The organism is Bacteroides sp. L10-4 (genome assembly GCF_013373675.1).
Classification (GTDB): Bacteria; Bacteroidota; Bacteroidia; order Bacteroidales; family Bacteroidaceae; genus Bacteroides; species Bacteroides muris.
In genome coordinates this window covers 1-57,671 of the sequence record NZ_JABXJH010000003.1, presented here as the reverse complement: position 1 = coordinate 57,671, position 57,671 = coordinate 1, and the positions used below count along the sequence as shown (strand labels likewise).

Sequence of the window (57,671 nt, the reverse complement as noted above, 5' to 3'; positions counted from 1 at the left end):
ATTCGAACCGTCCCATCAGCTCCTTGCGTGAGGATGCTGTGTGTGTGAGCGATGTGTTCTGCAATGCCGGATACGACTGCGCCTACTTTGGCAAGCTGCATGCCGATTTCCCTACCCCCAACGACCCCGAACACCCCGGACAGTATGTGGAAGAGCGCGTGCCTGCATGGGATGCCTATACGCCGAAAGAACGTCGTCACGGGTTCAATTACTGGTATTCTTACGGTACCTTCGACGAACACAAGAATCCGCATTACTGGGATACGGAAGGCCGTCGCCACGATCCACGTGAGTGGTCACCGTTACACGAAGCGGACAAGGTGGTGTCTTATCTGAAGAACGAGGGAAATGTACGCGACCCGAAGAAACCTTTCTTCATCATGGTAGGCATGAATCCTCCCCATAGTCCGTACCGTTCTTTGGACGACTGTATGGAGCAGGACTTCAATCTTTATAAGGACCAGCCTCTGGACAGTCTGCTCGTCCGTCCGAATGCCAATCCCAAGATGCCCAAGGCGAAGAGTGCACGCTACTACTTTGCTTCTGTGACGGGTGTTGACCGCGCTTTCGGTCAGATACTTGATGCTCTGAAGGAACTCGGAATGGACAAGAATACCATTGTCGTGTTTGCCTCCGACCATGGAGAGACCATGTGCAGCCAGCATACGGAAGACCCGAAGAATTCCCCATACTCCGAGTCCATGAACGTTCCTTTCCTGGTTCGTTTCCCCGATAAGATTACCCCCCGCGTGGACGACCTGATGCTTTCCTCGCCGGACATCATGCCTACCTTGTTGGGCCTTGCCGGTCTTGCCGACTCCATTCCGGCCGAGGTGCAGGGACGCAATTATGCACCGCTTTTCTTCGATGAAAAGGCAGATATTGTACGTCCTACCGGTGCTCTCTATATTCAGAACTTGGATGGTGAGAAGGATGCGGAAGGTATGGTCTGTTCCTATTTCCCTTCATCGCGCGGCTTTAAATCGGCGCGCTATACGCTAGCGCTCTACATTGACCGCGAAAATCATAAACTGGTCAAAAGTTTGTTGTTTGACGATGAAAAGGACCCGTATCAGATGACTAACCTTGCTTTGGAAGAAAACCAAGAAGTCGTAAAAGACCTTTGCGCAGAGATGGGCAAAGTATTGAAAGAGATTGATGACCCTTGGTATAAGGAAGGTGTCTTGAAGGATATGATACCTTATTGATCGGATACAGGTTATAGATAATTCTCCATGAATTGCTTGAACATTTTTCTGCGACCCGCTTCGACTGATAATGAACTATTTGTCGGAGCGGGTTGTTGGATTCAGAATGGAATAAATTTGCCAATACGTATTTAAGTAAAGGATGGAGATGAAGTACAGACTATGGGCTTGTATTTGTTTTTGCCAATCTAACGAGCATATATCAAAATATGCAATCACTGCAGAATCACCAGATTCTATTGTTCAGACAAAAAAATAGAAGAACAAAAGTGAGAAAAATATGTTCTTTTGTTCTTCTGTCTAAAACTTACCTCAATCTGTATAAATCTGTGGTGAGTTGTGATACATTTGTTATTTATTCAGCTTCCATTCGCTTCCGTCCTTACCGTCCTTAATCTCGAAACCGAGTGCGGTGAGTTCATTACGGATTTTATCGGATGTAGCCCAATCTTTGTTGGCTTTTGCTTTTGAACGCTCTTCCAATAGCATGTCCACTACTTTGCCGAAGGCGGCTTCACGCTCCTCGTTGGAGGCGTTGCCTTCTTGTAATCCTAAGATGTCGAAGCAGAAAAGATAGAAGGTTTCCTTCAATTCTTTCAGGTCTTCGGTTGTGATGGAATCGTTTCCTGCCAGGATATTGTTTACCATCTTGGCGCCGTCGAAGAGGTGGGCGATGACAATCGGTGAGTTCAAGTCATCATTCATGGCTTCGTAACACTTGGCACGCAGAGATTTCACGTCTATGGTAGAGATTGAAGCAGGGGTAATCTTGTCCAGTCCATGTACGGCATCCATCAGTCTTGCCAGCCCTTTTTCAGCGGCTTGTAGAGCTTCATTGCTGAAGTCTACCGTACTGCGGTAGTGGGCTTGCAGGGTGAAGAAGCGAATGGTCATTGGGCTGTAGGCTTGCTCCAGCATGGGGTGTGTGCCTTTGAAGAGCTCTTCCAATGTGATAAAGTTACCATAAGACTTACCCATTTTCTGTCCGTTCACGGTCAGCATATTATTGTGCATCCAATAATGTACCATATCTTCTCCCTGGGAAGCTACGGATTGTGCAATCTCGCATTCGTGATGCGGGAAGATAAGGTCCATACCGCCGCCATGAATGTCGAAGTGCTCGCCCAAGTATTTTTTCCCCATGGCTGTACATTCGGCGTGCCAGCCGGGGAAGCCGTCGCTCCACGGGCTGGGCCAGCGCATGATGTGTTCCGGTTGCGCACATTTCCAGAGGGCAAAGTCTGCGGGGTTGTGTTTCTCGCTCTGTCCGTCCAGTTCGCGGGTGGTGTTGAGAACATCATCCAGGTTGCGTCCGGAGAGCTTGCCGTAGTGATGGTCTTTATTGTATTTTTCTACATCGAAATAAACGGAGCCTTCACTTTCGTAGGCATATCCGTTCTTCAATATCTCCTTTACAAGTTCTATCTGTTCGATGATGTGGCCGCTGGCATGCGGTTCAATGCTGGGCGACAGTACATTCAATGCATCCATTGCCTTGTGGTAGCGGTTGATGTAGTATTGCGCCACTTCCATTGGCTCCAGTTGCTCCAGACGTGCTTTCTTGGCAATCTTGTCCTCTCCTTCGTCGGCATCGTGCTCCAGATGGCCCACGTCGGTAATGTTGCGGACATAGCGCACCTTGTAGCCGATGTGCGTCAGGTAGCGGAACAGCAGGTCGAAAGTGATGGCAGGGCGTGCATGTCCCAAATGCGGGTCACCGTACACGGTCGGTCCGCAGACATACATGCCTACATGCGGTGCATGCAGCGGTACAAACAGCTCTTTTTTTCTATTTAAAGTGTTGTAAATGGTCAGTTGATGTTCCATAACAGTTGATTATTAGTTCTTTTAGGAGTACAAAGGTATAATAAATCTATGAAAATCTATAATGATATTCTGTTTTATAAGAGTAAATGCAGCGGATTTCACCTTCGTTTATTACTTTTGTATCCATGAAGTCAGATAAACGTGTATTGCTTGGCATGAGCGGCGGTACGGATAGTTCCGTGGCCGCCATGAGGTTGCAGGAAGCCGGTTATGAGGTGACTGGCGTGACTTTCCGTTTCTATGAGGCAGGGGATGAAATCGGGTATCTGGAAGATGCACGGGCTCTGGCCCTGAAGCTGGGGATGAAACACATCGCCTATGATGCACGCGAGCTTTTCCGTTCGCGTATTATCCGCTATTTTGTGGAAGAGTATCTGAGAGGGCGTACTCCCGTTCCTTGCACAGTATGCAATAATGAGCTGAAGTGGGCACTGTTGGCTAAAATAGCCGATGAAAAGGGGATTTATTGGATTTCTACCGGACATTATGTGCGTAAAGTCTTGTCCGGAGAAAAGTATTATATAGCTCCTGCTGCAGATAAGGACAAAGACCAGACCTTCTTCCTGTGGGGGTTGAAGCAGGATATTCTGCGGCGTATGTTGCTTCCGATGGGAGATATTACAAAAAATGCGGCGCGCTCGTATGCAGCGGAGCGTGGTTTCGGGCGGGTGGCTGCGAAGAAAGACAGTATAGGTGTGTGCTTTTGCCCTTTGGATTACCGTTCCTTTTTGAAGCGTGAGGTTCCTGAGACACTATTACCCGGTAAAGGTAGATTCGTCGATGAAAAGGGAGATTTCTTGGGATGGCATGAGGGGTATCCGTTTTATACCGTAGGGCAACGTAGGGGCCTGGGCATCCATTTGAACAAAGCTGTTTTTGTGAAAGAGACAAAAGTGGAGACCAATGAAGTCGTTCTAGCCCCGCTTTCTTCTCTCTACAAGCAGGAGATGTGGCTGGGAGAGTGGAACCTGGTGGATAACAGTCGCGTGCTGGGTGCAGACGAGGTTATTGTGAAGATACGCTATCGTAAGCAGGCAAACCACTGTAAGGTAAGTCTCACAGTGGAGGGATTGCTGCATGTCCGCCTGTTAGAGCCGCTGGAATCTATTGCACCGGGGCAGGCAGCGGCTTTCTATGATGAAAGTGGGCTGCTGCTGGGCGGTGGAATTATTTTGTGATAAAATCTGCCTTCATATTTTGTTATTCGTTCAGCTTCAGCATCTCCTCTATATACTCCCTTGTATTGCTGAGCCGGGGTACTTTATGCTGTCCGCCGAGTTTTCCCTTGCTGTCCAGCCAATCGTGGAAAAGGTTGGGACGGGCAATGATGACTTCCAGTGGTTGCAGCGCCAAGTTATTCTGCCTTTTAGCTTCATAGTCGGAGTTCACCTCTTTCAGGGTGTCGTCCAATACTTTGGCGAACTTCTCCAGGCTGTCCGGCATTTGTGCAAACTCTATCAGCCACTGGTGGCGGCATTTGGCATGCTTGTCCATAAACACGGGAGCAGCAGAGTAATCCACTACCTGTGCACCGGTCTCGGCACATGCCCTGGCAAGTCCTCTTTCCGCATTATCCACAATCAGCTCCTCGCCGAACGCGTTGATAAAGTGCTTGGTACGTCCGGTGATGACGAACTTATAGGGATGTTTCGACGTGAACTTCACCGTATCCCCAATCATATATCGCCACAAACCGGCAGAAGTGGAGATTACCATGGCGTAGTTCTTGTTCAGTTCCACCTCTTCGAGGCAGAAAGTGTTCGGATTCTCCTTGCCTACATCTTCCAAGGGAATGAATTCGTAGAAGATTCCGTAGTCGATCATCAACAGCATAGAAGGGTCTGCAGGGTCGTTCTGCGTGCCGAAGTAACCTTCGGATGCGTTGTAAGTCTCTACATAATGCATCTTGCTGCTGCGGATGACATCTTTGTATTGCTCGCGGTAGGGAGTGAAGGCAACGCCGCCGTGGAAGAATACCTCCAAGTTGGGCCATATTTCCTCGAGGCTCTGTTTTCCCGTCTTTTCCAGTATATGCTTGATGAGTACAAGCATCCAGGACGGTACTCCGGAAAGGTTGCTGACATTTGCATGGATGGTTTCGCGGGCTATAGCCTCCATTTTGGGCTCGAAGTGCTCCATCAAGGCCGTTTGTTTGCGGGGTACGCGGACAAAGTTTACCAGCGGGTTGATATTTTCTATGAGGATGGCGGAGAGGTCGCCTACAAGACTGTGGTTGGTGTTCAGGTTGGGAGCGTGGCTGCCTCCAAGGATAAGCCCTTTACCGGAAAAGAAACGACTTTCAGGATTCTGTCCCAGATAGATGGCAACGGCATCCCGGCCTCCCTTGTAATGCGTATCGTGCAAGGACTCCCGGCTGACGGGCAGGAACTTACTCTTGTCGTTGGTGGTACCCGATGATTTGGCAAACCAACGTATTTCCGAAGGCCAAAGCAGATTCTGCTCACCGGCACGCAGGCGGGTTACATAAGGTTTTACTTCTTCGTAAGTTTGTATGGGAAGGCGCTTCTTGAAATCTTCATAAGTACGGATAGAGGCATAGTCGTGCTTCTTTCCCCACTCCGTGTTTGCCGCTGTTCGGACGAGACGTTGCAGTACAAGTTGTTGCAATTCACCTGCATGGCTGGTGTATTGTTCGATTTCTTTCAGACGGGGAGCAAAATATACCTTATTCAGAAACTTTGTAATATTCATCGTTCTTTGTGAAATCTTATTTTAAACCGCAAAAATAATCTTATTTATCGGCATCTCTATCTTTTTTCTCTTTTTTTTCTATCTTTACGGACCTATAGAACAATAATTCAAACAAAAATATCATGAGAATAGGTATTTTGACTTCAGGAGGCGACTGTCCCGGCATCAACGCTACCATTCGCGGTGTATGTAAAACAGCTATCAACCATTATGGAATGGAAGTAATTGGCATTCACAGCGGTTTTCAGGGGCTGCTGACCAAGGATGTGGAGTCGTTTACCGAAAAATCCTTATCCGGTTTGCTGAACTTGGGAGGGACGATGCTCGGTACTTCGCGTGAGAAGCCCTTTAAGAAGAACGGCGTGATGTCCGGCGTGGACAAACCGGCACTGATAGTGCGGAACATCAAAGAGATGGAACTTGATTGTGTAGTTTGCATCGGTGGGAACGGTACGCAGAAGACAGCCGCCAAACTTTCTGCTATGGGGCTGAACATTGTGTCTGTACCTAAAACCATAGACAACGATATCTGGGGAACCGATTTCTCCTTTGGATTTGATTCTGCCGTCAGTATTGCTACGGATGCCATCGACCGGCTGCACAGTACGGCCAGTTCGCACAAACGGGTGATGGTGATTGAGGTGATGGGGCACAAGGCAGGTTGGATAGCCTTATATTCCGGTATGGCAGGTGGTGGTGACGTGATTCTGATTCCGGAGATTCCCTATAATATTCACCGCATAGGAGAAACGATTCTGAATCGGCTGAAGAAAGGAAAGCCTTACTCCATCGTGGTGGTGGCCGAAGGCATACAGACGGACGGGCGGAAGCGTGCGGCCGAATACATCGCTCAGGAGATAGAGTATGAAACGGGTATTGAGACCCGTGAGACTGTGCTGGGTTATATTCAGCGTGGCGGCTCACCCACACCTTTTGACCGTAACCTTTCCACCCGCATGGGAGGACACGCCACGGAGCTCATTGCCAACGGGCAGTTCGGACGGATGATTACCCTGAAAGGCAATGAAATCTCTTCCGCGCCGTTGGAGGAAATAGCCGGCAAGCTGAAGCTGGTGACAGCAGACAATGACTTGGTGGTGCAAGGACGCAGAATGGGAATCTGCTTTGGATAAAGTATGGCTTCCCTTTATTAAAAGTACGGTCTCCCTTTTATTAAAGAAAGCTTCTTGAAAGATTGTGCCGCTCCTGCTCTATAGGAGTCGGCTTTCTTTTACCTTTATATCATCCGGCTTATGTTTTACCGAATGTATGATGTAGAATACTGTGCTTAAAGCCAAAGCAATGTTGATGGCCACAATGGATATGTTTCTGATAGCAATGTCGGTAATGAGAATACGACATAATATAGAGCATAGGATGGCCGGAAAAAGCCATCCTCCAAGTCTTTTCAAGGTCGGTTTAGCTACGTAAATTCGTTTGGAAACAAACAATCCGATAAGGTTTCCGCTCATCGTGAACATAGTAGCAATAGAACAAGAAAACAGCCAATTATACTCTTGGCACAAAAGGAGTGTAGTGAATCCTGCAATGACCAATAGAAAAGATAGCAGGGGGATGATTAATTTTTTATTCATGGCTCTGTACTATTTGTGGAATCTTCAGAAACAGGAACTGTTTCGTCTGTATCGGGCGTCTCGTCAGGAACAGTGGTAGATGATGTGGCAACATCACATGCCCATGTTTGAAAAACTAACCAACCAATAGCAACAACGACTCCTACTCCCATACTGGCTGTTGATGCGGCGGTTGACCATATTATACCTGATAATCCTAAAGCCAAATTGCATCCCCAGTTTTTCGTTTTTGTATTTATTAGTTCAATGCCTTCATAGATTTCGACAACCTCACAAGTTTCATTGGTGTTGTTGATTATTGCTTTGAAAATGGGAATATTATCCTGATCTTTACATATGAATGATGTTTCATTGGTAGTGCTTACTGTTTGATTATATTCTATAATCAAACAACTTTCAATAGTATCGTTCTTTTTGTAGAATGCCATTATGTTATTGGCATCTGTAACATTACGAACCACTATCATGGTTTCATCAGAATTTGGATTGGGACATACAATTTCTTGAGTTGTAATGTCATAGATGTCCGTTGGCTCAAATGGTGTTGTTGGTGATGAGTTTCTAGTCAGAGTTTTTTGCCCCAAATAATCCAATATTTGTTGCTGTAACGTTGAACTGTTTACTTTTTCATAGGTTTTGTACTCTTGAATCTCGTCATTTATGTTCAGGTTGTTTGAACATGAGAACAGGAAACTGCATAAAATGAACAAAAAGGAGGCTTTACTTTTCATAATGTTTTGTTTTTTAAGTTTATTAATAGAAAAAGAATTGTCAATTAAAAAAGCCTATTTTGAATTTTAATAGAAAATTTCCCGTTGCAGACTTATAATTTTTAAATCAATGAAACTTTCAATTTGATAGTGATAGTTTTTATTCGGATTTAAAGTTAATATTTGATGTCTTAATGATTTGCTTACAATATACGGAGAATACATGTAATATACAAACAATGACGTCTTTTTTAAAAAAAATAACACTATTTAGGCTGATCTGTCTTTTGTTTTCGCAAATCGTTTTTTATTCGTGCGTAGGTAATTCGGAAGTATCTTCTGATTCTGTAGTAGGCGATGTTGTGTTCTCCACCGTATGGTTCCGTTCCTTTGCAGTCAGAATCTCCTCCTTGAAAGCCTCGTCTTCTTTGAGTTTCTTCAATGCTATCTGTGCGGCATTCTGTTGTGACTCTTTTTTGGAATAGCCTGTACCTGTACCTGCCGAGAGCCCTTCGATGCGGACTTCGGTGTGGAACATAGGATTGTGCTCTTCGTCAATAAATTGCTCGATAAGCTCGAATGACACCTCCATTTTGTTTTTCTGGCTCCATTCGATGAGTTTTGACTTGAAGTTGACCTCTTTGCGAGACATCTTGTCGAGGTCGATGTAGTTTTGGAAAATCTTCTTTTCCATAAACTGCTTGCAACGGTCGTAGCCCTGGTCCAGATAAATGGCGCCGATGAAGGCTTCGAATGCATTGCCGTACATGTAACTGTTGTGGGACGAGGAGCGGGTAGAGTATTTCACCAGTTTGTCCAGTCCGATTTCCACGGCCAGTTTGTTGAGTGTTTCGCGCTGTACAATTTTAGAGCGGGTGTTGGTAAGGAAACCCTCGCGGCGTCCTTCAAAGTGGCAGTATACAATGTCTCCTACAATAGCGTCCAGGATGGCATCTCCCAAAAATTCAAGCCGTTCGTTATTAACGGGGCGTCCTTTTTCGGAACGCAGGGAGATGGATTTATGCAGCAAAGCCTGCTGGTAAACCTTGATGTCACGTGGGAAGAAGCCGAGAATTCTGTAGAAACAAAAATAAGACTCTCTATCCTTGCGGAACAAGAGCCTTATTTTGTCTATTTGGTTACGTAACACGACCTTATTATTCTGCGTATTTCTTAAATATGACACACGCATTATGACCACCGAATCCAAAAGTATTGGACAAGGCTACGTTCACTTCGCGTTTTTGTGCTTTGTTGAACGTAAAGTTCAGGTCATAGTCGATGTTTTCGTCATTATCACCCTCTTCGTGGTTGATAGTCGGAGGAACAATGCCATTCTTGATGGCGAGGATGCTTGCAATGGATTCTATTGCGCCGGCAGCGCCCAGCAAGTGACCGGTCATGGATTTTGTCGAACTGATGTTCAACTCATACGCATGTTGTCCGAATACCTCTTTGATTGCTTTTGCTTCCGAAATATCACCTACAGGAGTAGATGTACCATGAACATTGATATAATCTACCTCTTCGGGTTTCATTTCTGCATCTTCCAATGCATTGCGCATCACTAATTTGGCTCCCAAACCTTCGGGATGAGAGGCTGTCAGGTGATGAGCGTCGGCAGACATTCCTACGCCGGCAACTTCCGCATAGATTTTGGCACCGCGTGCCTTGGCGTGTTCCAGTTCCTCGAGAACGAGACAACCACCACCTTCACCCATGATGAATCCGTCGCGACTTGCGCTGAACGGACGGGATGCGGTTTCGGGAGAATCGTTGCGGGTTGACAATGCATGCATGGCGTTGAAACCGCCTACACCGCAAGCAGCGATGGCTGCTTCCGAACCACCGGTGACGATGGCATTGGCCTTACCCAGACGGATGAGGTTGAATGCATCGGCAATGGCATTTGTAGAAGTGGCGCATGCAGAACAAGTCGCGTAGTTGGGACCATGGAAACCGTACATGATGGAAATCTGTCCGGCAGCAATGTCCGAAATCATCTTGGGGATGAAGAACGGATTGAACTTGGGACCCATTTCCTTGCCGTTCAAGGCATAGTTGCCTGCTTCTTCTTCGAATGTACGGATACCACCGATACCGGCGCCGAAGATGACACCGATTCTGTTTAAATCCTCATTTTCGACGTCAAGCCCAGAGTCACCTACCGCTTCTTTGGCTACTGCAATGGCATATTGTGTATACAAGTCCATCTTGCGGGCCTCTTTGCGGTCCATATATTTGGTAGCATCGAAGCCTTTCACCTCGCATGCAAACTGAGTCTTGAAAAGTGATGCATCGAAATGAGTAATAAGTCCTGCTCCACTAACCCCATTCACAAGGTTTTCCCAGAATTCGGGAACGCTGTTGCCAATGGGAGTAATGGCGCCAAGACCTGTTACTACAACTCTTTTTAATTCCATGTTATAAACGAATGGATAAGATTACTTAGCGTGTTCTTCGATATAAGATACAGCATCACCTACAGTACCAATCTTTTCAGCCTGGTCGTCGGGGATAGAGATACCGAATTCTTTTTCGAATTCCATGATAAGTTCTACAGTGTCAAGAGAATCAGCTCCCAGGTCGTTGGTGAAGCTAGCTTCGTTAGTAACTTCTGATTCTTCTACGCCCAATTTATCGACAATAATCGCTTTCACTCTTGATGCAATTTCAGACATAACTTTAAGTTTTTAATTAATAATTAGTTTTATTTCTTTAAATTTGCGGTGCAAAGGAATGAATATTTATCATTCCGCGCAAATATTTGATGAATTAAATACATCTTTTTGCACATTTTTCACGGTTTTGTGCAGCATTTGGAGGGGTTATGAGAAGAAATATCGCGGTTTTAGCGTCGGGAAGTGGTACGAATGCCGAGAATATTATCCGTTATTTCCGGGAAAAAGGTTCGGCACGTGTGGCTCTGGTTCTGACTAACCGGCAGAATGCGTTCGTTTTAGAGCGTGCAAAGCGTTTGGGAGTGCCTTGTGTCTGGTTTGCCAAGAGCGATTGGGAAAGTGGAGAGCTTGTTTTGTCGACGCTTCGCGAGTATGATATTGATTTTGTGGTATTGGCAGGATTCCTGGCACGTGTGCCGGACAATATTCTGCATGCTTATCCCAATAAAATGATAAATATACATCCTTCGCTGTTGCCCAAGTTCGGTGGAAAGGGAATGTACGGCGACCGTGTGCACGAGGCGGTGATTGCTTCCGGCGAAAAGGAAAGCGGTATTACCATCCATTATACGAATGAGCATTATGACGAAGGTGGCATTATCTGCCAGCAGAAGTGTCCCGTCCTGCCGGGCGATACGCCGGAGGAGCTGGCGCAGCGCATCCACCGGCTGGAGTATGAATACTATCCGAAGGTGATAGAGAGGTTGGTGTAAAATCTGTCTACCAGCGCTTTATTCATTAAAGTTGGTGCAAAATCATAGTGCGTGGTACGGTAATGGTAAGAGCGGGTTGCATCTCTAAATGTATGTGCTACCTTGGGATATAAGTGTAAGCATCTTTTTCTCTTCGTAGCGGGTAGTCTCCCCGCAATTTTTCAAATTGTTCGGGATGTGTTTTCAGTGCTTCGCTGTCCCTTCTCGGGTCATACATTTGCAGATATGCTTCTGCCGGGCTGCCGGCGGTAATAATCGGGTTCCGGGGTTGGGGGGGAGCGATGCGGTAGTCGGCTTTGATGTGAAAGAAACGGCAAAGGGCATCCAGGGACATACGGGTGGCATTGGCTTTTCCGTCGGCTGAATAACCGGCTATATGGGGAGTTCCAAGGAACACTCTATTTAATAAGGTAAGATTGATATCAGGCTCATTCTCCCATACATCAATGATGGCATCGGAAATCAGTCCGTCTTCTAAGGCATTCAGGAGCGCATTGGTTTCAATCACCTCTCCACGTGAGGTATTGATAATGACGGGACAGCGTTTTAATGACCGGAAGAAAGTATGGTCTGCCAGATGTAATGTCTTGTATGGCCCTTCCTTATATAAAGGTACGTGGAAGGTGAGGATATCACATTCTGCTGCGAGTGCTTGCAAGGAACTGAAATCGCCCTCTCCTTCCTTGTCTTGCCGGGGCAGGTCATTCTTCAGGACGCGCATGCCCAGTTCTTGCCCTACTTGGGCTATTTTGCTACCCACATTGCCTACGCCGATGATGCCTAATGTCAATTCGGACAGTTGTACTCCTTTGAGCTGTTGCAGTAACAGCAGAGCTGATTGCACGTATTGGGCTACGGATGCAGAATTACATCCGGGGGCGTTGGTCCAAGCGATGCCTGCTTCACGGCAATATTCCGTATCTATATGGTCGAAGCCTATGGTAGCGGTGGCAATGAAGCGGACTTTACTGCCTTCCAGCAATTCCTTGTTGCAGCGGGTGCGGGTACGTATAATCAGTGCATCGGCATCTTTTACCAACTCCGGAGTGAAGTCACTGCCGGAAGTATAAATCACGCTGTCGGCTATTTTTTCGATGGCTTCTTTAATGAAAGGTATTTTGTTGTCAACAATGACTCTCATAATGCTGCTGTTCTTTTCGACGATTTTCCATCGTGCGAAGATACGACTAATCCGTCAAAGTGGCTAAGTAATGCCCGGAAAATAATTTGGCTCTTTCCGTTTTAAGTTTGCATTTCTGCCCTCACCGCTCTCACTCTTTTCTTCAACTTCCCTATTCATCGGCATTGCAGGGGTGGGTGAGAGCAATTGAAAAGGGTGAGGGTAAATTTTGCTCTCACCCGTGTTTTCTTCCGTTCCGCATCCTTCTTTCTTCTGTTGCATCCTTTTCATTCTTTCGTTTTACTTTTGGATTCTTCAGCAGCCCACGTTAGTGAGCCGTGATGTTCACTTGAGTGAACTAAACAGCTCACTAGTGTGGTTGAATTGGTTCATAACAGTGGGCCGATGATGAATAAAGTAGTTTTCGGGAAGGAGATAAGGTGTTTGAAGGATAAAGCAATGGGCCAGTACGGATTGGGCAATGGGGATGTGCCCGACTCCGTACTTGGTTTTTGTAACAGACGGCAAGTGATTCTCATTTCAAGTTTTGTACATTGTTGAATTTGTCAGTTAATAAGATTTTAGTTAACAAGTTTACGAAAGAGGTTACTAATTCCTTGAAGATGGAATTATGTGAATGAATTTTTAGATTATTGAAATTCAGTAATAGTTGTTGATGCATTTTAAAAAAAGTGGATGATACCTTTTGCTTATTCTGTAAAATTGGTTATATTTACAAAATATTATTAATATCTTAAAATTAAATGTTATGAAAAGGAAAGAATTTATTGTGCTTGTAATGCTTCCTCTATGGTTGTTCTCTTGCAATCAAGATAATGACTTGTTAGAAAACAACTTTGCTGAGTTGGCTAATTATGATGTGATTGCTGGAAAAGTAACTTCTGAATCAGATGATTTAGGAGATGAAAATGTTATTGGTGTACTTAAGTTTACTTATAAGGGAGAAACTTATGTTTCTGATTGCGTGTTTGGTGATGGGTTTCAAATAAAGGATGAAAGCATCAGAAGTATTTTTGATAAATTAAATAATATTCCTAATGTAGCTATAGAAATAAAGCCGGACTTTTCTGTTGAATTCTATGACTCTAAAGAAGAATTGGATTATGCCTATGAATTGAGAAGGCAGTATCCTCTTACAAGGGCGGAGTTTGCTCCCGATGGCTCATATATAAGAAATTTTGAATTGCGACTTTGGGAACATGCTAAGGGACGTAAGAAAGGTGGAAAGTATACACATTTTTATTCAAATGGTATACAAGGAAATCAGTCTCCTGCTCCTGCAGGATTTAATGAAGCTTACATGACTAGAATAGGATTTAATAATAATATCTCTTCTTGTCAGATGTGGGGAGAAGTGCATATGACTAATTCTATGGGGTGTCAGTCGGGCCAATATAAGAGCGTAAGAGTTACATTCTATGATGGTGATTTTACCGGAAAAACTTTGACTTTTGATGATGTTACCGTGAAGAAAACATATTCAGAAAGAGATTATTTTAGTAGTTTTGGATTCAATGATTTGACAAGCTCTTTCACAATATCATATTATTAAATACAATTGAATGTATTTTTTCTCTAACCATTCAATTTTGAAAGAATTGAATGGTTAGAGAAAAATAGACTATAATGATTTGCTGCTTCCTCGTGCAACTACGCTACGCAATTGATGGCGAAAAAAACCGAATTGTTCTGTGAATTTGCAACCGTATTCTCTTAAAATATTGGGGACAACGATGTTGTCATTTCCATGATAAGTGCAAATGGCAAACTGTAAATTACAATTTTCGAACAAATTCTTGCTTCCTTGCAGGGCGTACCGTTCAGCTCCTTCAATATCCATTTTAATAAAAAGCTGTTTTTTATCTTTATCTTGAAAAAAAGTATCAAGGGTTATTTCTTGTTCTGAATTATTATTACTTACATATTTGGGTATGATACTTACTTTGTCTTTCCAAGGTTCAAAGGTTGCATTTAATGCTTCTATCCATAATGTATCTTGCTCAAAAAGGTATATATGGGAAGCTTTTTCAATGACTTCGAGTGAAGTAAATCCTTCTGCACTTCCGACATCGACAAATGTTTTCCCTTTTACTTCCTCTATACTGTCAAGGTAGTGGTGTGGAGAACGTAAATCTTGCTCCATGGTCAATACACGATAGCATTTTTCAATCTTTTCCACTGGGATATTCTTTTTGAAGTATAAACGGTGTCCTTGCTTGTTTAGGACGTAATGCATTTTTTTTTCTTTATCTTCTTGTACGGGAAATCTCATTTGTTCATATTCTTCTTTGAATTCAAACAAATGTCGTGCGTAGCCGTTTGACTTTATATATTGGTAGTATTTAAGGTTGGGAGAGTCTGCATGGAAGAGTTTGCAAAAACAATAAGGTATTGTTCCATAAATAAATTTCTTAAAAGTGCTTTTTAATGTATTCATAATGAAGGGATAAATTGGATTATAAGTGGCAAAGTTTGCCTTTTTTCGGGAGATGGGCAAATATTTCCCATCTTATTTATTTATTCCGGAGCAAATTTGTCATTTTAATTAAAAAGAATAGGCTGATAAGTTGCTATATGAGGATTATCTTGTACATTTGCAGCTGAAACTTTTTTAGAGATGAGAATAGGATACGACGGAAAACGGGCTGTGCAGAATTTTACGGGATTAGGCAATTACAGCCGGTATGTGGTGCAGTCATTGTCAGCCTTTGCTCCGGAAAACGAGTATTGGCTGTATGCTCCGGTACACCGTGAAAATCAGCAACTCTCGTCGATGGTGGCCGAAAGCCGGGGAACGGTATCGGTACATTATCCGTCTTATTGGCTCTGGAGAGGAATGACTTCGTTGTGGCGTGTGGGAGGCATACGCAGGACGTTGAAACGGGATAAGATACAACTGTTTCACGGACTGAGCAATGAACTTCCGTTGACCATCCACAAAGTGCAGGAGGTGAAGAGCGTGGTTACCGTCCACGACCTTATTTTCCTGAGACTCTCACACTGCTTTTCGTTGATTGACCGCTTTATTTACAACTATAAATGCCGTTATGCATGCAAGCATGCCGACCACATTATCGCCGTGAGCGAGTGTACCAAGCGTGATATCGTGCATTATTACGGGATTCCGGCTGACCGGATTTCCGTCATCTATCAGGGATGCAACCCGTTGTATGCCTGCCATGCCGATGAAGAGAAACGCAGGGAAGTGAAGCGGAACTACCGGTTGCCCGAACGCTATGTCTTGTCGGTGGGCACCATCGAAGAACGTAAGAATACACTGGCCATTGTGCAAGCCTTGGAATATCTGCCCGATGAACTGCATTTGGTTCTGGTAGGGAGACCCACGGCCTATATCCATCAGCTGAAAGAGTTTATGGCAAAAGCCGGATTGCAGGACCGGGTACATTTCCTGCACGGCATCCCTTCAGACGATTTACCTGCCATTTATCAGTCGGCCGAGACTTTTGTATACCCATCTGTTTACGAAGGCTTCGGCATTCCTATTCTTGAGGCTTTGTATTCCGGCATTCCGGTGGTTGCAGCAACCGGTTCTTGTCTTGAAGAAGCCGGGGGAAAGCATTCATTGTATGTGAGTCCCCATGATGTGGAGGGATTGGCGGCGGCGATTGCCCGTACACAAGAGCCTTCTTTGCGTGCCACCATGATTGAGGAGGGGCTGAAGTGGGCACAGCGTTTCACGCAAGAGCAGATGGCGCGCGAGACGATGGAGTGTTATCGGAAAGTATTAACAAAAGAAACCTAAGATATGAATTATTTGGACCGCAATGAGTTTAACTACGCACCTTCGCAAGAGGTGGTGGAGGCTCTGAAGAATTTTGATATAAACAAACTCTGTTTCTATACCCGTATCTACGACGAAGGCAAGAAGAGCATTCTGTCCGTTTATCTGTCCGAGACTTACGGAATCGATGAGCCGCAGGTGCTGTTGGGTTATGGTGGAGAAGATATATTGAAACAAGCAGTCCACTATTTCCTGACCCAAGAGGATGGGAACAAGACGATGCTCATTCCTAAATTCTCGTGGTGGTACTATAAATCCATTGCTGATGAAGTGGACGGGCATACGTTGCAGTATCCATTGTATGAGGATGGCAATACCTTTAAATATGATTTCGCTGCCATGAAAGAGATGGTACAGCGTGAGAATCCCAAGGTCCTGTTAATCGCTTCGCCCAATAATCCCACCGGTAACGGTCTGACCCCTGCAGAATTGGACGCTTTGTTGGCTGAGTTGCCCGTAACAACCATCGTTTTGGTGGACGAAGCCTATGCCTCTTTCGTATCTACTGATACGGACTATATTAAAATGCTGGTTGATAAATATCCCAACCTGATTATTTCACGCACGCTTTCCAAGTTCTACGGATTGCCCGGATTGCGCATGGGGTTTGGGTTTATGAGTAAGGAGTTGGCCAGCTTTGGCAAATACAGCAACAAATATCTGGGTTATAACCGTATCTCTGAGGATATTGCTATTGCCGCACTGAAATCGGATGCGCATTACCGGAATATAGCACGGCTGATGAATGAGAGTCGTGCCTGCTTTGAAGCGGAGATAGGGACGTTGCCTGGTTTCAAGGTATATGAGTCGGTGGCGAACTTTGTCCTTATAAAATATCCGATTGTCTTGAAAGAACGCTTACAGAAAGCTTTTGCCGACGAGGATTATAAGGTGAAGTTCATGAATGAACCAGACATCAATACCCATTTGCGTATTACATTGGGGCGTCCTGAACAGAACCGTATTGTCATTGACACCATTAAAAAAATTGCATTACAATGAAAGCGGTTATACTGGCTGCAGGGATAGCTTCGCGTTTGCGTCCGCTGACTGATACCACCCCGAAGTGCCTTCTGAAGGTGGGAGAGCGTTGCTTGCTGCAAAGAGCCTTTGATGCCTTGCTGCAGAATGGCTTTCGGGAGTTTGTCATCGTCACCGGATACAGGCAACAGCAGATTGTGGATTTCCTCGAATCCCACTATCCGGCATTGAAGGTTACCTTTATCTATAATGAAGCCTATGCTTCTACCAACAATATCTACTCCTTATGGCTCACACGGCCCTATGCGGATAAAGAAGAAGTCCTGCTGCTGGACAGCGATATACTCTTTGATCCACAGCTCGTTGCCAAGCTGCTTGGATATGCCCAAGCGGATGCGCTGGCTCTGAACCGTCATGCGCTGGGAGAGGAAGAAATCAAGGTGATAGCGGATACCGAGGACAAAGTGCTGGAAATCAGCAAGACTTGCTCCATATCCCAAGCCATCGGAGAGTCCATCGGCATCGAGAAGATGTCTGCCGCCTATACGGAGGCGCTTTTCCGGGAACTGGAGGTAATGATTACAAAGGAAGGTTTGGATAACATCTTCTATGAGCGTGCTTTTGAGCGTCTCATACCGCAAGGACACTCTTTCTATGCACTCGATACTACCGAATATTTTTCAGTGGAGCTTGATACGGTGAATGACTTTGAGCAAGCACAGCGGTTGATTCCTTCACAACTTTATTAATTAATGGGCTGACTTCTATGGCAGATTATGATATACGTCCTTTGCAGCTTTGCATTCTGAAGATATTGCTTGCTGTGGATAAAGTGTGTAAAGAGCATGGCTTGCGCTATTATATTATGGCGGGCACTATGCTTGGTGCAGTCCGTCATAAGGGATTCATCCCTTGGGACGACGATTTGGATATCGGTATGCCGAGGGCAGATTATGATTTGTTGATGTCCCATTCCAAGGAGTGGCTTCCCCGGCCTTACGAGGCTGTCTGTGCCGAAAACGACCCCGATTACCCGTTGCCATTTGCCAAGATACAAGATGCCGATACGACTCTTATCGAGCGTATGCACCTGAAATACCTGGGAGGTATCTACTTGGATGTGTTCCCGTTGGACGGTGTGCCGCAGGGCAATCTGCAACAGCGAATCCATTTTGCCCGCTATGAATTCTACAAGCGGGTACTCTACTTTATCTACCGCGACCCTTATAAGCATGGGAAAGGTCCCGGCTCGTGGTTGCCGTTGTTGTGCAGGAAGCTCTTTACTACTGCCGGCGTACAGAGAAGCATCCGGAATGTGATGACTGCCTATGACTTTGACAAGTCTTCGTTGGTCTGTGATTATGACGACGGTATGCGCGGCATCATGCCCAAGACAGAATTGGGAACTCCGACTCCCGTCCTGTTTGAGGACGAAACAGTATGGGGAGTACAGGATTATGATGCCTATCTGACCCGGAAATATGGAGACTACATGGTAATACCGAAACAAAGCGGGCAGAGACAGCATAATTTCCATTATCTTGATTTGGATAAGCCCTACAGAGAATACAAAGGAGTATGATTTGCAGATAAAACATCTTTTAATACAACATCACTTTGTGAGATTAAAATCATAAGACAGCGGCAATTTTGCGGACTTGCGCCAGCTTCTCCATGAATGATTTGTCTTTCCGGGTGGTTAGCATATTGTATTTCAGTTGCAGGCGCATCAACGTCTCTGCATCGACATTCAATGCCGCTTCAAATAGCAGCGCTGTCTTTTCCGTCAATGGACGGTGAGCGTTGAGAATCTCGTTCAATACGGAATATTGCATACCCATTTGTGTCGCCAGTTTGCGCTGCGATATGCCTCGACATTCGATTTCATCTTTTAAAATCTCCCCCGGATGTGTCGGATAAGCAGGTGTTAACCTATTTGCGCACATTCTTTTGTTTATGTTCTTATCTGTATCCATATTTTTTATTTGTAATGGTTCGACAAATCTGTTATATCACATATTGTAGCAATGGTTTCTCCGTCCTTGATATGCTCCTCAAACTCTATTCGATATTGGTCATTTACCCGTACCGATGACAATCCGGTTTTATCTCCTTTCAGTTTCTCGTAGTTCAATGAATTGTAATTCAAAAGAGAAAGGACATTCGGCAATTCCACCATCAGGTCTATGACACGGATATATTTGCGGATTATCTGAGGTTGGTATCGGTGCTTCTTGTCAGATACGCCTTCGGTATATAACCGTTGCAAATATTCCTCGTTGAAATTGATTTCCATTATATGTTGTATTACTATGCAAAGGTATAACTTTTATTCGATATGTTCGCAAAAAAAGCGAATGCAAAATCGCTCATAATCATTAGTGCCCCGATTTTAACGGGCACTAATAATATCAATTAAAACATTAAAATAGCGCAAATAGCCTGTCCTTGATAACATTACATCAATGGCAGACTTCTTTTGTGTCTTTCAACAGGGACATTTACTGAATATCCTTACATTTTCCAAAATTTCCATAAGGGACCGAAATCTTTGGTTAATAAATAAAATACGCCTTTTAGGCGGCTGCGTATTAGACTTATGTTGAATCTATTTCCCGTTTTAAAAGTTCCTATCTTTTGGGAATTGAAATCTTCTCCTTTGTAAGTGAAAACTTTGCGGAATGTGGATGAAGTCATGCCCCATTTTAATAGAAATTGCATTTGACCACAATTCTTGCGTATGCGGGTAGTCGATTTTGTTTCAAAATGATAGATACGGCTGGCTTGTAGCCCTTTCATGAATCTGACTCCACACATATATAATTTTGCGGTGAAATCTGGGTCGCTGTACATTCCGGGTGAGTATTCTATACTATAACCGCCCACTAAATCCCAAATGTCTCGGTGTACGATATTGGGAGGAATGGTAGCCCCCATCCAGTCGTTTATTGGGTAGCTCATGTATTCTTTCAGTAATTTATCTTCTTGAAAAGTTTCGATACTGTCTCCATAATTGGCCAAGATGGTTGATGCGCTTTGTGTGTGTGGCTGTATTGATGTAGCTGAAAGAAAGAAATAATTATCAGGCAGCTTTTCTATTTCGTCATAAAGAACCTTGTCCCAAAAAGGGAGTACATACATATCATCATTCAAAAATAGAATATAATCAGTTTTGACTTTAGTGCGCATCATATTCATAGCAAAACATACTCCGACATTCTGTTCAGAATGTGTGTAATCAATTTCTTCTTTTTTTATCCACTCTAAAGTCCCATCACTTCCGTCGTTTACGTGTACAATGATTTGGTGATTGTAATAAGAGTTTCTTTGGATGCTTTGTATGCATAGTTTTAGGAAAGCAAGGTTATTCCATGTAGGTATAACGATTGAAAATAGTCTGTCTTTGGATTTTATAGCTGCCATCTTTTGTTGATTGAGAAAATGAACACAAAGATATTTATATAAATGGAGTTTTTGATTATAATTACTTGAAAACATTTATATTTTATAATATACGAAAACAATATTAGTTTGAAATATACTGTTTTAAGAGTAATATATAATACTTTTAAAATAGTCTGGATTTGAATTGAATTTTTATGCTTGCGTTTTATGTTGGCTGATGTTCTGTATTATATGATTAGCCTATATCGCTATTTGCGAAACTTGAATTAAGTTATTACTTTTGTGCCGAATCAGCATTTCTAATTAATTTGTTATGACCAAATTCTTAATTATCCGTTTCAGTTCCATAGGCGATATTATCCAGTGCATGGGGGTTATTGGCGGAATACGTGAACGATTTGCAGATGTGGAAATCCATTGGATTACCCGGAAAGATATGGTGGGAACCTTGTCGATGGATGGCAGGATTGATAAAATCTGGGCGTTTGACAAGGAGACCGGACTTGCCGGGTTGTTGAAAATGGCGGCTGATTTGAGAAAAGAGCATTTCGACTACATTTATGACGCTCATAGTAATATCCGTTCCAACATATTGAAGCTGATATTGTCTCCATTGCCTTTTGTGAAACCTTATGTTGCTTTGCGGAGCAAAGAGAGAGGCAAACGCTTTTTGTTGTTTAAACTGGGAATCAATCATTTCGACAAGCCTTTCAGGGGGATGGTGTCTTTTCAGAAACCATTGAAGAAATGGGGAATTACGCATTTTCCGGACAACTATCACGACTGGCATTTCCCGGATGAAATACGTAGCAAGTATGAGAACTTTGTAACCAAAGATATGATTACGCTGGTGCCGTCTGCCAACTGGGAAATGAAACGCTGGCCCGTTTCCTATTGGAAAGAATTGGTTGCCCTTCTTCCTGAGTATAAATTTGTTATTCTGGCTGGTCCGAAGGATACTTTCTGTGAGGAAATCAGAAGTGCTGCACCGGAACGGGTAGTTAACCTTGCGGGGCAAACCTCATTGATGGAGTCTTCTTACATAGTGTTGCGTTCCAATCTGGTAATCAGCGCTGATACGGGTTTTATGCATGCCGCTGATTTGTTCCGTGTTCCTGCTTTTGCCTTGATGGGACCTACGGCCTTCGGTTTCCCTACGGGACCTACGGTGGAAATACTCGAAACAGCCCTGCCTTGCCGTCCGTGCACCAAAGACGGACGGGGTAAATGCAAGCTGGCTGTTTATCAGAAGTGTATGGTGGATATTACCCCCCAACAAGTCGCTGAAAAGATTATTGCTTCTCTTGGTTGATGGCGCCTATAGTCTTTGTAGTGGAATAACCGTCTACGAAAGGGATAGTTACTGTTTCTTGGGCGTACTCCCTGCCTACAATGTTTTCTATGGCATAGTCGCCACCTTTTACCAACACGTCCGGTGCAACTGTCTTGATGAGATTCAGAGGGGTGTCTTCCGTAAAAATCACTACGTAGTCCACTGCTTCCAAGGCTGCCAGGACTGTGGAGCGGGCGTTTTCATCATTGATGGGGCGCGATTCCCCTTTCAGACGTTTTACCGAGCTGTCCGAATTCAATCCTACGATAAGTACGTCCCCCAGTCTTTTGGCCTTTTCCAGATAGCACACGTGTCCTTTGTGCAGAATGTCGAAGCAGCCGTTTGTGAATACGATTTTGCGCTCCTGCGCACGCAGTTGTTTTATAGTATCTGCAAGTTGGGGAATAGGAATAAGTTTGCTGGCCGGTTTCCCGATTTGTAGCTCGTCCTGCAACTCTTTGAACAGAATGGGGCTGGTGCCTATTTTCCCGACTACAATGCCGGCCGCTTTATTGGCAAGATAAATGGCATCTGCAATAGGGATACCGGATGCCAGTCTGGTATATTCAACAGAAGAACGATGCTATATGGTTAGTGCTATCCGCTATGTAGATGAAGTGGTGGTCTATCGAAACGTGGGTGATATTGTGGATGAAGTGGATTTCGACCTGTTTGCCAAAGGCCCCGACCAGTCTCATGCGGGATTTCAGCGCGTAGTGGATTATTGTGGCGAGAATGACAAAGAAGTGGTTGTCATGGCCCGTACGGAAGGAATCTCCTCTTCAGAATTGAAGGACCTGATTAAATGTATGAAGTGATGAATATCAAAGACATAAAGATAGAAAGATGGCGAATTACGATATAAGACCTCTGCAACTTAGGCTGCTGGATATCCTGATGGCCATTGATGCGATGTGCCGTAAATACAATCTTAAGTATTATCTGGTAGACGGCTCTCTTATCGGTGCCGTACGCGAGAAAGGCTTTATTCCCTGGGATGATGATATGGACATCTGCATGCCCCGCGAAGATTACGAGAAGCTGATTGCGCATAGCTGGGAATGGCTCCCTGCTCCGTACGAGTTTGTCTGTTTTGAGAATGACCCTGAATATCCGCTTCATTTTGGCAAGGTGCAGGATGCAAGTACCACGTTGATAGAACGTCCCCATTTGTATTATTGGGGCGGGGTGTATGTGGATGTGTTTCCCATTGACGGGCACCGGAAGGAAAACTCGCGCAGCGGTTTTACGACATTAAGTACAAATACCTGAAGAAGGCGCTCTATTTCCTTTTTCGCGACCCTTATCGTCACGGACACGGGCCTTCGTGCTGGCTGCCCTTGCTGGTGCGCAAATGCTATACGTTGCCGGGGTTGCAGATGAAGATAAAGCGGCACATGATGCTTTATGATTTGCGCACGAGCCGCGTGGCAGCCGTCAACCACAATGACGGACTGGGCAGTATGGTTGATAAAGAGAAGGTATTGGGGGAACCTACACCTATAGAATTTGAAGGAAAGACTGTTATGGGCATGAGGGATAACGATGCTTATCTGACGCAGTTATTCGGTGATTATATGACTCCTCCTCCTGAGGGTAAACGTCATCAGCACAACTTTTATTTTATGGATTTGAATCTGCCTTATCGGGAGTACAGGAAATGACTTACCTCCGTCTCTGGCTAACGGTCAGAACAGTTTCTTATAAAAGCGTTTGTTTCTTTTCCTTTTTTCAAATTTACCAAGTGCATCCATTACCTGCTTCGTGCTTTGTGCAATATCCCAGCCACGCAAGGAGGCATATTCTTCTGTGATATATTGCAGCAAGTCTCTCCTGTGGGTGATTCTCTTCAGGTTCTCCAGACATTCTTTGGGTGAAGCGGAAGCCTTGAAGGTGGAACGGTTGGTATCGATGACGGTGAAGTGATACTTCCCCGCCTCATCAATGTGATAAAGGATGTTGCTCAGATTGGGGTCTCCGTGGAAGAATCCTTTTTGATGCATGGATACGAAAAAAGACGCCAGAGCAGAAGCCGCCCGCTTGTCGAATGCTTCTTCTTTTACCAGTAGCGGATAGAGCGGCGGGTAATGGCATACGCCGGAGATGAAGTAGCCGGTATGGAACAGCCGATACTTTTTGCATTCAATGCATGCGATGCCTTCGGGAGTGTCTATCCCGATTGATTCTAACTTCTGGGCATATAAGAATGCTCTTTTTGCTTTGCTCTTCCGCCAGAAAGTATAGGCCAGCCGTTGGATGAGGTTCGGTGTCTTGTATCGTTTTACAATCCATTCTTTATCATCGTTCTTGAATCTTTTGACCACATTGCGGCTGGCGTATATGGTTTCTCCTTCTGTTCCGAATTTCTCCGGCAGATTGGAGACAAATTCGAATGCCGATTGGTATTTGGGGTGGATGAGAATCTGCATACGGTTATTATTGGTTGGTGGTTTGCAGAAAAGCTATGGCCTTTTCTGCTGCTTGTTTGAAATAGAATCCTTTGGATATCCTGTCACTCATTCTCAATACATTGTTTCTCATCTCGCGGTATTCTTCGACAGTAATTGAAAGGAGTAATCGGTTCAGGTCTTCCAGTTTGCCGATACATAATCCCAAGCGGTTGCTTTGCACGAAAGGTGCCAAGGCAGCTCGCTCCCAGATAATGACGGGCAGTCCGCAACGAATGTATAGTGAGGTCTTGTGCGGAGTGTTGAACTGGAGGTACTCTCCGAAGTCTCCACAGCAGGTTTCTACGGAATCTCCGTCCCATACAAGGCCGAAATCCCCTTCTACGGATTCGATTAGCGTGTCGGACTGTACGAACCCTTTTATGCGAAAATGCTCCCTGCCTTTTGCCTCTTCCAGGAAGAATCCGCTGCCATACAAGTTTACGGAGTATCCTTCTATCTTTTCTCCCCATGAGTAAAGGAAGGCATTTTTTCGTCGGCTGAGTGCTCCGGCATATACAATCTGGTAGGGGGGGGATGGCAACTCCTTGTGTGCGTCCGGCCGCGCTACCGATAAATAATCCCATACTCCCAGATGGCCGACAGGTATCTGGCAATGTCGGTCTTTTATCCATTGCTGCATGGCAGGATTGGTCGCGATGATATAGTCGGCATGTTCCAGTCTCTTTATTTCTTGGGAAACTGAGAGCTTTTTGCGACGGAAAGAACCCAAGTCGTGTATGAGTATCACTATCTTGCAGCCTTTGAAATGGGCGACGTTGCAGATGAAGCTGAAATACTTCTTTAGGGGATATTGCAGGAAGAGTATGTCTCCTTTTCTTAAACAAACTAATGCTTTCAATACTCCAAAAAGTGTCAGTACAAATGATACGATGACGTGGGGAGAGAAAGTACGTTTGAGTCCGATGTTTCTGAATCCCCATCCCGCCATTAAATCTTCCATATCCGTTTTGGCTTTGTAGCCGGAACTGGAGACTCCTTTGTAGTTACGAGACAAATAACATTTCATGGTTTTTTGCTGATTACTGATTCTACTTTTTGTATGATACTTTGGACTTTTATCTGCGTTAAGCAGGCATAGTCGTCTCTGAGGCAAGGCTTGTTGCCGAAAATGGAACAAGGGCGGCAGGGTAGGTCTTCTGTTTGTATCGCATTTCCGGCGGTTTGTCCCCATCCCATAAATCCGGCAAAAGGATGCGTCGCTCCCCAGATGGAAATCACGGGAGTGGCAGTCAGCGAAGCCAAGTGCATGTTGGCCGAGTCCATAGATACCATTACTTTCAAATGGCTCATCAAGGCTAGCTCTTCGTCCAGTTTTAGTTTTCCTGCCAATGACAGCACATTGTTGTATGCTTTACTCCATAGCTCTAATTTTTCCGTTTCGGTTTTTCCTCCTCCGAACAGGAATATTCTCCAGTCTTTGTGAGATGAAGCTTCCTCTATCAGTTGGGCAATGGTGGTGTCGGGCAAAGTCTTTCCCCGATGTGCTGCGAAAGGGGCAATCCCTATCCAATGTTTGTCGTCGGGCATTCCGGTGACGGATTGGAACAGGGAAATGGCACCTTTTCCTTCGCTGTAGATGGAACAGAAAGTCGGTTCTATGGGATAGCCCAATTTGTCGAGTACTTCTTCATAACGGATAAAGGAGGAAGGAAGTTGTCTCAACTCCTTGTGCTTTGGTTTCACCAGTTTTCTTTTTTCCTTACGGCCTTTGTCGATGTGTGCTATTTTTGCTCCCGAAAAAATGAAAAGCATCCGTAATATTTGGGTGCGCAGCACGTCATGAAGGTCGGCCACGGCATCATAATGCCTCTCTTTTTTCAGTTCGCGGAACAGTCGAAACAACCCTCCCAGTCCTTTATATCGGTTTACGTCAACTCCCCGAAAGTGCACGTTAGACGGTGCTTCGGCAAACAAAGGTTGCATGAACGGTCTGCTTAGGACTGTGATATCCAGTTCCGGATATTGTCGGGCCAAGGAGTCAATGACCGGTACTGTCATCGCCACATCGCCTAATGCCGAAAATCTGATAACCAAGAGTTTCATTTCCTGCCGTAAAGAACCGGATTCAAACTTGGGTCATTGTACATCTTCATCTGTTTGTAGACCTTCATGTATTTGCTTCCGGCTTCAATGTCTGCAATCAGTTGGTCGATGGCGGTAGATAAATCATGCCGTTGCTCCAGCAGAATGTTCAGTTTGGCTTCGCACTGCGCATGATGTTCGGCGGTAGTCTCCGTACGCTCCACTTCCTGGCGCATGTGATGTATTTTCAATGCCAGGATGGAAAGTCGGTCGATGGCCCATGCCGGGCTTTCGGTATTGATGGTAGCGTCCGGCTTTACTTGGATACTCTTGTATTTGTCCAGAAAATAGCTGTCTATCAGTTCCACCAGATCCGTGCGGTCTTGGTTGGACTTGTCTATTCTTCTTTTAATCTTCAAAGCTTCTGAAGGCTCGATATTCGGGTCGCGGATGATGTCTTCCAGATGCCACTGTACGGTATCTATCCAGTTCTTCAGATACAGATAGTACTCAATGCTTCTCAGCTCGTAAGGATTTTGAATAGGAGTGTCCACATGGTCTTCCTTGTGATAGTCAAGAATAGATTCTGTAAATATACGATTGCTAAGTGTTGTAAAGCTCATAACTTCAAAGATTAAATGATAAACTATGATTTATTGAATGACAAAGCTAAGCAAACTTTCCTATATATCCAATTATTGTTGGGCTTTTTGTGTTGTCCCCGCACGGCTCTTTCATTTGTAGTAGTTATCGGAAACTTTAGCTATTCCCGTTTCAATCATTAATGAAAAACATCCGAAGTATTTGAGAAAAACATCCGAAGTGTAAAGGATAAAGTTGGAAGATATAAAGAGGAAGAGGTTTTTCCAGCTTTGGTCTTTCTATCCCAAACCTTGGGATAGAAAGACCAAGGCTTGGGATACATGTCCGTAAGCTGAGGATAAACCTTGCGCAACATAACTCCTTTAAATGAAAGAGCCGTGCTGCCCCGTCTTCTTGACAGCGCGTTGCCGGAGTTTTTCTACTTTGGCTGGGAGAGGTAATCGAAGCGAATCATCTGGTCGGAAATATCGTATGCTTTTTTGGCGAACTCGGCTTCTGCCGGGGTGGGCTCTTCACCTACCACCTCCATTTGGGGGCTGACGGCGAATCCTTTCTTGCATGGGTCGAGGATGCTTTGGCCCAATCCGCTCCAGTAGTAATCATCCAGTTGGAGCAGGTTCAGTAAGGTGGGGTACATGTCGATTTGCCCCATCACTTTGTCATAACGCATGCCTATCGGAGAGTTTACTATGATGAAAGGGGTGAATGTCTTGTCGGATACGATACCCTTGCCACCGGGGGCGTTACACAATTCTTCACGGTAGGCAGCCAGTCCTTCGTGGTCACCGGTGATGACGATAAGGGTCTCGTCGTATTGTGGGAGTGTTTTCAAGTACTCCACGAATTTTCCTATCGCCTTGTCCGTATAGCGTGCAGTGGTCATATAGTCATTCATTTTCTGCGGAATGGCCGGAGAGAAATGAATCTCTTTTAATTCTTCAGGCAATTTGAAGGGAGCATGGCCGGAGTAGGTCACCAGCTGCATGTAAACATTCTCCCCCTTCTTCCAGATTTCCCCCTTCTCTATTTTTTGGCTGCATTGCGCCAGGAAGGAGCCGTCTCCGGTACGTTTGTGCGTGCCAAAGGCTTCTGTCAGTTCAAAGTCATGATAAGCAATGATGGTGTCGGTCCCGAAACTGTAGGCTATGACGCCTTGGTTCCAGGTCGATACTTTATCAATGGTCAGGAGGTAGTTGCGCGAGTTCTTCTGCTGATGCATGGCTTTTTGCAGGGTTCCGTAGGTGTGGTCAGGATATTGGCTGCTGTATGTGCCGCTGTTGATAGGCAGCATACCGGCGCAAAGCAACAGCTGTGCATCAATGGAACGTCCTCCTTTCACTTGCGTCAGTACGTGGGGAGCGTATAAGGTGGTGGAGTCTTGCAGCAGTTTGTTGAGATATGGAGTAATCTCTTGCCTTTCCACTTCCCTTTCGAGTACCCAGCTTTCCAAAGATTCTGCCAGAATGACGATGCAGTTGTTGCGGATTCCGATACGTCCGGCCAAAGGGTGATGTCCGGGTTTCTGGCTCAGCCACTCCTTTATCTCTTGCTGTATCTGTGGGGTGGCCTCCTGCTTCTGGTTGATGAGGTCATAGCATAGGCTTCCGAAGACGGTATACATGGAAGTGGTGCTTGCACACAGATAGGCTTTCTGGCGGACGGTGTTGTATGCTTCCTTGAATCCTCCTTTGGCCAGGGTGGTGATGGCAAACAGCAGGATACCGATTCCCAAAGCTCCTCCGTAATACTTGTATGATGTTCTTCCGGCGGTATTTCTTTTGTAATGCCAATAAAGGGGGATACTGGCAATGGTAGATAGAGGGAAGAAGATGTCGTACCAGCGGAAGGAGTCGTAAACGCTTCCGGTGAAATCGGTGAGGTTTCCAGAAAGTCCATAGCTGTTAAGTGGGATGGCAGTATAGTAGGTGCGGAAATACATCAGGTTGACAATCAGTAGTATATCCAGCAAAAGCATGATGACTATTTCTGTTTTCCAGAGCCGGAAGAACTTATAGGGGACGAGAAGTACGAGGGTGGCTATTATTTTGGTCGCATAAAATTCGATGGTAGAGAATGAAGCGAATGTGGTGGGTATGCTCCAGATGAAATCGAATAGCAGGAATTTGAAAAAAATGGTGATTCCGAACAAAAGAGTCACTTTATCTGTTGCCCCTTGTTGACTGTCGGAGCAATGAAAAAGATTTCTTTTCATAAAATAGTATTTTTAAAATATTGGGGTGCAAAGATAGATATTTTAGAGAAGAAAAAGCTTCATAAACAGCAACTTTTGGAGAAAAGTTGATAAAAGTCATTTTTTTTTCTGGATTGATGCAGTATATGCAGAATTCTTGTATTTACTTTGCAGACGTTTAAAGCAAAGAAAACAGAATTGTAACAAACTAAGGGCTGGACTTTATTGTTCTATTGGTAATTTGAGGTGACGATTGTGTTGTTGCCGTGATATTTTGAGTGTATGAAGAAGCATTATTTATTTTTCGTTTCGGTAGCCTATTCCTATCCTATACTTCGCCCGCTTCAAGACGAAATCAGGCGTAGAGGGGATGATGTTGCATGGTTTATCGAGCCAGACTGCCCGGTTCTGTTGGATCAAGATGAGAGGTGGCTTCAAACTGTTCAGGAAGTGATGGATTATCAGCCTATTGCAGTTTTTGCACCGGGTAATTATATTTATGATTTCTTCCCGGGAGTGAAAGTTTCTCTTTTTCATGGCTACCCTATCAATAAGCGTGGCGATGAAAAGGACGACCATTTTTCTGTTCGCGGATGGTTTGATGTCTATTGCACGCAAGGAGAAACGAGCACTCTTCCTTTCAAGGAACTTGAGAGGAAATACGGCTTCTTCAAGGTATACGAGACAGGCTGGTGCAAGGCGGATACTTTCGTGAAGGAACGTGCGCATATTCCTCATAATGCACGTCCGGTAGTCTTCTACTCCTCCACGTTTACAAAAAATATTACTTCCGCCCCTCATCTGTTTGATACCATCAAGAGACTGGTACGCGAGAAGAACTGGGATTGGATTATTTCGTTCCATCCGAAATTCTCGGATATGGAAGTCCTCAAGAAATACAAGGAACTGGCTGCTTCCTGCCCCAATATTACTTTCCACGAGAGTGGACTTGTCGATGCCAAGCTGCTGAACAGTGCAGATGTACTGTTATCCGATGCTTCGTCCGTCATTGTCGAGGCGATGATGTTGGACAAGCCGGTGGTGACCTATTGCAACACCATGCCGGGACCTCATTTGCTGAATGTCACTGACACGGATGCTGTAGAGGGAGCGATAGAAAAGGCCATTTCCCGTCCGGCAGAACTGATGGAGCGGATGCGTGCTTATGTGCACAAGCATGAGGCCCATCTGGACGGTGAGTCCTCTTCACGGGTACTGGATGTCGTAAACAACTACATCTGGTATTTTCAAGGTAAAACCAGAACCAAGCCCTGGAATCTGGTGCGTAAGTTTAAATTGCGATGGCGGGTGGGCTATCCGTTGATGGCCACTTTGCGGTTGTGGTAATTGTCATAGCTTATGGAGAACACTGAGACACTAGCTCTGATAAGTATTATTGTACCGGTCTATAATGTAAAGAATTACTTGGAGAAATGCCTGCAATCTATTTGCGGGCAGACTTATAAGAATCTGGAAATAATATTGATTGACGACGGCTCTTCCGATGGTTCGGGAGAGCTTTGTGATTTATTTGCCCAAAGGGATGGGCGGATAAAGGTTATCCACCAGACGAATGCAGGTCAGAGTGCAGCCAGGAATAGAGGTTTGGCTGTAGCTCAAGGTGAATTCCTTGGTTTCGTGGATAGCGACGACTGGATTGAACCGGATATGTACGAATTCTTGTATCACTTACTGAAAGCGAATGGGGCGGATATATCCATTTGCTCGCATTATCGGGACAAAGGTGGGAAGAGTGTGGCAAAGTATGCTTCGGGAGAGCAGTTTGTGTTTACTCGTGATGAGGCTGTCCGTGCTCTGGCAGTAGACAAACATGTCAGAAACTATATGGTGGATAAATTGTTCAAACGCAGCCTGTTTGCAGGTATTGTCTTTCCGGTTAATCGTGTTTTTGAGGATTTGGCCATTTGCTATCGGGTGTTTTACGGGGCAGGGAAGGTTGTGATGCAGGATACTCCTAAATACCATTATATGATACGGGAGGGGAGCACGATGCAGAGCAGGTATAATCCCCGGAAAGAATATAACCTTTTTCAGAGCGTCTACGAGCAAGTGAAGTTCATACTTGAAAAAGATATATGGGATAAAGCTGGAGTTTATGTCATGCGTCGTGGAATACGCTTACTGGACCATACAATGATGGTAGAAGCCTCTGTTTCCACTGATGAAGTCATTCGTGATGTGATTACCAAAATGCATGAATTTGACTATGTCGGTTATGGGCAATTGGGCTTTTCTCTTTCTTTGAAACGTTATCTTATTTATAATCATAAGGACTTCTATCGGAAAGCTTATCGGTTGATAAGGTCAATCTTCAAATCGAAACGTCATAAGTATTAAAACTGATTGAGTATGGCTGAAATAAAGATGTCTATTATAGTTCCGGCATATAATGCAGAGAAATATCTGGAACGTTGCCTTGATTCATTGGTAAATCAAGATTTGTCGACCAAGGAATATGAGATTATCGTAATTAATGATGGTTCAACAGATAGAACCGGAGCTATTTTACATGAATATTCCAATCGTTATTCTTATTTTCATTGTATGACAGTAGAAAATAGCGGTGTCAGTGAAGCACGAAATTATGGTTGTCGGAAAGCTAAAGGAAAATATTTTTTATTTGTTGATGCGGATGACTGGATTCAAAGTAATGTCTTACAATATGTTTATGACTCTCTTGAAAAAGATGAATTAGACATTTTGGTAATGGATTTTCAGTATTGGGATGAAAAAGGAAAACTTCCCAAAGAGTTTAATCGAGTGTCTGATGAAAAGGTCTTGTCGGCTCAAGTTTGGTCTGGAACGGATTTTATGCAACAGTTTTTGCCACAAGTGGTCTGGTGCAATGCTTATAGAGCCTCTTTCTGGCAAGAACATAAATTGAAGTTCTTGCCTATTCGTCATGAAGATGAAGAAATTATTCCCAGAATCTTCTTTTATGCAAGGCGTGTAAAATATTCATCTATAATTTTCTATCATTATTATAAGAATTCAGATTCGTTTATGATGAATTATGATGAACACGCTTCTCTTTATATGCTTCAGGCTATGGAGAGCTTGGAAGCATTTAGACAAAAGAATGTGAAAACGGAAAAGATGAATAGTTTTTTTAAAAATTTGATTGCAAGAAGGCTATTGACTACTTTTCGTATAGGAATAAGAAAAGGGATACCGGCAAGATTCCAGCATGAGATGATTGTGCAAATGAAAGCAAAGGGACTATCACCGTTACCTAAAGGAAAGGGAATTATGCATATCTTTTTATATAAGTATGCCCCTTCTTTATTTATTGCATATTATCGTAGCAAAGAGAAACGAAAAAGAAAATAACTTTTGGACTAAATGATAGCTTTTTATGATGTAGGGAAAGTGAATTTGTATTAGAGTCTGAGTTGAAACTAATTATGAAGCGAATTTTATTTTTTCATGAAGTGTTTCCTTGTGGAGGAGCAGAAAGGGTTACAATTGATATAGCTAATTATCTATCTGGCTATGGTTATGAAAGCTTTGTGGCTTTATGCCATAAAACGTATGATGTAGCTGGTATAGAAATCATAGAACTTCCTAATCAGGATATTAATTCGTTGGAGAATGCGAATGCTTTTATTGAAATTATAAATTCACTCTTTATTGATGTTTTTGTATTGCCTATACATCTTTTGAAACATCTGGATTACATCATGGACGGTGTTCATTGCAAGCTGGTATTTGCGCCGCATAGTATTCCTTTATGGGAGGCTGTGGCAAAAGTGGCAGATAAAGGTAAACGTGCCGAAGGTTCGTGGTTGAAAATGTTGAAGTGGCGTTTTATAACTTGTCCAAGGGAAAAATGGTTCCCAAAATATGATAAGCCGTTTATTGAACAACATAAAAATTTGTATGGGCGGGCTGATGCATATGTTGTATTGTGCGAAGACTACAAGCATACGCTGATAAAGAAACTTGGTGTACCTTTTGAGAACAATAAATTTCACGTGATACCCAACTCTGAAAGGCAAATTCTTTCGGTCAACCATCATAAGAAGAAACAAATATTATTTGTAGGGCGCTTTACTTATGTTGATAAACGTGTGGATAGGTTGATTGATGTTTGGAAGCGGATTTATAAACAAGTGCCGGATTGGGAGCTGCTTCTGATTGGTGATGGTGTTGAAAGGCAGAACCTTCAGCAGAAAGCTACTGCCTGCAATTTGCAAAGGATTCGTTTCTTGGGCTATCAGGAAGATGTGTCCGGTTTTTATAGGGATGCATCGGTGCTGTGTCTGACATCTACTTTTGAGGGGTGGGGGCTTTGCTTGACGGAAGCGCAGGCGAATGGAGTAGTGCCCGTGGCTTATGATTGTGGCGCTGGAGTGCGGGAGATAATTTCACCGTCAGGAGTGAATGGATTTCTTGTATCGCCTTTTAATCAATCTAAATATGCGCGGACACTGTTGAAGCTATTGAAGGATCCCGATATGTTGAAACAAATGCGGCAGAATGTTGTCGTGAAAGCGCAAGAGTACTCTCCGCAGATTGTGGGAAAGAAATGGAAAGAGTTGTTTGAATCCTTGTGATAGACTAAAAGCTTTGATGTATGAATAGTGATGCTTTGCCGTTGGTTTCTGTTATCATACCTGTTTTTAATACAGAGAAATATATTGAGGATTGCATTTTTAGTGTGATAAATCAGAACTATAGCCGATTGGAAATTATAATAGTGAATGATGGGAGTACTGATGGAAGCCGTTCAATAATCCAGAAATATATGGAAGTTGACAGGCGTATTGTTTGTATAGACAAGAAAAATGAAGGGTTGCCTCTTGCCAGGAAAACCGGGATATTGAAGGCAAACGGAAAATATATCCAGCATCTTGACAGTGATGACACGTTGATTGATGGGGTTATTGAAAAGTTAGTATGTAGGGCAGAAGAAACTGATGCTGATATTGTTGCATCTTCTTTCCTTTTTTGTTATCCGGACAAGGGGCCTGTTCTTTCAGAGCCTTATACATTCGGTGAGATTTCAGGAATCAGTTATTTCAGGCAGAAATTGAATTTGCAGGCTTATTGGAGTGTGTGGTCTCATTTTCAAAAACGTTCATTGTTTCTTAACAACAAGATTGAAACTGTCGCCGATATATCGATAGGTGAGGATGCCATCATGATGACACAATTGATTCTGGCGGCTGATAGGATTGTTTCTTTGAATATTCCTACTGTTAATTATTATAGAAATTCGTCCTCGATGTCTTGTCTGCCGAATGAGGAAAAGTATAAGGATTTCAGGGCTTATCAACGATGGATTGAGAAATATGTGTCTGCCAAAGGTTTGTCGGAACAATTGGGAAAGGAGATTGCCTATATGCATCTTCAGACTGCATATACGAGTCTTTACTGGAAACAATACGGGGATGTTGCAGATGACATGAGACGGTTGGTTGCTGATGTGAAGCGATACCCGGATTTGGTTGAAAATCTGTCCAGGCGGGAACGTAAGCTGTTGGAGGCTTACAAGCTTTCAACCTTTTGGGGGAATTTGAGGGTAAAATATTATATCTTAAAAAACAAACTATAGAATGAATATATTGCACAAGATAAAATGTAAAATATATCGTTTTCTTCTGAAAAATGGAATGTTGGTTCCTAAGGTGGTACTTTTGATGGATGGTGGGGTCTGCTCACAGATGCATCAGTATTTGCTGGGACATCTTTTTGGACAAAAAGGATATAGGGTGGAATATGACTTGACCTTCTTTAAAGAGTGGGGGAGCGATATGGATTATCATTTTGTCAGAAACTTTGATTTGCAGAAAGCATTTCCCTATTTATCTGTAAAGAAGGCTTCGAAAGTAGCTGTTGACGTGTATAAAAGGAAATATTACAATTTGGGGAACAATACGTTGAGTCGGGAAAATGACTTTTCATTTCTACAAAAGAAGCCTCCGGTCTATTTAGGTGGTTATTATCATGTTCCGGCTGATATTTGGCTTCCTGCATTCCGGTCGCTTTTTAGGGTAATGCCCGAGGTGCTGGATGCACAGAATAAATTGCTGTATTCAGAGATTGGTTCACGTCCTTGTTCCGTGGCTGTCCACGTAAGGCGTGGGGACTTGAAAGTGGAAATTCCGGCTTACGGCAAACCAGCTTCATTGGAGTATTTCAAGTCGGCAGTGACTTATATGCAGGATAGGGATATGTCTTCTTTCTTCTATTTCTTTTCGGATGAGCCGGACTGGGTGAGGGATGAACTTATTCCGCAACTTTATCTTACGGAAGGTAATTGTAAGGTTGTCGATATAAACGGTTCGGATAAAGGATATATGGACTTGTTTTTGATAGCCTGTTGTCGGCATCAGATTACCAGTAAAGGGACTTTGGGCAAATGCGGTGCTCTCTTAGAGGATAGTCCGGAAAAGACAGTAGTCCTTTGCGATGATGAAGTGGAATATCCGTGGAAGGAACTGTTTCTGAATCCGGTGTTTTTATAGAGCCACTTCGTTATTGTTCTCAATGAATGAATAATATGGCGTATATTTACAAATTATAGAAATCTACATTTATCGATATGAGACCTAAACTAAGCATTATAACTGTAAACTTTAATAACAACAGTGGTCTAAGCAAAACGTTGGAAAGCGTCAGACACCAGTCTTTTTCCTCTTACGAGCATATCATTATTGATGCCGGTTCCAAGGATGGTAGTCTGGAAACAATCAAGCAGTATGCGGAAGGAAACCCGCATGTGACATTCTGGGTGTCAGAACCGGACAAAGGGATATACGACGGAATGAATAAGGGAATGGAACATGCTGGTGGAGAATACTTGCAATTCCTTAATTCCGGTGATTTTCTGGTGGGAGATGTTTTAGGTCAGGTGGATTTTGATGGGACGGAATACATTTATGGCGATGTAAGGGTTGCTGTTTCGGCAGATAAGAAGATAAATATACAATCTCCTTTTCCTCTCGACCTTGTCTTCATTTTACTGAAAGATACCATTTGTCATCAAGTGTGTTTCATTCATCACTCCCTTTTCAATAATCAACGATACAGAACGGACTATATCCTGGCTTCCGATTGGATTCATATTGTAGAGAATATTATCCTGAAAGGATGCAGCTATAAACGTGTGCCGGTATGCATTGCCGAATACGACGGAAATGGAATCAGTGCGTCCAGCGGGTCTTTAGGGGTAGACGAGCGGATGCGTTGGATAAAGGATAACATACCGGCAGCATTTTATGATAGCTTGTTGGAACTCGATAGAACCCGGATGGAACTTAATGAGTACAAGAATTCCGAGTTAGGTAAGATAATCCCCATAGTGAGCCATACAAGGAGGTTCTCCAAACGTGCCCGGAAACTCGTTCTGTTCTTGTATAGAATAAATTCCATCTTCTCGTCCTCATCAAGGCGGCATAAGAATCAGAAAAAAAAGAAGTAGTGGTATGGATGTCGTGATATGTGTTTCTTCCAAGGACTGCCTGATTGTCAAGAAGACTGTTTTTTATATTCACCGGAATATAGGAAGTGATAATATTTATATTATAACAGACAAGCATAGTTTCGGCTTCTTTTCAAAAAGGTTCCGGAGCAGATATAATGTCAGTCTGGTTGATGAGGAAGAGATTGTTGCGGACCGTCGGCAGCTGGAGGCAATAGCCGGGCGGCACTTTACATGTGAGTATAGATTCGGATGGTATTACCAGCAGTTCCTCAAGATGGAATTTGCGCGTAGCCGATACGCCAAAGATTATTATCTGATATGGGATAGTGATACCATCCCTCTTAACCGGTTGTCCTTTTTTACCTCAAATAAAATGATATTTACTCCGAAAACAGAATATCATGAGCCCTACTTCAGGACGATGCAGGCGCTCATCGGCTATGGCAAGGCTACGGACTATTCATTTATTGCCGAACACATGCTCGTTTCTGTTCCTATTATGAAGGAGCTGATTCGGAAGATGGAAACTTCCGGCATTCCGGGCGATTCATGGTTTGAGAAGGTTATCAATGCAGCTCCTGCGGATGAGAAGAATGGATTTTCTGAATTCGAAACTTATGGAACTTATTGCCATTACAATTATCCGGATTATTTCATCCTGAAGGAACTCCGCACATTCAGAGAAGCAGGAAACGTTTATAGTCGTAGTATCTCTAAAAGAAAGCTCCGAAAATTATCCAGGAAATACGATACTATTTCGCTGGAAAGCTGGAGCACTCCCCGTAAGTCTATTAGGAAATTGTGCAATGATATGGAGGAATACATATTCTATCCATTGATGAAGCTGGTTTCAAAATTGCGGTAAAATTGAATAGGAAAGGAAATAAAGGGGGATGATAGCGTGGAAGAGGGATTTTAGTACCCTTTTCCACACTGTCAAATCTTTAGAAGCAATAACCCAATGAGAGCATCAGGTTGCGGTTTTTGTTGCTACCGTTCTCAATATTGTCAGTCAGTCCCCAGTCATATCCGATGGAGAGTTGATATTTCTGACAGAATTCAATACCGGCTTTTAATCCCAGACCGAAGTCGAAACGTTTCAAGGCATTGTCTCCGAAAGCGCTGGCAGAATCATAGATATTCGTAAATCCTCCTACTTCGTCAATTGAGTAGTCCGTTTCTTTCATCTTGCCGAAGAGACCGACGGCAAAGTAAGGGCCGAAGTTGGCAAATAGGCTGATGCTCTCCGTTACGGCATGTTTGTAGCCCATGTGTATGGGGATTTCCAAATAGTAAGGATTGATTTTTAAGGATGCGCCACTGGCGCTGACTTGTGCTCCTTTCAGGGACAGCAGTGCAGCCATGTCGAGATAAACACCTTGGGCTATCTGGGGCAAGTCTTTCTCGGCCTTGATGCCGGCATGGAAACCTACCTTGCTGTCAAAACCATCGGTGGAGAACTTGCTGGAATTCATACCTGCCATCGCTCCCCATTTGAGTCCTTCTTGCGCGTGGATGCCCATAACGCCAGTCATCAGTAATGCGAATAAAACTAAAATCTTTTTCATGTTGTTTATTAATTAATGTTGGTGCAAAGGTAATGCTTATTAGAGAAATGTGTTTAATCCTTTTGAACATTTTTCAATCTTTATAAGGAAGCATGTAGCCTATTATATAACCGATTTGTTCGGGGTCGAGCGCATAACCCATATTCTGCATATACTTCACTTCTGCGGAAGATGTTGTGTAGAAGGTATTTCTGACTGCGCCTTTGTAAAGTCTATAAAGAGGGACGGTTCCAGGCATTTCGTTTTTGTAAATATAGCCTTGAATGTATGATGTTTTAAAATTATCGTAGTTATATCCTTTCTTTTGCATGTTTTGGACCTCATCCCACGAGGTGGTATAATATGAATTCTTTGTAGAAGATTTATATAGTCTGTAAATAGGTACAGTCCCGGGTTCTGCATTTTTGAATACATATCCCTGAACATAATTAGTTAATATAGGGTCAGGAAGATAGCCAATATTCATTTTGTCTATTATTTCTTCATATGAAGATGAGTAAAAGGTGTTTCTGTCTTTGCCTTTGTATACCCTATAAAATGGATTCACTTCTTTCACTACGATTTTTTTGCTATCAATATAGGCAAGTACAGCTTCTTTTACTTTTTGCTTTTTAATCGGGTCGGATATTAAGTCATAGATAGGGTATGTCGCATTCCAGTCCGCGTCAATCAGTTTTGAATGCTTGTCGTCTACGGATTCCGACCAAGCTCCTAAGTTGATGGTGTATGAAGTGCTTTGGCCGGGAGTAACGGTTATTGATGTCCCGGATGTGGAACCGCCGATTGATTTGATATGGCATTCCCAATTGGTGTTTTTTTTGTTTGTTTCTGTTATTTCAGTTTTATTCCATGCTCCGTTGGCATTTAAACCTATAGAACTGAGATTGTACTTGGCTCCGGCACTTACAGTTTTGGTCTTTTCTGTACGATTTGTTTCTTCTGTTATCGCTGATTTATAATCTGCAACATATTTTCCTCCGACAATAATTTTAGTCAGTACATGAGTTCCATACATTTCTACGATTTTTGCAGCAGAATATTTATTGAGGTCTTCGATGAAAGTCGTGGATAGGTATTGGGACAGTGTGCTGATGTCTGTATTCAATAAATATCTTCTTTGCTTTTTCAGGACTTCAGCTCTTGCAAAGGAGTATTTGGTAGAGTAAGATGACATGGTGTTTGACTTGAAACCGGTTTTGATTGTACCAGAGAAGAATCCTTCGGCATCATCTTTAATGCCTATTTTGCCTACAGACCCTTCGAAGTTGGTATCAGTGATGACTTGGTGCAGAAAGGAGTGTGCATCTTCTCCGGCAAACACTCTTTGGTCGATTATGCCTATAAAGGGGTTGTCGAATCTGTCTTTATGGTCTTTTACGAATGCATCCACATCTATTATTCTTAATTTGGTTGAATTCTCGCCCATATATTCTTCGGTTATGTCATAGCCATAACCTAATACATCATATATGCCATCACCTGCGGTTCGGGTATTTACACTTTGAGGAAGTGACGTTGAATCGGGTTCGATGACACTTTCATCGGAACAACCGGATAATGCAAGTATTATCCAGCTCATAAATAGAAATAGCTTTTTCATGAATTTCGTATACTTTTGATTGATAAATTGTATGCTGAGTGCTTCTATAGCGTGAAGCTGCCATATAGGAATGCTTCATCGGACTCTATTTGAATGGAGTAGTTGCCGCATGATTCTTCATCTAGGTTGATGCTGATATTTGTTGGAGCATCGTATGTTTCTGAATAGACAGTTTCACCGGTTGATTCATTGATGAGGAGGATGGTGACGGTGGGTAATACCTCGTTGAAGTTGACACATACCGTATTATTATATAGGTAGGCGTTGGCGGTTCCGGGAAGTATGCTACGGGGTATAGGGTGGTTTTTCTTATCAATTGTTTTTTTTCTTTGGTTCAAGGTAATTTCTGCAAAAGGACTGTTCTCTCTTTGTGCGTATGTCAGAACGCTGCTTAATGAGAATATTACAGTCAGCATAAAAAAGAATCTTTTCATTGTGATACACTTTATTGGTTATTGATAGTGCAAAAGTAGCTTTGATGCACTACGGAAAGTGTATAATGTTGTATAATCATGTTGTATAAAAGTGTATAAAGACATATAAATCAGTCTTAATGGAGCTCTTTTAAAACATTCTTAAGTGAAGCTTCTTTGTGTGCGAATCCCATTCGTTGCTCCAGTATACGGTCTGCTCTTTTGTATACAGTATCTCGTGTACAATTCAATATGTGGCAGAGATGGCTTGCCGGAAGGTCGGCCAAGTACAGACAGCATAAGCGGATTTCATCTTCGGTCAGTCCGTATCTTGATTGTAATGTGGAAGTTATATTACTCCAGCATTTGTCAGTTTCTGTTATCAATTGTCGCCAGTCGTTTTTGTGCATCATTTCTGCTGAACCGCCATTCGTCTTGTAGGACTGAATGATGCGTTTCATCTTTTTGTAGACATCGGATTGCTCGAACATTTCTTCATGAATCTCTTCAGGTATATATGCTGCAATCGGATGGGTGGTGTTTTGTTTCTTTCTTAGAAATAGTACATGGATGAAGATTGCTAAAATTCCGATGAATGTTAGTGGAATGCCAATAGACAAAATTAGGGAAATGGATTGTGTGTTGAGTTTCTCTGGTAAGGAATTGAATCGCAGATTTTTTTCGGCAGTGATAATCTCATCGGTTTGACTGTTGTTCTGCATACTATTCAAGTAGGCTGAATACTTGCGTTCCATCTCTAAGGAAGTAGCCAAGTCGCCTTGCTCTTTGGCTATATCGGCCAGATACATATATATACTGGCTTTGGTGGCAAAGTGCTTTGTAGGCAGGGCTTTCTGTAGATAGTAATGGGCTGAATCGTATTGTGATATTTGGTAATATGCGCTTCCAAGTAGTTCGAAAGCTTTGTAGCATGTGTCTGGGTTCGCTTGTACGCCAAGATTCCGTTTGGCGAATTCTATAGCTTTCTCTCCGTTTTCCATCCAATTGTATAGTAGGCATAGTGAGGTGAATACGCTTTCTTTCAATCGTATGTTGGGTGAATTTTCCGCAATGCTGAGTGCTTTTAATATCATTTTTTCGGCTTCGGGATAAGATGCCTCTCCTTTTTCCATTTGGATGAGTCCTCTTTGTGTTAGGACTGATGCTTGAAGGACGGGGTCTTTTTCTCCTATTTGTGCTGCCAGCCGGTAGGTGGAATCGGCTTGTGTGTTCAGATTTTGTGAATAATACAGATGGCCTATGTTGAAGTAGATAAGGCTTAACAAACGCTTTTCTCCTGCTTCTTCAGCCAACGGCTCTGCCATGAGAAATTGGGTCATGGCTTCCTTTTTCTTTCGTGAATCCCGGTAGACGCAGCCGGAATAGTAATGGGCCCTTGCCCGCTTTTCTATGTCGTTTGTGCCGTTGTAGTAGGTCAGGGCCGATTGTATCAGGGAATCATTGGTTTGGATAATGTAGTTCTTATCTCTTGCTTCTGTCATTAATAGGCCATAATAAGCACTGTCAGCTTGGGTCTGCAGGCTGTTTGTCGGGAATGCTTCGAGCATAGATAGGGCAGTGTCCGGTTGCTGAACGATGAGCGAGTCAATTGCAATCAGGTACTTATTATAGTTCACTCGGGTATTGCAAGCAATGAACAGAAGTACGATTAGGACAGATAGGGTTGTGATAATAGCTTTTCTCATGTGGTGAACAAAGTTCTCTGTTAAGTCGGGTGCAAAGGTACATCTTTTTCATTATTTACTCATATAATTGCTTGGGCATATTGAAGTTTGAAGAGAATTGTGTGGAAGTTAGGAGTAAAGATGGAAAATAAATGAGCCGACTATTATTAAAGAAAGTAGAGAATGTGGGCATTTAGGCAGAAATAACCTGAAACCCTTTCCCATTCCCCCGTTTTCTTGTATCTTTGTCGCCTCATAATTCACTTAACTGCAAGCAATGAAGGAATTCCTGCAACTGATGCGGCGCTTTGTGTCGCCTTACAAGAGATATATCGGTTGGGCAATCGTGCTCAATGTGCTGTCCGCTATATTCAATGTCTTTTCATTTACACTGCTCATTCCTATTCTCAATATTCTTTTCAAGACCGGGGCGAATACCGAGGTATATCACTTCATGGAGTGGGGAAGCGGTAGCCTGAAGGAAGTGGCGGTGAACAACTTCTACTACTACGTCACTCAGATGATTGAGATACACGGGCCGCAGATGACACTGCTGTTCATGGGGCTTTTCCTTGCTTTCATGACCATGCTGAAGACTTCCTGCTATTTCGGCTCTTCCGCCATTATGATTCCCCTTCGCACGGGAGTGGTACGCGATATTCGTGTCATGGTCTATTCCAAGGTGATGCACTTGCCGCTCGGCTTCTTCTCCGAAGAAAGAAAGGGAGACATCATTGCGCGTATGAGTGGTGACGTGGGTGAAATTGAAAACTCCATAACCAGCTCACTGGATATGCTGCTCAAGAATCCTATCCTGATTCTGCTCTACTTCTCTACCTTGATTGTGACCAGTTGGCAACTGACTTTGTTCACCGTTCTGGTGCTGCCCGGTATGGGCTGGTTGATGGGGAAGGTCGGTAAAAAATTGAAGCGCAAGTCGTTGGAAGCCCAAGGGAAATGGAGTGACACCATGTCGCAACTGGAAGAGACGCTTGGTGGACTGCGTATAATCAAGGCTTTCATAGCCGAAGACAAGATGGTGGACCGTTTTAAGCAATGCAGCGACGAGCTGCGTGATGCTACCAACAAGGTGGCTATCCGTCAGTCGTTGGCACATCCGATGAGTGAATTCCTCGGTACGTTGCTCATTGTATTGGTACTGTGGTTCGGTGGCTTGCTCATTCTGGGTGAGGGTACGTCTATAGATGCCTCCACGTTTATCTTTTATATGGTGATTCTGTACAGTATCATCAATCCGTTGAAAGACTTTGCAAAGGCAGGATACAACATCCCGAAGGGGCTGGCATCCATGGAACGTGTGGACAAAATTCTGAAAGCCGAGAACCCCATTAAGGAACCGGTAAACCCGTTGCCGCTGCACGGGATGAATGACCGGATTGAATTTAAGGACCTCTCCTTCAGTTACGACGGCAAGCGCGAAGTGTTGAGGCACGTCAATCTGATGGTGCCCAAAGGACAGACCATTGCACTTGTCGGCCAGTCCGGTTCCGGCAAATCTACATTGGTGGATTTGCTGCCGCGCTATCACGATGTGCAGTTAGGTGAGATTACAATTGACGGTGTGAATATTAAGAATTTTCGCATTCACGACTTGCGTGCGTTGATAGGAAACGTGAACCAGGAGGCCATCCTGTTCAATGACACTTTCTTCAACAACATTGCCTTCGGTGTGGAAAATGCAACTATGGAGCAGGTGATCGAAGCGGCAAAGATTGCCAATGCCCACGACTTCATCATGGAGACCGAGCTCGGTTATCAGACCAACATTGGCGACCGTGGCGGCAAGCTTTCCGGCGGACAGCGCCAGCGTATCAGTATTGCCCGTGCTATCCTGAAGAATCCGCCTGTCCTGATACTCGATGAGGCCACTTCAGCACTCGATACCGAAAGCGAACGACTGGTGCAGGAGGCTTTGGAACGGCTGATGAAGACCCGTACCACGATTGCCATCGCCCACCGCCTTTCCACCATCAAGAATGCCGATGAGATTTGTGTACTCTATGAAGGTGAAATCGTGGAACGTGGTAAGCACGAGGAACTCTTGGCGAAGAACGGCTACTATAAGCGGCTGAATGATATGCAATCCCTTGCGTAGAGAGATGTGGACAGTTGAAGAGAATAATGAAGAAGAATTGATACGGAGATTGAAGCGTGGAGACTACAATGCTTTCTGCCGTATCTACGACCTCTATGCCAAGTGTCTTTACGCTTACAGCCTTCAATATATCAAGCAAGCCGAAGATGCCGAAGAAATCGTGCAGGATGTGTTTGTCAACCTCTGGAACCGGCGAGATACTATCCGGCAGGAACAGACTTTGCGTGCCCTGCTCTTTATCATGGCCAAACACTTGCTGATAAATGCCTACCGTGCACAGGTGAACCAACCTGTCTATGAAGATTACCTGAATTGTCAGGACCGGTTGAGTGTGGAAGATACCCGATACCGGATGGAATACAGTGACTTCCTGAAGAAGTTCGATAGCGCCCTTGCCACCCTGGTGCCTACGCAACAGAAGGTGGTCAGGCTGTCGCGACTGCAACAATGGTCGAACAAAGAAATAGCCCAGCACCTGCAGCTGAGTGAGCAGACGGTCAAGAACCAGCTTTCGCTCGGTATGAAAAAGTTGCGGGAAGTGTTCGACAAGCTTCTTTGCCTACCCGTCTTCATGTTAATACATTAACTAATCCTTATAAATCGAATTATTTATTAATAAACTGCTACCTTTTCGGTACGGATTGACTTTAAAGATTGTCATTATTAGAAAAAGACGGTAATGAAGGAACTGATAGATAAATATAGAGACAACACATTGACGGTCGAGGAACTGCTTCGGCTGAGACAGCAAGTGAACAGCGCCACAGACAACGAACTGGAGCAGCAACTGCTGGATGATTGGAACCGCAAGGATATGAACGGCATAGCTGTGGATGACGAGTGCGTCGACCGGATGAAGCGGCAGATAGATCGACGGATAGGCCGTGGTCCGAAAACTTCCGAACGATGGCGCTTCACCGGGTATACCTATATGCGTGTGGCCGTAGGCCTCCTGTTGCCCTTGCTGATGGCATACACCTTCTACCTGCGGCATGATAACAAACAGCTGAAAGCGAGTGAGGTGGTAGTGTCCGCCCATGCAGGAGAGCGTGCCAGCGTACTGTTGCCCGACGGAAGTCGGGTGATGCTTAACTCCATGTCGGCTTTATCCTACAGTCTTGGTACCTATAATCAAAAAGCACGGCACATTCATTTCAGTGGCGAAGGATACTTTGAGGTACGCCGTGATCCTCAATCACCGTTTATCATAGGTAGTTCCCATCTGCGGGTCGAAGTACTGGGTACTACTTTCAACCTTGCTGTTCGCTCCACCAGCAAGACAGCCGAATTGGCATTGGAAGAAGGCCGCGTGTTGCTTATCTCCACGCAAAAGAATGACAGCGTCTTTCTGAATCCTTCCGAGAAAGCCATTGTGGATCAACAAACGGGGAGCATTACCGTGGTGAAACCGTGTGACATCACCACGGCATCAGCCTGGATGCGTGGTGAACTGATATTCCGTAACTCGCCGCTGGCCGATATTCTGCACGCACTGGGCGAGACTTACCACCTGCGTTTCAAGGTAGAATGTCCGGAGTACGTGCATAATACTTTCACCGGTACTCTGCCCACCAAGGATTTGAACGAGGCACTGGAAATCATTGAGCTTTCCTACAACCTGAAAGCAAGCATCCGGAACAAAGAAGTGATTTTGGAGAAGAAATAGATATTTATATGTTGTACAACATATAAACGGATTGGTACTTTTTTTGTGTTTTCTTGTCTTTAGTTATGAAATCGGCCGATTTCATTTTTAAACTTAATCTGAAAAAAGTATTATGAACCAACATGCAAAGAAAAGATTCGTAGCATTCGTCTCATTCTGCCTGTTCTGCCTTGCCGGTCTTCCGCTGATGGCACAAGAGAACACAGTAACAATTGATGTACGTAACGCTTCCCTGCGGCAAGTGTTTGATGTAATTGAAAAGCAAACCACTTATCGCTTTGCCTATCAGGACGTAGTGATAGATAACCGGAAAGATATCTCCCTTAGCAAGAAAAATGCTTCTGTGCCTGCTGTGCTCGACATCGCACTGAAGGGACGGGATATGACCTATACTATCGTTTCATCCAAGTCCATTGTAATCACTCCCAAACAAGTTGCTTCCGCACAGGCAAGCGTCCAACGCCAAGTGACCGGAACAGTGACCGATGCCAACGGCGAACCAATCATAGGCGCCAATGTCCTGGTAAAGGGCGAAAGCGGAAAGGGAGTCATCACCGACTATGATGGCAACTTTGCCATCACCGTTTCTTCTGACGCTGTGCTGGAGTTCAGCTATATAGGATATTCTACTATCGCTTTGCCCGTGAATGGCAAGTCTGCATTGACGGTAAAACTGAAAGAAGACCAACAGTTGTTGGATGAAGTGGTGGTAGTGGGTTACGGCTTGCAAGCAAAGGTCAATCTTACCGGAGCAGTGGCTTCCGTTTCGAACAAGGAGCTGACTGCACGTCCCATCACTTCCGTTAAAGCGGGCATACAGGGATTGGTTCCGGGACTCACCATTACCAACAGCCAGGGACGGCCGGGCGAAGACTCGAGCACCATGCGTATCCGAGGTACTGGAACGCTGAACAATGCTTCGCCCTACATCCTGATTGACGGTGTGGAAGGCGGATCCATGAATCAGCTGGACCCCAACGACATTGAGTCCATATCCGTGCTGAAAGACGCTGCCTCTGCTGCCATCTACGGTTCGAAGGCTGCCAATGGTGTTATCCTTATTACCACCAAGCGAGGTAAGACAGGACGTCCCGTGCTGTCCTACAACGGTTCGGTGGGATGGCAGCGTGCTACGGGGCATGTGGAGCGCATGAACGCCGCTGACGCCGCCTCGTATTACAACCGTGCCCTCGAAGCCAGTGGCAAGAGCCCACGCTTTACGGACGAGGATATTGCACTCTTCCGCAATGGAAGTGACCCTTACGGGCATCCTGACACCGACTGGAACGAACTCGGGTATCAGGGAAGCGGATTCATGCACCAGCATAATGTGAACATCTCGGGGGGTAACGAAAGCGCGCAATACATGGCCTCGGTCGGATACCTGGGACAGGAGGGAATCATGCAACACAGCAACCGCCGACAGTTCAATCTGTGCACCAATCTCGACCTGAAACTGTCGGACAAGTTTACTGTACGCACCAATTTGGCCTACATCAACAACCGATATGACGACCCCACAAACTCCTATGTGGGCGGTGGTTCCGACCAAATCATACGCCAACTGAACCTCATTGCTCCTTGGATTCCCTATAAGAATGAAGATGGTTCTTACGGCACCATAGGTGATGGAAACCCTGTGGCATGGCTCGATCTGGACCAGGTGCTGACGCGCAAGACACAAAATTTTTCGGGCATCCTCTCGCTGGATTACCAGATATTGAAGGAACTGAAATTTACGGCTACGGGTGCATTTGTGTCGAATGTGCAGGTGACCAACGACTTTGTGAAAGATATACAGTACAATGAAAGCAAGTATCACGGACTCAATTCGCTTAAAGTGCGTCATTACCTGTGGAACCGTCCTTCGCTGGATCTTCTGTTGAATTACGCCAAGAACTTCGGCAAGCACAACCTCAAGGTGCTGGCAGGCTACAAGATTGAAAAGTACAATTATGATGAACTGAAAGCCGGGCGTCGGGATTTTCCGAATAATGACTTGACCGACATCAATGCCGGAACCTCGTCTACACAGACTAACGAAGGATTTACACGTGAACTGGCCATGATGTCCTACTTCGGGCGTATCAACTACGACTATGCCGGCAAGTACCTGTTCGAGGCCAATTTCCGTGCCGATGCCTCTTCACGCTTCAGCCCCGATAACCGCTGGGGATATTATCCCTCGCTCTCAGCCGGATGGCGCATTTCTGAAGAAAATTTCATGGAAGGCACACGCAACTGGCTGCAATCGCTCAAAATACGCGGTTCATGGGGACAATTAGGAAACCAGGACGCACTTGACGATTATTATCCATGGCTGGTGACCTACTCGTTGGGCAAAAATTATCCTTTCGGTGGCTCGCTGGAGTCGGGCATTGCACAGACAAATCAAAAACTGGAAACCATCTCGTGGGAGAAATCGACTACCTGGGGTATAGGTTTCGACTTGAGCCTGCTGGGTTGCATCGATTTGAACTTCGACTATTATGACCGTAAGACTACGGGTATCATCATGGACGTGGCGGTACCGGGTAGCTTCGGCCTCAGTGCCTACAAGGACAACGTGGGTGCTATGCGCAACCGGGGCGTAGAAATGACCTTGGGTTATCACAAAGAGTGGAACGACTGGACTTTCCGTGCCAATGGTAACATCGCTGTCAACCACAATGAGGTATTGAATCTGGGTGGGGTCAACGAGCAGATAGAATCAGACGGCTATCACATCAACCGGGTGGGCATGCCTTATCATGCTTTCTATGGCTATGTGGCCGACGGCCTGTTTAAGAGCCAGGAGGAAGCCGATGCCTATACCGAAAAATATGGCAACCCGTTCGGCTCGTCGAAAAAGTTCAAGGCAGGCGATGTGCGTTATCGTGATGTCGACGGTGACGGACGCCTTACCTCCAAGGATCGCGATGTCATCAGCTCCGAGCAGCCTAAGTTTACATTTGGCCTCAACCTGAGCGCTTCATGGAAAAGCCTTGATGCTTCTGTCTTGCTGCAAGGTGCCTGTGGTGTGTCGCGCTATTTCAATGAAGAGGTGTTCGGAGCCTTCAGAGGCGATACCAGTCATCCGGCCACGGCTTGGTTCAATGCTTGGTCGCCCGAAACTCCGAACGGCACATTCCCCCGTATCGTAGAACCTGACTATACAGCCAGCTACCCCAATACTGTATCCTCGTTCTGGATATTCAAGACTAACTACCTGCGTTTCAAAAATATCCAGTTGGGCTACACCCTGCCTTCGCAATCTTTGGGGCGTTTCGGCATTTCGCGTGCACGTATCTACTATTCGGCCGAGAACCTGTTCAAAATAGATAATCTGCCGGTCAATATCGACCCGGAATCGCCCTCAGGCCGCGGTTCACACTATCCGCAAGTGGCCACTCATTCATTCGGTATCAATTTAACCTTTTAACAACAGACGCTTATGAAACCAAATAACTTTCTCCTGCCCATTCTGCTGGCAGGTGTTCTGATGACCTCGTGTGACGATTTCTTTGACACTGCTCCCAAAGATGCCTTGTCGCCGGCCACATTCTGGAAAACTGAAAGCGACGCTCAAAAGGCTGCGGTGGCTTGCTATGAAGATTGGGTCAGCCCGGCTACCGGCTCCTCGGAGGTGTTCTTTGCCGATTGCATGTCCGACATTTGCTACAGCTTCACAGGTTCGAGCAGTTACAAGTATGTGGGTAACGGTTCGGCTACACGTTCTAGCACAGTGAAATATTATGACTACTCCATTATACGACGTTGCAACACGTTCATGGCCAATATTGATAAGGTGCCTTTTACTGATTCCAAGGCGAAGGACAACTTGGTGGGGCAAGTGCGTACTATCCGTGCTTGGCGCTATTTTCAGATGAATTTCTGGTACGGAGGCGTTCCCTTGATTACGGGATTGCCCCAGCTGGCTGATGAAGCCAAACTGCCGCGCGATTCGGAAGAAACCGTCAAGAAGTTTGTTTATGACGAACTGGACCAAGCCATCCGTGAACTTGACGAGCGGCCTGCAGCCCGCGGACGCATTGCCCGCGGAACGGCTCTTGCCATCAAGATGCGTTCGGCACTTTACTGGGGCGATCTGGATCGCGCGCTCTCGGCTGCACGTGACATCCAAGGCTTGCATCTTTATGAAATTGAAAAGACCCTCAGCTACCAAGAATTGTTCAGCCTTCGCGGAAGAGATTCGAAAGAGATTATCTGTTCCATGCAGCACATCCCTACTACCGAACCTTTCGGTAATACCATCCGCCTCTTCAGCAACCAGGATGGCGGCTGGGCCTCCATGGTGCCTACGCAGAATCTGGTAGACATGTTCGAAATGGACAACGGTCTGATGCCCGGTGAACCGGGTTCGGGTTACGATCCCATACACCCCTTTGCGCACCGCGACCCGCGTCTGGCACAAATTATCATCTATCCCGGACGTGACTGGCTGGGAGCCAACGGACAGATGCGCGTGTACAATACATTGGATAAGACCATTGACGGAAAAGCAAACTCCGATTATATGGATGCAGGCAACAACGCCACACACACAGGCATGATTTGGGCCAAATATACCGTGCCCATCTCGCAATACTCTGCTTCGCTTTCCGATGACGAACTTTGTCCCATCCTCTTTCGCTATGCCGAAGTACTGCTTACCATTGCCGAAATCAATGTAGAGAAAGGTGAGAACACCGATGAAGTATTTGCTATCATTGACGAACTGCGTACGCGTGGTGGACACATTGCTGTAGACCGGAGCCGCTACGCCACCCAGGCCAAACTGCGTGAACTCGTGCGTCGCGAGCGCTGCATAGAGTTGGCAGTCGAGGGTCTGCGACGTGCCGACTTGGTGAGATGGAAAGATGAAAACGGCAAGATGTTGGCCGAAACACTGCTCAACAGTCCGCTCTACCGTATGGTAGGCACCGTAGATGCTTCCCATCCCGATCCGGCAATGCGTGCAGTCATCGAGTTGCCCACCGAGGAAAACCAGCGGTTACGCAAACTGGAAGACCGTTCTTTCTATCCTTATCAGCGCTATTTGCCCATCCATCAGGAACAATTGAACACCAATCCCAACTTGACACAAACCGAAGGCTATGATTGATAACGACATGAAACGATTCTTCTCTGACCTTGCAAAGACTGTTTTCAGTCTCGTCTGCTTTGTCTGCCTGACGATGGCCGGACATGCGGCCGACCGCATCCGCATTCATCACGGACCTTATTTGCAGAATGTGAAAGAAACCGAAGCTACCTTTGTGTGGATGGCTAGCAAGCCCTCTGTAGGATGGGTGGAATTGGCCCCCGACGACGGCAGCAATTATTACAATAAAGAACGCCGCAAGTATTTTGATACGACCAACGGTGTGAAGAACACCTCGTTGCTTCATGTGGTAAAGGTGACCGGGCTTGAGCCCGGCACCGCCTACCGCTATCGTGTCTATGCCACCGAAGTGCTGGAACACAAGGGAGTGGAGGTGATATACGGTAAGACTGCCGCCCTTGATGTATATACCGCAAGGCCGCCCGTCTTCCGCACCCATGATGCCACGAAGCCCGAAACCTCTTTCGCCATCATCAACGACATTCATGGACGCACGGCTGATATTCCGGCTTTGCTGAATGCCGTCCACTGCCAGCAGAAAGACATGGTAATATTCAACGGTGATATGCTTACTCAATTGCGAAGTGAGGAAGAACTCTTCTCTGGGTTTATGGATGTTTCCATCGACCTGTTTGCAAAGCAGGTGCCCATGTATTATGCACGTGGCAATCACGAGACAAGGGGTCTGTTTGCCACCTCCTTTCAGCACTACTTCTCGCCCAAGGAGTCTCATTTGTATTACATGTTCCGCCAGGGTCCCGTATGCTTCCTCGTGCTTGATACCGGTGAGGATAAGCCTGACACGGATATCGAGTACAGCGGTATTACTGACTATGACAACTACCGTAACGAACAGGCCGAATGGCTGAAAGAAGCCGTACGCGCTCCCGAATTTCGCGATGCCAAGTTCCGGATTGTCATTGCACACATGCCCCCGCAACCTGTCAAGGGTCTGTGGCACGGGCCGCAAGAAGTACTTGATAAATTCGTGCCCATCCTCAACGAAGCGGGCATTGATGCCATGCTTTGCGGTCACCTGCACCGCTACCTGCACTGCAACCCCGACTCACAGGTGCGTTTCCCGGTGGTGGTCAATGCACACAATACGGTGATAGACGGGCAGACGAGCGGCGACCGGTTGCAGCTTGAAATACGCGACACTCAAGGAACTTTGGTTGACAAAATCCTGCTGGAACGGCACTAGGAAGAGTCGTTTCGGCACCCGAGCGGATGCCGGATATCGCAAGTGAATCTTGTTCGTTTCTTTCAGCTATAAACAGAGTCTTGGCATTCGTTTGCCGGGATTCTGTTCATGTAGCCGGGATTCATCTGCAATCTGAAAAATCGGTATCCCCAAAAACGAATGCCCCAATGAGCGAAACCGACCAGCAACATCTCCTATATACCTCTTTAAAATCTACTTTTTAGCTCCTTTATGTGTAATATAATCGTTTGTATATCAATATGATTATTTTTTTTGAATCTACTTTTACCTACTTATGACGTTTACTCTCTCTGTTTTTTCTTATTATAATAACATAATTTTGCCCAAGCAACACAAAAATAAGATATGGGCTGCGGCCGTTCAATCGGCACAGGCTTTTTAAAGAATGATTATGTTTTAAGAGGAAAATTAGATTTAGAAAAGTTTTTCAAACAGGTGTTGAAGAAGTTTTCCAGACAGGTAAAAAGAAAATAGGGATGATACGGAACCGGGTACGCTTGGTTCCTTTTCTTGCAGACTTCTTATAAAAATGAGACAATATCATGTATATGGATGGAATGAAATACATACAGCCGGAAAACCCTCGGAAAGGGGGGGGCTTCTTGCTGCTTCGCCGCTTCGTACAGAGGAGAAAGGACGAGATGTTTTGCACTTTTTTAACAAACAAATTCGTCTTTTCTATAAAGAATTGTCTTACTTTTGCAAAAACACAATCATCAGGCACGAGATAAATCTTATTATAAAAATATCATAATCCATGAAAATAAAAGTTGGTTTGATAGGGTTTGGCAGAATGGGGCAGATGTATTGGGAAGAGATGCAGAAGAGCGGTCGGTGGGACATTGCTTACATCTGCGATATTGACCCTGCCTCTCGAGAATTGGCCAGAAACCTTTCTCCTTCATCCAGAATCATATCCGATGAACAAGAAATCTTTGACGATCAGAGTGTAGAAGCTGTTGGTCTTTTTGCATTGGCAAATTCCAGGAAAGAACAAATAGAGAAAGCCGTTCATAGTGGCAAACACATTCTTACGGAAAAACCCATTGCCGATACCATCGACAAAGAGTGGGAAATTGTGGACCTGATCGAGAAGTATGACAAAATTGCCGCTGTCAACCTCTACCTGCGCAATTCCTGGTATCACCAAGCTATGAAGCAATTCATTGCCGAAGGCGAGATTGGTGAACTGGCTATTCTGCGTATCTGCCATATGACTCCAGGATTAGCACCGGGTGAAGGACACGAGTACGAAGGCCCGGCTTATCACGATTGCGGCATGCATTACATAGATATTGCCCGTTGGTATGCCGGCAGTGAATATAAAAGTTGGCACGCACAAGGCATGCGCATGTGGGATTACAAAGACCCTTGGTGGGTGCAGTGCCACGGCACATTCGAGAACGGTATTGTGTTCGATGTCACACAGGGATTTGTCTATGGACAACTTTCTCAGAATCAGACACACAATGCCTATACGGATATAATCGGTACCAAAGGCATCGTGCGCATGACACACGACTTCCGTACTGCTATCGTAGAACTTCATGGCGTCAGTCGCACTCTTCGTCTGGAAAAACCCTTCGGTGGAAAGAATCTGGATAAACTGTGCAACCTCATGGCCGACTCCATCGAGAGCGGCAAGCGTGATCCCGGGTTGCCTCTGATGCGCGATTCGGCAGTAGCCTCTCAGTACGGATGGACATTTCTGGACGATGCTCGCCGTCATGACTTGCCTGGTATAGGCGATTTGCAGACACTGGAAGAAATCAGAGAGCGTCGCCGTCACATGAAGGATGGCTACGGGTTGCTTCGTCCGAAGAAGACCGTTGTGTGAATCCGAAGTAAAAAACTGTTTTTCAAAACACATAATATTAACCGATTTTAAAATCTAAAGAACCATGTCGAAATTTACAAGAAGAGAATTTCTTAAGACCGGAGGTTTAGCTTTGGCGGGACTTACCATTGCTCCGAGCAGCATTTTGGGTAAGAGCCACGGACACGTACCTCCCAGTGACCGTTTGAACATTGCTGCCGTAGGTATCGGCGGTATGGGACATACAAACATCAATCATGTGAAAGCTACGGAAAACATCGTGGCTCTTTGTGATGTAGACTGGCGTTACGCGAAAGGTGTGTTCGATGAGCTTCCCAATGCGAAGAAGTATTGGGACTATCGCAAGATGTACGATGAAATGGGCAAGGACATCGATGCCGTTATCATCGCTACTGCCGACCATACGCATGCCATCATCACAGCTGATGCCATGACGATGGGCAAACATGTATATTGCCAGAAACCGTTGACGCATTCCGTATATGAGTCCCGTCTGCTTACCCGATTGGCCGCTTCTACGGGGGTAGTTACCCAGATGGGTAACCAAGGTTCTTCGGACGAAGGCACCGACTTGGTATGCGAGTGGATATGGAACGGTGAAATCGGTGACGTGACGAAAGTGGAATGTGCTACTGACCGTCCCATCTGGCCGCAAGGATTGAATGTTCCTGAAAAGGAAGATCGCATCCCCAAAACCTTGAACTGGGATTTATTTACCGGTCCGGCCAAGATGAATCCATATAACGAGATTTATCATCCTTGGAACTGGCGCGGATGGTGGGATTATGGTACGGGTGCTTTGGGTGATATGGCTTGTCATATCCTGCACCAGCCGTTCAGAGCTTTGAAGTTGCTGTATCCTACTAAAGTGGAAGGTTCGTCTACATTATTGCTCAATGCCTGCGCTCCGCAAGCACAGCACGTGAAGCTGACTTTCCCTGCTCGTGAGAATATGCCGAAGGTAGCTATGCCTGAGGTGGAAGTACACTGGTACGACGGTGGCATGATGCCCGAACGTCCGAAAGGCTTCCCCGAAGGAAAGCAACTGATGCAGAGCGGTGGCGGTCTGACCATTTTCCACGGAACGAAGGACACGCTGATTTGCGGTTGCTACGGACAGAACCCGTGGCTGCTCTCCGGCCGTGTGCCCAATGCACCGAAGGTTTGCCGCCGTGTGCCGAAGGCTATGAGTGGCGGTCATGAGATGGACTGGGTACGTGCTTGCAAGGAAAGTCCTTCCAGCCGCGTAATGCCTAAGTCAGACTTCTCTGAAGCAGGACCGATGAACGAAATGGTGGTAATGGGTGTATTGGCTGTTCGTCTGCAAGGTTTGAACAAGACATTGGAATGGGACGGTGCCAATATGCGCTTCACTAATATCGGCGACGACGAGACATTGCGTACAGTCATCAAAGACGGCTTTAAGATACACAACGGCCATCCGAGCTTCGACAAGACTTGGACAGATCCGGTAAATGCCAAAGCTTTTGCAGAAGAGCTCATCAAGCACAACTACCGCGAAGGCTGGAAGTTGCCCGATATGCCCAGATAAATATTAAAAAGAGCATCGGAACTAGGTTTCTGATGCTCATAAACGAATACTAATCATTTAATTTTTCAGATTATGAAGAAAATATATTATCCTTTGGCTTGTTGCCTTATTGGAGGCATGCTTGCCTCTTGCGGTGGCAGTGCAAAGAAATCGAACGCTACGGAAGAAGTCGTAGCTACTACTACTACTACTACAGTGTCCTACTCCAAGTCTCTGAAAGCCGACGAAACCGAAACTCTGGATTTGCCGGTAGACGCAGATGGTTACATCACTATCTTTGACGGAACAAGCTTCAACGGATGGCGCGGTTACGGTAAGGATAAGGTGCCTTCCCGTTGGATTATTGAGGACGGCTGCATCAAGTTCTGCGGAAGTGGTACAGGTGAAGGCCAGACAGGTGAGGGGGGCGACTTGATTTTTGCTCACAAGTTCAAAAATTTTGAGTTGGAACTGGAATGGAAGGTTTCCAAAGGTGGTAACTCCGGTATCTTCTATTTGGCTCAGGAGATTACTTCCAAGGATAATGACGGCAACGAAGTATTGGAACCCATCTATATCTCTGCTCCCGAATATCAGGTACTGGACAATGCCAACCATCCTGATGCCAAATTGGGCAAGGACAACAACCGCCAATCGGCTTCTCTTTATGATATGATTCCTGCTGTTCCGCAGAATGCAAATCCTTTCGGTGAATGGAACAAAGCCAAAATCATGGTATATAAAGGCACTGTGGTTCATGGTCAGAACGATGAGAATGTAGTGGAATATCACTTGTGGACCAAACAATGGACTGATATGTTGCAGGCTAGCAAATTCAGCGAAAAGAAATGGCCCTTGGCCTTCGAATTGCTGAACAATTGCGGTGGTGAGAATCACGAAGGTTTCATCGGATTGCAAGATCATGGTGATGACGTATGGTTCCGCAACATCCGTGTAAAGGTTCTCGACTAATCCTTTTTTTAAGATAGTATTATGAGAATCAAACAGATGATGATTTTGTCAGCACTGTGCTTGTCCATGATGACTACAAGCTGTAGCACCCACAGCACGGAAACAATGCCGGAAACGACGAAAAAGGAAGTAGCCATACAGCTCTACTCTGTAAGAGACTTGGTGAAGGACGGTAGTAACCTCGACCGGATTCTGAAGGACCTGGCTGATATGGGCTATACCAGTGTGGAGGCCGCCAACTACAATGACGGTAAGTTCTACGGCAAGACTCCCCAAGAGTTCAAGCAGATGGTGGAAAAGAGCGGTATGACCGTGCTTTCTTCACACACTACCCGCGGGTTGTCGGACGAGGAACTGGCTTCGGGCAACTTTACGGAAGCCTTGAAATGGTGGGACCAGTGCATTACTGCCCATAAGGAGGCCGGTATGGAGTATATCGTGACTCCGTGGATGAACGTTCCCAAGACATTGAAAGACTTGCAAACCTACTGCGACTATTACAATGAAGTGGGCAAGCGCTGCCTGGCTGCCGGTCTGAAATATGGCTATCACAATCATGCCCATGAATTCCAGAAAGTGGAGGACAAGGAACTGATGCTGGACTACATGCTGCAACACACCAACCCCGAATATGTATTCTTCCAGATGGACGTTTACTGGGTAGTGCGCGGCCAGAACAGTCCGGTGGATTACTTCAACAAGTATCCCGGACGTTTCACCATGCTCCATATCAAGGATCACCGCGAGATAGGACAGAGTGGTATGGTAGGTTATGATGCTATCTTCAAGAATACGGATACTGCCGGTGTGCGGCACATCGTAGCTGAGATAGAGAAATACAGCTGCTCCGTAGAAGAGAGTGTGAAGCAGAGTCTTGACTACTTACTTGAGGCTCCTTTCGTGAAGGCATCGTATAGTAAATAAGACGCTATGGCTGAGGCTTGTTGATAAGCTGAAAGCCGATAGCTGTCTGGCAGGAGGGTGAATTCTAAGTCCTCTCCAAACAATATCTATAAAATCTTACCCAAGTTTACGAACATTAACGTATCCTTGGGTAAGTTTGTATATAGACATAACTACTCTTCAGAAGTGTATAGCTACTTCCTAAA

Annotated in this window: 52 protein-coding genes and 1 pseudogene (1 of these 53 running past the window's edge); 30 read left to right on the top strand and 23 right to left on the bottom strand. The window is 44.9% G+C overall.

Going from position 1 to position 57,671, the window contains the following annotated elements; translation table 11 throughout:
* A protein-coding gene (locus HU824_RS02030; protein WP_176467913.1) for a sulfatase crosses the window boundary here: on the top strand, positions 1 to 1,208 show its 3' portion. Its footprint begins 337 nt before the window's first position; only the last 1,208 of its 1,545 coding nucleotides appear in the window; the start codon falls outside the window, past its left edge; the stop codon is at positions 1,206 to 1,208.
* A gap of 351 nt (positions 1,209 to 1,559) precedes the next feature.
* Here HU824_RS02030 and cysS read toward each other — a convergent pair whose 3' ends face one another.
* Positions 1,560 to 3,035, bottom strand: a complete 1,476-nt coding sequence (cysS, locus tag HU824_RS02025; RefSeq protein ID WP_176467912.1) for a cysteine--tRNA ligase — start codon at positions 3,033 to 3,035, stop codon at positions 1,560 to 1,562.
* 125 nt (positions 3,036 to 3,160) lie between these two features.
* On the opposite strand from cysS, the gene mnmA reads away from it, so the two are divergent.
* The gene (gene mnmA / locus HU824_RS02020; protein WP_176467911.1) at positions 3,161 to 4,213 is read left to right on the top strand and encodes a tRNA 2-thiouridine(34) synthase MnmA; all 1,053 of its coding nucleotides are present in this window, start codon (positions 3,161 to 3,163) and stop codon (positions 4,211 to 4,213) included.
* 22 nt (positions 4,214 to 4,235) lie between these two features.
* Here the strand turns inward: mnmA and HU824_RS02015 are convergent, their stop codons facing one another.
* Positions 4,236 to 5,747, bottom strand: a complete 1,512-nt coding sequence (locus HU824_RS02015; protein WP_176467910.1) for a GH3 auxin-responsive promoter family protein — start codon at positions 5,745 to 5,747, stop codon at positions 4,236 to 4,238.
* Positions 5,748 to 5,869: 122 nt separating this feature from the next.
* Between HU824_RS02015 and HU824_RS02010 the strand changes: the two genes are divergently transcribed.
* Positions 5,870 to 6,880, top strand: a complete 1,011-nt coding sequence (locus tag HU824_RS02010; protein ID WP_176467909.1) for an ATP-dependent 6-phosphofructokinase — start codon at positions 5,870 to 5,872, stop codon at positions 6,878 to 6,880.
* Between the two features lie 78 nt (positions 6,881 to 6,958).
* On the opposite strand, the gene HU824_RS02005 is transcribed toward HU824_RS02010, so the two are convergent.
* From HU824_RS02005 to HU824_RS01985, 5 genes are all read right to left on the bottom strand, one after another.
* Complete coding sequence (locus HU824_RS02005; RefSeq protein ID WP_176467908.1) at positions 6,959 to 7,342, bottom strand: hypothetical protein; 384 nt, start codon at positions 7,340 to 7,342, stop codon at positions 6,959 to 6,961.
* The gene (locus HU824_RS02000) at positions 7,339 to 8,073 is read right to left on the bottom strand and encodes a hypothetical protein (RefSeq protein ID WP_136008686.1); all 735 of its coding nucleotides are present in this window, start codon (positions 8,071 to 8,073) and stop codon (positions 7,339 to 7,341) included. The genes HU824_RS02005 and HU824_RS02000 overlap by 4 nt, the downstream gene beginning before the upstream one ends.
* Positions 8,074 to 8,359: 286 nt before the next feature.
* Positions 8,360 to 9,202, bottom strand: a complete 843-nt coding sequence (gene rnc, locus HU824_RS01995; RefSeq protein WP_246866850.1) for a ribonuclease III — start codon at positions 9,200 to 9,202, stop codon at positions 8,360 to 8,362.
* Positions 9,203 to 9,209: 7 nt separating this feature from the next.
* Positions 9,210 to 10,475, bottom strand: coding sequence for a beta-ketoacyl-ACP synthase II (fabF, locus tag HU824_RS01990; protein ID WP_176467907.1), 1,266 nt, complete (start codon positions 10,473 to 10,475; stop codon positions 9,210 to 9,212).
* 21 nt (positions 10,476 to 10,496) lie between these two features.
* Complete coding sequence (locus HU824_RS01985) at positions 10,497 to 10,733, bottom strand: acyl carrier protein (RefSeq protein WP_004291965.1); 237 nt, start codon at positions 10,731 to 10,733, stop codon at positions 10,497 to 10,499.
* 149 nt (positions 10,734 to 10,882) lie between these two features.
* Between HU824_RS01985 and purN the strand changes: the two genes are divergently transcribed.
* Positions 10,883 to 11,446 carry a phosphoribosylglycinamide formyltransferase gene (gene purN / locus HU824_RS01980; RefSeq protein WP_176467906.1) on the top strand — a complete coding sequence of 188 codons (564 nt, stop codon included), beginning with the start codon at positions 10,883 to 10,885 and terminating at the stop codon, positions 11,444 to 11,446.
* A 97-nt stretch (positions 11,447 to 11,543) separates the two neighbouring features.
* Here the strand turns inward: purN and pdxB are convergent, their stop codons facing one another.
* Positions 11,544 to 12,587, bottom strand: a complete 1,044-nt coding sequence (pdxB, locus tag HU824_RS01975; protein ID WP_176467905.1) for a 4-phosphoerythronate dehydrogenase PdxB — start codon at positions 12,585 to 12,587, stop codon at positions 11,544 to 11,546.
* A 63-nt stretch (positions 12,588 to 12,650) separates the two neighbouring features.
* Positions 12,651 to 12,848, bottom strand: a complete 198-nt coding sequence (locus HU824_RS01970) for a hypothetical protein (protein ID WP_255260438.1) — start codon at positions 12,846 to 12,848, stop codon at positions 12,651 to 12,653.
* 487 nt (positions 12,849 to 13,335) lie between these two features.
* Between HU824_RS01970 and HU824_RS01965 the strand changes: the two genes are divergently transcribed.
* Complete coding sequence (locus HU824_RS01965; RefSeq protein ID WP_176467904.1) at positions 13,336 to 14,139, top strand: hypothetical protein; 804 nt, start codon at positions 13,336 to 13,338, stop codon at positions 14,137 to 14,139.
* Positions 14,140 to 14,208: 69 nt separating this feature from the next.
* On the opposite strand, the gene HU824_RS01960 is transcribed toward HU824_RS01965, so the two are convergent.
* Positions 14,209 to 15,024 (bottom strand): FkbM family methyltransferase, encoded by an 816-nt coding sequence (locus HU824_RS01960; protein WP_176467903.1) that lies wholly within the window; start codon positions 15,022 to 15,024, stop codon positions 14,209 to 14,211.
* 180 nt (positions 15,025 to 15,204) lie between these two features.
* Between HU824_RS01960 and HU824_RS01955 the strand changes: the two genes are divergently transcribed.
* Genes HU824_RS01955 through HU824_RS01940 form a run of 4 tightly spaced genes read left to right on the top strand, consistent with a single transcriptional unit; the run spans position 15,205 to position 18,952 of the window.
* Positions 15,205 to 16,350, top strand: coding sequence for a glycosyltransferase family 1 protein (locus tag HU824_RS01955; RefSeq protein WP_176467902.1), 1,146 nt, complete (start codon positions 15,205 to 15,207; stop codon positions 16,348 to 16,350).
* Between the two features lie 3 nt (positions 16,351 to 16,353).
* The gene (locus tag HU824_RS01950; protein WP_009037401.1) at positions 16,354 to 17,391 is read left to right on the top strand and encodes a histidinol-phosphate transaminase; all 1,038 of its coding nucleotides are present in this window, start codon (positions 16,354 to 16,356) and stop codon (positions 17,389 to 17,391) included.
* The gene (locus HU824_RS01945) at positions 17,388 to 18,119 is read left to right on the top strand and encodes an NTP transferase domain-containing protein (RefSeq protein ID WP_176467901.1); all 732 of its coding nucleotides are present in this window, start codon (positions 17,388 to 17,390) and stop codon (positions 18,117 to 18,119) included. Before HU824_RS01950 ends, HU824_RS01945 begins: the two co-directional genes overlap by 4 nt.
* Positions 18,120 to 18,136: 17 nt before the next feature.
* Positions 18,137 to 18,952 (top strand): phosphorylcholine transferase LicD, encoded by an 816-nt coding sequence (locus HU824_RS01940; protein ID WP_176467900.1) that lies wholly within the window; start codon positions 18,137 to 18,139, stop codon positions 18,950 to 18,952.
* A gap of 49 nt (positions 18,953 to 19,001) precedes the next feature.
* Here the strand turns inward: HU824_RS01940 and HU824_RS01935 are convergent, their stop codons facing one another.
* The 3 genes from HU824_RS01935 to HU824_RS01925 form a co-directional block, all read right to left on the bottom strand.
* Positions 19,002 to 19,346 (bottom strand): HigA family addiction module antitoxin, encoded by a 345-nt coding sequence (locus HU824_RS01935; protein WP_136008677.1) that lies wholly within the window; start codon positions 19,344 to 19,346, stop codon positions 19,002 to 19,004.
* A gap of 5 nt (positions 19,347 to 19,351) precedes the next feature.
* A complete protein-coding gene (locus tag HU824_RS01930) occupies positions 19,352 to 19,666 on the bottom strand; it encodes a type II toxin-antitoxin system RelE/ParE family toxin (RefSeq protein ID WP_136008676.1) in 315 nt (104 codons plus the stop codon).
* 218 nt (positions 19,667 to 19,884) lie between these two features.
* A complete protein-coding gene (locus HU824_RS01925) occupies positions 19,885 to 20,793 on the bottom strand; it encodes a glycosyltransferase family 2 protein (protein ID WP_136008675.1) in 909 nt (302 codons plus the stop codon).
* A gap of 295 nt (positions 20,794 to 21,088) precedes the next feature.
* Between HU824_RS01925 and HU824_RS01920 the strand changes: the two genes are divergently transcribed.
* Entirely contained in the window at positions 21,089 to 22,087 is a 999-nt protein-coding gene (locus HU824_RS01920) for a glycosyltransferase family 9 protein (RefSeq protein WP_136008674.1), read from the top strand.
* Here HU824_RS01920 and rfaE2 read toward each other — a convergent pair.
* Positions 22,068 to 22,562, bottom strand: a complete 495-nt coding sequence (rfaE2, locus tag HU824_RS01915) for a D-glycero-beta-D-manno-heptose 1-phosphate adenylyltransferase (protein ID WP_246866849.1) — start codon at positions 22,560 to 22,562, stop codon at positions 22,068 to 22,070. The two genes, HU824_RS01920 and rfaE2, sit on opposite strands and share 20 nt — an antisense overlap.
* 70 nt (positions 22,563 to 22,632) lie before the next feature.
* Between rfaE2 and HU824_RS01910 the strand changes: the two genes are divergently transcribed.
* The gene (locus HU824_RS01910) at positions 22,633 to 22,926 is read left to right on the top strand and encodes a hypothetical protein (RefSeq protein WP_136008673.1); all 294 of its coding nucleotides are present in this window, start codon (positions 22,633 to 22,635) and stop codon (positions 22,924 to 22,926) included.
* A gap of 28 nt (positions 22,927 to 22,954) precedes the next feature.
* Positions 22,955 to 23,772 (top strand): annotated as a pseudogene (locus tag HU824_RS01905) (phosphorylcholine transferase LicD).
* Between the two features lie 24 nt (positions 23,773 to 23,796).
* Here the strand turns inward: HU824_RS01905 and HU824_RS01900 are convergent.
* The 5 genes from HU824_RS01900 to HU824_RS01880 all read right to left on the bottom strand — a co-directional run bounded on the left by HU824_RS01900 (position 23,797) and on the right by HU824_RS01880 (position 29,416).
* Complete coding sequence (locus tag HU824_RS01900; RefSeq protein ID WP_176467899.1) at positions 23,797 to 24,537, bottom strand: lipopolysaccharide kinase InaA family protein; 741 nt, start codon at positions 24,535 to 24,537, stop codon at positions 23,797 to 23,799.
* 7 nt (positions 24,538 to 24,544) lie between these two features.
* Positions 24,545 to 25,585 (bottom strand): galactofuranosyltransferase, encoded by a 1,041-nt coding sequence (locus tag HU824_RS01895; protein WP_176467898.1) that lies wholly within the window; start codon positions 25,583 to 25,585, stop codon positions 24,545 to 24,547.
* The gene (locus tag HU824_RS01890; protein ID WP_176467897.1) at positions 25,582 to 26,622 is read right to left on the bottom strand and encodes a glycosyltransferase family 9 protein; all 1,041 of its coding nucleotides are present in this window, start codon (positions 26,620 to 26,622) and stop codon (positions 25,582 to 25,584) included. Before HU824_RS01890 ends, HU824_RS01895 begins: the two co-directional genes overlap by 4 nt.
* Positions 26,619 to 27,224, bottom strand: a complete 606-nt coding sequence (locus HU824_RS01885) for a DUF4254 domain-containing protein (protein ID WP_136008668.1) — start codon at positions 27,222 to 27,224, stop codon at positions 26,619 to 26,621. Before HU824_RS01885 ends, HU824_RS01890 begins: the two co-directional genes overlap by 4 nt.
* A 398-nt stretch (positions 27,225 to 27,622) precedes the next feature.
* Positions 27,623 to 29,416, bottom strand: a complete 1,794-nt coding sequence (locus tag HU824_RS01880) for an LTA synthase family protein (RefSeq protein ID WP_176467896.1) — start codon at positions 29,414 to 29,416, stop codon at positions 27,623 to 27,625.
* Between the two features lie 261 nt (positions 29,417 to 29,677).
* On the opposite strand from HU824_RS01880, the gene HU824_RS01875 reads away from it, so the two are divergent.
* The 8 genes from HU824_RS01875 (at position 29,678) to HU824_RS01840 (ending at position 37,710) form a co-directional block, all read left to right on the top strand.
* Positions 29,678 to 30,742, top strand: coding sequence for a CDP-glycerol glycerophosphotransferase family protein (locus tag HU824_RS01875; RefSeq protein ID WP_176467895.1), 1,065 nt, complete (start codon positions 29,678 to 29,680; stop codon positions 30,740 to 30,742).
* 12 nt (positions 30,743 to 30,754) lie between these two features.
* Positions 30,755 to 31,753 carry a glycosyltransferase gene (locus tag HU824_RS01870; RefSeq protein WP_136008665.1) on the top strand — a complete coding sequence of 333 codons (999 nt, stop codon included), beginning with the start codon at positions 30,755 to 30,757 and terminating at the stop codon, positions 31,751 to 31,753.
* 12 nt (positions 31,754 to 31,765) lie between these two features.
* On the top strand, positions 31,766 to 32,746 hold the full coding sequence (locus tag HU824_RS01865; protein WP_136008664.1) for a glycosyltransferase: 981 nt from the start codon (positions 31,766 to 31,768) through the stop codon (positions 32,744 to 32,746).
* 74 nt (positions 32,747 to 32,820) lie between these two features.
* Positions 32,821 to 33,972, top strand: a complete 1,152-nt coding sequence (locus tag HU824_RS01860) for a glycosyltransferase (RefSeq protein WP_136008663.1) — start codon at positions 32,821 to 32,823, stop codon at positions 33,970 to 33,972.
* A gap of 20 nt (positions 33,973 to 33,992) precedes the next feature.
* Positions 33,993 to 34,973, top strand: coding sequence for a glycosyltransferase (locus tag HU824_RS01855; protein ID WP_176467894.1), 981 nt, complete (start codon positions 33,993 to 33,995; stop codon positions 34,971 to 34,973).
* 1 nt (position 34,974) lies between these two features.
* Positions 34,975 to 35,886 (top strand): alpha-1,2-fucosyltransferase, encoded by a 912-nt coding sequence (locus HU824_RS01850; protein WP_136008661.1) that lies wholly within the window; start codon positions 34,975 to 34,977, stop codon positions 35,884 to 35,886.
* A gap of 77 nt (positions 35,887 to 35,963) precedes the next feature.
* Positions 35,964 to 36,842 (top strand): glycosyltransferase family 2 protein, encoded by an 879-nt coding sequence (locus tag HU824_RS01845; protein ID WP_176467893.1) that lies wholly within the window; start codon positions 35,964 to 35,966, stop codon positions 36,840 to 36,842.
* A 4-nt stretch (positions 36,843 to 36,846) separates the two neighbouring features.
* Positions 36,847 to 37,710 (top strand): DUF6492 family protein, encoded by an 864-nt coding sequence (locus HU824_RS01840; protein ID WP_136008659.1) that lies wholly within the window; start codon positions 36,847 to 36,849, stop codon positions 37,708 to 37,710.
* 79 nt (positions 37,711 to 37,789) lie between these two features.
* Here the strand turns inward: HU824_RS01840 and HU824_RS01835 are convergent, their stop codons facing one another.
* The 4 genes from HU824_RS01835 to HU824_RS01820 all read right to left on the bottom strand — a co-directional run bounded on the left by HU824_RS01835 (position 37,790) and on the right by HU824_RS01820 (position 42,132).
* A complete protein-coding gene (locus HU824_RS01835) occupies positions 37,790 to 38,413 on the bottom strand; it encodes a porin family protein (RefSeq protein WP_136008658.1) in 624 nt (207 codons plus the stop codon).
* A 73-nt stretch (positions 38,414 to 38,486) separates the two neighbouring features.
* Positions 38,487 to 39,992, bottom strand: a complete 1,506-nt coding sequence (locus HU824_RS01830) for an MAC/perforin domain-containing protein (protein WP_246866847.1) — start codon at positions 39,990 to 39,992, stop codon at positions 38,487 to 38,489.
* Between the two features lie 65 nt (positions 39,993 to 40,057).
* Complete coding sequence (locus HU824_RS01825; RefSeq protein WP_176467892.1) at positions 40,058 to 40,447, bottom strand: DUF3244 domain-containing protein; 390 nt, start codon at positions 40,445 to 40,447, stop codon at positions 40,058 to 40,060.
* 116 nt (positions 40,448 to 40,563) lie between these two features.
* The gene (locus tag HU824_RS01820) at positions 40,564 to 42,132 is read right to left on the bottom strand and encodes a lipopolysaccharide assembly protein LapB (RefSeq protein WP_136008655.1); all 1,569 of its coding nucleotides are present in this window, start codon (positions 42,130 to 42,132) and stop codon (positions 40,564 to 40,566) included.
* A gap of 256 nt (positions 42,133 to 42,388) precedes the next feature.
* Here HU824_RS01820 and HU824_RS01815 point away from each other — a divergent pair, with 256 nt between their 5' ends.
* The 10 genes from HU824_RS01815 (at position 42,389) to HU824_RS01770 (ending at position 57,486) form a co-directional block, all read left to right on the top strand.
* Positions 42,389 to 44,227 carry an ABC transporter ATP-binding protein gene (locus HU824_RS01815; protein WP_176467891.1) on the top strand — a complete coding sequence of 613 codons (1,839 nt, stop codon included), beginning with the start codon at positions 42,389 to 42,391 and terminating at the stop codon, positions 44,225 to 44,227.
* A 4-nt stretch (positions 44,228 to 44,231) separates the two neighbouring features.
* Positions 44,232 to 44,813 (top strand): RNA polymerase sigma factor, encoded by a 582-nt coding sequence (locus HU824_RS01810; protein WP_176467890.1) that lies wholly within the window; start codon positions 44,232 to 44,234, stop codon positions 44,811 to 44,813.
* 93 nt (positions 44,814 to 44,906) lie between these two features.
* Positions 44,907 to 45,893 (top strand): FecR family protein, encoded by a 987-nt coding sequence (locus tag HU824_RS01805; RefSeq protein ID WP_176467889.1) that lies wholly within the window; start codon positions 44,907 to 44,909, stop codon positions 45,891 to 45,893.
* Positions 45,894 to 46,005: 112 nt separating this feature from the next.
* Positions 46,006 to 49,314, top strand: a complete 3,309-nt coding sequence (locus tag HU824_RS01800; RefSeq protein WP_255260437.1) for a SusC/RagA family TonB-linked outer membrane protein — start codon at positions 46,006 to 46,008, stop codon at positions 49,312 to 49,314.
* Between the two features lie 12 nt (positions 49,315 to 49,326).
* The gene (locus HU824_RS01795; protein ID WP_176467888.1) at positions 49,327 to 50,997 is read left to right on the top strand and encodes a RagB/SusD family nutrient uptake outer membrane protein; all 1,671 of its coding nucleotides are present in this window, start codon (positions 49,327 to 49,329) and stop codon (positions 50,995 to 50,997) included.
* Between the two features lie 73 nt (positions 50,998 to 51,070).
* Positions 51,071 to 52,201: an FN3 domain-containing metallophosphoesterase family protein gene (locus HU824_RS01790; protein ID WP_255260442.1), complete on the top strand. Its 1,131-nt coding sequence runs from the start codon at positions 51,071 to 51,073 to the stop codon at positions 52,199 to 52,201.
* Between the two features lie 778 nt (positions 52,202 to 52,979).
* Complete coding sequence (locus HU824_RS01785) at positions 52,980 to 54,059, top strand: Gfo/Idh/MocA family protein (protein WP_176467886.1); 1,080 nt, start codon at positions 52,980 to 52,982, stop codon at positions 54,057 to 54,059.
* A gap of 64 nt (positions 54,060 to 54,123) precedes the next feature.
* A complete protein-coding gene (locus tag HU824_RS01780) occupies positions 54,124 to 55,611 on the top strand; it encodes a Gfo/Idh/MocA family protein (RefSeq protein ID WP_176467885.1) in 1,488 nt (495 codons plus the stop codon).
* 72 nt (positions 55,612 to 55,683) lie between these two features.
* Positions 55,684 to 56,562, top strand: coding sequence for a DUF1080 domain-containing protein (locus tag HU824_RS01775; RefSeq protein ID WP_176467884.1), 879 nt, complete (start codon positions 55,684 to 55,686; stop codon positions 56,560 to 56,562).
* A 66-nt stretch (positions 56,563 to 56,628) separates the two neighbouring features.
* Complete coding sequence (locus HU824_RS01770) at positions 56,629 to 57,486, top strand: sugar phosphate isomerase/epimerase (protein WP_255260441.1); 858 nt, start codon at positions 56,629 to 56,631, stop codon at positions 57,484 to 57,486.
* The last annotated feature ends 185 nt before the right edge of the window (positions 57,487 to 57,671 follow it).

Coding starts and splice junctions, on each gene's coding strand:
- cysS (WP_176467912.1), bottom strand. CDS start 3,035: ATGGAACATCAACTGACCATTTACAACACTTTAAATAGAAAAAAAGAG.
- mnmA (WP_176467911.1), top strand. CDS start 3,161: ATGAAGTCAGATAAACGTGTATTGCTTGGCATGAGCGGCGGTACGGAT.
- HU824_RS02015 (WP_176467910.1), bottom strand. CDS start 5,747: ATGAATATTACAAAGTTTCTGAATAAGGTATATTTTGCTCCCCGTCTG.
- HU824_RS02010 (WP_176467909.1), top strand. CDS start 5,870: ATGAGAATAGGTATTTTGACTTCAGGAGGCGACTGTCCCGGCATCAAC.
- HU824_RS02005 (WP_176467908.1), bottom strand. CDS start 7,342: ATGAATAAAAAATTAATCATCCCCCTGCTATCTTTTCTATTGGTCATT.
- HU824_RS02000 (WP_136008686.1), bottom strand. CDS start 8,073: ATGAAAAGTAAAGCCTCCTTTTTGTTCATTTTATGCAGTTTCCTGTTC.
- fabF (WP_176467907.1), bottom strand. CDS start 10,475: ATGGAATTAAAAAGAGTTGTAGTAACAGGTCTTGGCGCCATTACTCCC.
- HU824_RS01985 (WP_004291965.1), bottom strand. CDS start 10,733: ATGTCTGAAATTGCATCAAGAGTGAAAGCGATTATTGTCGATAAATTG.
- purN (WP_176467906.1), top strand. CDS start 10,883: ATGAGAAGAAATATCGCGGTTTTAGCGTCGGGAAGTGGTACGAATGCC.
- pdxB (WP_176467905.1), bottom strand. CDS start 12,587: ATGAGAGTCATTGTTGACAACAAAATACCTTTCATTAAAGAAGCCATC.
- HU824_RS01970 (WP_255260438.1), bottom strand. CDS start 12,848: ATGCAACAGAAGAAAGAAGGATGCGGAACGGAAGAAAACACGGGTGAG.
- HU824_RS01965 (WP_176467904.1), top strand. CDS start 13,336: ATGAAAAGGAAAGAATTTATTGTGCTTGTAATGCTTCCTCTATGGTTG.
- HU824_RS01960 (WP_176467903.1), bottom strand. CDS start 15,024: ATGAATACATTAAAAAGCACTTTTAAGAAATTTATTTATGGAACAATA.
- HU824_RS01955 (WP_176467902.1), top strand. CDS start 15,205: ATGAGAATAGGATACGACGGAAAACGGGCTGTGCAGAATTTTACGGGA.
- HU824_RS01950 (WP_009037401.1), top strand. CDS start 16,354: ATGAATTATTTGGACCGCAATGAGTTTAACTACGCACCTTCGCAAGAG.
- HU824_RS01945 (WP_176467901.1), top strand. CDS start 17,388: ATGAAAGCGGTTATACTGGCTGCAGGGATAGCTTCGCGTTTGCGTCCG.
- HU824_RS01940 (WP_176467900.1), top strand. CDS start 18,137: ATGGCAGATTATGATATACGTCCTTTGCAGCTTTGCATTCTGAAGATA.
- HU824_RS01935 (WP_136008677.1), bottom strand. CDS start 19,346: ATGGATACAGATAAGAACATAAACAAAAGAATGTGCGCAAATAGGTTA.
- HU824_RS01930 (WP_136008676.1), bottom strand. CDS start 19,666: ATGGAAATCAATTTCAACGAGGAATATTTGCAACGGTTATATACCGAA.
- HU824_RS01925 (WP_136008675.1), bottom strand. CDS start 20,793: ATGGCAGCTATAAAATCCAAAGACAGACTATTTTCAATCGTTATACCT.
- HU824_RS01920 (WP_136008674.1), top strand. CDS start 21,089: ATGACCAAATTCTTAATTATCCGTTTCAGTTCCATAGGCGATATTATC.
- HU824_RS01910 (WP_136008673.1), top strand. CDS start 22,633: ATGGCATCTGCAATAGGGATACCGGATGCCAGTCTGGTATATTCAACA.
- HU824_RS01900 (WP_176467899.1), bottom strand. CDS start 24,537: ATGCAGATTCTCATCCACCCCAAATACCAATCGGCATTCGAATTTGTC.
- HU824_RS01895 (WP_176467898.1), bottom strand. CDS start 25,585: ATGAAATGTTATTTGTCTCGTAACTACAAAGGAGTCTCCAGTTCCGGC.
- HU824_RS01890 (WP_176467897.1), bottom strand. CDS start 26,622: ATGAAACTCTTGGTTATCAGATTTTCGGCATTAGGCGATGTGGCGATG.
- HU824_RS01885 (WP_136008668.1), bottom strand. CDS start 27,224: ATGAGCTTTACAACACTTAGCAATCGTATATTTACAGAATCTATTCTT.
- HU824_RS01880 (WP_176467896.1), bottom strand. CDS start 29,416: ATGAAAAGAAATCTTTTTCATTGCTCCGACAGTCAACAAGGGGCAACA.
- HU824_RS01875 (WP_176467895.1), top strand. CDS start 29,678: ATGAAGAAGCATTATTTATTTTTCGTTTCGGTAGCCTATTCCTATCCT.
- HU824_RS01870 (WP_136008665.1), top strand. CDS start 30,755: ATGGAGAACACTGAGACACTAGCTCTGATAAGTATTATTGTACCGGTC.
- HU824_RS01865 (WP_136008664.1), top strand. CDS start 31,766: ATGGCTGAAATAAAGATGTCTATTATAGTTCCGGCATATAATGCAGAG.
- HU824_RS01860 (WP_136008663.1), top strand. CDS start 32,821: ATGAAGCGAATTTTATTTTTTCATGAAGTGTTTCCTTGTGGAGGAGCA.
- HU824_RS01855 (WP_176467894.1), top strand. CDS start 33,993: ATGAATAGTGATGCTTTGCCGTTGGTTTCTGTTATCATACCTGTTTTT.
- HU824_RS01850 (WP_136008661.1), top strand. CDS start 34,975: ATGAATATATTGCACAAGATAAAATGTAAAATATATCGTTTTCTTCTG.
- HU824_RS01845 (WP_176467893.1), top strand. CDS start 35,964: ATGAGACCTAAACTAAGCATTATAACTGTAAACTTTAATAACAACAGT.
- HU824_RS01840 (WP_136008659.1), top strand. CDS start 36,847: ATGGATGTCGTGATATGTGTTTCTTCCAAGGACTGCCTGATTGTCAAG.
- HU824_RS01835 (WP_136008658.1), bottom strand. CDS start 38,413: ATGAAAAAGATTTTAGTTTTATTCGCATTACTGATGACTGGCGTTATG.
- HU824_RS01830 (WP_246866847.1), bottom strand. CDS start 39,992: ATGAGCTGGATAATACTTGCATTATCCGGTTGTTCCGATGAAAGTGTC.
- HU824_RS01825 (WP_176467892.1), bottom strand. CDS start 40,447: ATGAAAAGATTCTTTTTTATGCTGACTGTAATATTCTCATTAAGCAGC.
- HU824_RS01820 (WP_136008655.1), bottom strand. CDS start 42,132: ATGAGAAAAGCTATTATCACAACCCTATCTGTCCTAATCGTACTTCTG.
- HU824_RS01815 (WP_176467891.1), top strand. CDS start 42,389: ATGAAGGAATTCCTGCAACTGATGCGGCGCTTTGTGTCGCCTTACAAG.
- HU824_RS01810 (WP_176467890.1), top strand. CDS start 44,232: ATGTGGACAGTTGAAGAGAATAATGAAGAAGAATTGATACGGAGATTG.
- HU824_RS01805 (WP_176467889.1), top strand. CDS start 44,907: ATGAAGGAACTGATAGATAAATATAGAGACAACACATTGACGGTCGAG.
- HU824_RS01800 (WP_255260437.1), top strand. CDS start 46,006: ATGAACCAACATGCAAAGAAAAGATTCGTAGCATTCGTCTCATTCTGC.
- HU824_RS01795 (WP_176467888.1), top strand. CDS start 49,327: ATGAAACCAAATAACTTTCTCCTGCCCATTCTGCTGGCAGGTGTTCTG.
- HU824_RS01790 (WP_255260442.1), top strand. CDS start 51,071: ATGGCCGGACATGCGGCCGACCGCATCCGCATTCATCACGGACCTTAT.
- HU824_RS01785 (WP_176467886.1), top strand. CDS start 52,980: ATGAAAATAAAAGTTGGTTTGATAGGGTTTGGCAGAATGGGGCAGATG.
- HU824_RS01780 (WP_176467885.1), top strand. CDS start 54,124: ATGTCGAAATTTACAAGAAGAGAATTTCTTAAGACCGGAGGTTTAGCT.
- HU824_RS01775 (WP_176467884.1), top strand. CDS start 55,684: ATGAAGAAAATATATTATCCTTTGGCTTGTTGCCTTATTGGAGGCATG.
- HU824_RS01770 (WP_255260441.1), top strand. CDS start 56,629: ATGATGACTACAAGCTGTAGCACCCACAGCACGGAAACAATGCCGGAA.